We start from the raw sequence: 55605 nt of genomic DNA, 5'->3' as shown, positions 1-55605 counted from the left end.
ATTCGTGAAGGAGAAGGCGTTGCAGCGCGTGTTTTAAATAACTTAGGTGTAAGTTTAAATAAGGCGAGACAACAAGTGTTACAACTTCTTGGAAGCAATGAAGCAGCTTCAGGTCATCAAGGTGCTTCATCGACAAATGCCAATACACCAACTTTGGATAGCTTAGCACGTGATTTAACAGTAATTGCACGTGAAAGTAGATTAGATCCTGTTATTGGGCGCAGTAAGGAAATTCAACGGGTTATTGAGGTGTTAAGCCGTAGAACAAAAAATAACCCGGTGCTAATTGGGGAGCCAGGTGTAGGTAAGACTGCAATCGCAGAAGGCTTAGCGCAACAAATTGTAAATAACGAAGTTCCGGAAACATTACGAGATAAACGTGTTATGACATTAGATATGGGAACAGTTGTAGCTGGTACAAAATATCGTGGTGAGTTTGAGGATCGTTTAAAAAAAGTAATGGATGAGATTCGTCAGGCAGGTAACATTATTTTATTTATTGACGAACTTCATACATTAATTGGTGCAGGCGGTGCAGAAGGGGCAATTGATGCATCGAATATTTTAAAACCTTCGCTAGCGCGTGGCGAACTACAATGTATTGGTGCGACAACTTTAGATGAGTATCGAAAATATATTGAAAAAGACGCAGCGTTAGAGCGGCGCTTCCAACCAATTCAAGTGGATGAACCAAGCTTGGAAGAATCTATTCAAATTTTGAAAGGGTTGCGTGATCGATATGAAGCGCATCACCGTGTATCTATTACAGATGATGCAATCGAGGCAGCGGTAAAGCTTTCAGATCGCTATATTACAGATCGCTTCTTACCGGATAAAGCAATCGATTTAATTGATGAGGCGGCTTCTAAAGTACGTTTACGTTCTTATACAACGCCACCAAACTTAAAAGAATTAGAAGTGAAACTTGAGGAAATTCGTAAAGAAAAAGATGCAGCTGTGCAGAGTCAAGAATTCGAAAAAGCTGCTTCATTACGAGATATGGAGCAACGTTTACGTGAAAAATTAGAGGATACAAAACGTCAGTGGAAAGAACAGCAAGGAAAAGAAAACTCTGAAGTGACAGTAGAGGATATTGCAAACGTTGTTTCTACATGGACGCGTATTCCAGTTTCTAAGCTTGCACAAACAGAAACGGATAAATTGTTAAACTTAGAATCCATTTTACATGATCGTGTAATCGGTCAAGATGAAGCTGTTGTAGCTGTAGCGAAGGCGGTACGTCGTGCAAGAGCTGGCTTAAAAGATCCAAAACGTCCAATTGGTTCCTTTATTTTCTTAGGACCAACTGGTGTTGGGAAAACAGAATTAGCACGAGCATTAGCGGAATCTATGTTCGGTGATGAGGATGCTATGATCCGCATCGACATGTCGGAATATATGGAGAAACATTCTACATCTCGTTTAGTTGGTTCTCCTCCAGGATATGTAGGATATGAAGAGGGCGGTCAATTAACAGAGAAGGTTCGTCGTAAACCGTATTCTGTTGTTCTATTAGATGAAGTAGAAAAAGCACATCCAGATGTATTTAATATTTTATTACAAGTATTAGAAGACGGCCGTTTGACAGACTCTAAAGGTCGCACAGTTGATTTCCGTAATACAATTGTGATTATGACTTCTAACGTTGGTGCTGAGGCATTAAAACGCAATAAACATCTTGGATTTAACGTGCAAGATGAGAGCCGTGACTATGCAGATATGAAAGGAAAAGTAATGGACGAATTGAAAAAAGCATTCCGTCCAGAATTCTTGAACCGTATCGATGAAATCATTGTGTTCCATATGCTTGAGAAAAAACATATTCAAGAAATTGTGACACTAATGGTAAATCAACTAGTAAAACGATTAGAAGAACAAGAGATTTATTTAGAGTTAACGGACGCTGCAATTGAAGCGATTGCTGATAAAGGGTTCGATCGCGAGTATGGTGCTCGTCCACTTCGCAGAGCAATTCAGAAACATGTGGAAGATCGATTATCAGAAGAACTTCTAAAAGGAGTCATTGAGAAAGGACAAAAAGTTATCTTTGATAAAGAGAGAGAATCATTTGTCATTCGCAGTGCAGAAAAGGTAAAATAAGTATAGAAAAACAAGGGGGGCTATTCGATAGCCCTCTTTCTTATACGAGCTATATGTTTATGAAAGTGAAGTGAAGTATAGAAGAATATGGCTAAGAAGAAAACGAAATTCATATGTCAAGAATGCGGTTATCAATCACCGAAATATATGGGAAGATGCCCTGGTTGTGGACAATGGAATACACTTGTTGAAGAGATAGAACAAGTTGTATCATCTAGACGCCTTAATTATGCAAATGCGATTCAAACAGAGGTAACAAAACCAAGAAGGCTTATAGAAGTAGAAACAAAATCAGAAGCGCGTATTGAGACACAATTTCAAGAATTTAATCGTGTATTAGGTGGAGGTATTGTTGATGGTTCCCTTGTTCTTATCGGAGGAGATCCTGGAATTGGGAAATCGACTTTACTGTTGCAAATATCATCACAATTAGCAAATTCTGCTTATGATGTTCTGTATATATCAGGAGAAGAATCCGCAAAACAAATCAAGCTTCGTGCAGATCGTTTACATGTAAATGGCCGGAATCTGTTCGTTGTTTCAGAAACAGATTTACAGCGCATTGCAACTCATATTGAAGAAATGAATCCCTCTTTTGTTGTAATTGATTCTATTCAAACCATTTATCTACCGGAAGTTACTTCAGCACCTGGAAGTGTGGCACAAGTACGTGAATGTACGGCGGAACTGATGAAACTTGCGAAAACGAAAGGAATCCCCATTTTTATTGTTGGGCATGTGACAAAAGAAGGTGCGATTGCAGGGCCACGTATGCTAGAACATATGGTAGATGCGGTTCTTTATTTTGAAGGAGATCGTCATCATACATATCGTATTTTGCGAGCAGTAAAAAACCGATTTGGTTCTACAAATGAAATGGGTATTTTTGAAATGAAAGAGCTGGGTCTTGCAGAAGTATTGAATCCTTCTGAAATTTTCCTAGAAGAAAGACCGGTCGGAGTTGCAGGGTCTACAGTTGTTGCCTCAATGGAAGGAACAAGACCTGTTTTAGTAGAAATACAAGCATTAATCTCTCCTACTAGTTTTGGAAATCCTCGAAGAATGGCCACAGGAATTGATCATAATCGTGTATCTCTTATTATGGCAGTGTTGGAAAAGAGAGCCGGATTATTGTTGCAAAATCAAGATGCGTATTTGAAAGTGGCTGGAGGTTTGAAGTTAGATGAACCAGCGATTGACTTAGCGGTTGCAATAAGCATTGCTTCAAGTTTTCGAGATAAATCTACGGCACCGACTGATGCGGTAATAGGAGAAGTAGGATTAACTGGAGAAATAAGAAGAGTATCAAGAATTGAACAACGTGTACAAGAAGCTGCTAAATTAGGATTTCAACGTGCAATTATCCCGCGGAAAAATTTAGGTGGATGGACAATTCCTGAGGGGATTGAAGTGGTTGGTGTTTCCAATTTAGGCGAGGCGCTGCGATTGACATTAGGAGGCTAGGCTATGGAAGAAAACAAGCAACGTGTGAAAAGTATGCTTAATATTTTACAGCTTGTTGCACCAGGTACACCGCTACGTGAAGGGATAGATAATGTACTTCGTGCACAGACTGGTGGATTAATTGTTCTTGGGTACAATGAACAAATAAAAAGTATTGTGGATGGAGGGTTCCATATTAATTGTGGATTTTCTCCTGCTAGTTTATACGAATTAGCAAAAATGGACGGTGCACTCATTTTAAATGAAACAGGAAGCAAAATCTTAATTGCAAATGCTCAATTAGTTCCTGAATCAGCTATTGACTCTATTGAAACAGGAATGCGTCACCGTACGGCGGAGCGTGTAGCAAAACAAACAGGTAGTCTTGTTATAGCGATTTCACAAAGACGTAATGTAATTACGTTATATCAAGGGAATTTACGTTATACATTAAAAGATATAGGTGTTATTTTAACTAAGGCGAATCAAGCGATTCAAACTTTAGAAAAATATAAAGCAGTCTGGAATGACGGTATTACGAATTTGGGTATTCTAGAATTTGAAGAGGTTGTTACGTTATCTGAGGTAGTTCACGTTTTACATAGTGTTGAGATGGTACTTCGTATTAAGAATGAGATTTTGAGCTATATTCATGAATTAGGAACAGAAGGCAGGCTCATTCGTTTACAATTAACGGAGTTACTGGCGGATTTAGAGGCGGAGGCCGCTTTATTAATAAAAGATTACTATCAAGAAAAAACGCAAGATCATTATCAAATATTGAAAAAACTACAAGATCTTGCAAATGCACAGCTTTTAGAAGATAGTGACTTAGTCAAATTGCTCGGTTACCCAGGACAAACAAGCTTGGAGGAAAGTGTCACACCAAGGGGATATCGCATTACAAGTAAAATATCGAGAGTGCCACCTCTCATTATTGAAAATTTGATCAATCGTTTTAAAACATTGCAAGGTGTCTGTCGAGCATCGATTGATGAACTCGATGATGTGGAAGGAATTGGGGAAGTTCGAGCGAAAAAAATACGAGAAGGTTTAAAACGAATCCAAGAACATCTTTATATGAGTAGACACAACTAAGAATATTACATTGAATATACAATATAACAAGGCGAGAACATTTTTAATATATGATATGATATATTGGTAAATAAAACGATTTATGAAAAAAGCACGTCCGCTTTTACATTCGGCGTTTTGATTCACAAAACAATGGTTAATAATGAGTAGGAGGTGGTTGAATGTTGAAACGGATCGTACAGCTCTTCTTTTTAGTAATCGGGGGAGCTTTAGGGATTTTTTTAATCCCAAAAGTAATGAATGTGTTAGAGATTGGTGCAGTTCCTTTACTTGAAGGTTCATATGTTCGTGCAATTATTGGTGCAATCATTTTATTTTTAACAACATTTTGGCTTGTAGATTATATTGTTCAGCTTATTAAACATATTGAAGAAGCGCTTGTAAAGGCGCCTGTGACAGATGTTTTATTTGGTACGCTAGGTTTAATCTCTGGTCTTATCGTTGCATATTTAATTTTAATCCCAATTCGTGAAATTACAATTCAAGTCATCAGTACCGTGTTACAGGTTTTCTTTACTCTTTTACTTGGTTATTTAGGCTTCCAGGTAGGGTTCAAAAAACGAAATGAGTTGCTAGGGTTATTTACATTGCCACAGCGTAGCGGTAAGAAGAAAAATACGAATAGCGAAAATGAAGAGAACGAAGTAGGGGGAGAGGAATCTTCTCTGAACTGGAAAATTCTTGATACGAGTGTAATTATTGATGGACGTATTGCGGATATTTGTCAAACAAAATTTTTAGAGGGAACAATTGTAATCCCACAGTTTGTATTAGAAGAGTTACAACATATTGCTGATTCTTCTGACGCATTAAAGCGTAATCGAGGCCGCAGAGGGCTAGATATTTTAAATCGTATTCAAAAAGAAATGCCGATTCCAGTAGAGATTTACGAGGGTGATTTTGAAGATATTCAAGAGGTAGATAGCAAACTTGTGAAATTGGCGAAGTTAACTGGTGGAACGGTTGTAACGAATGACTTCAATTTAAATAAGGTTTCTGAATTACAGGGGGTAACGGTTTTAAATATTAATGATTTAGCAAATGCAATTAAACCGGTTGTTCTCCCTGGAGAAGAGTTAAATGTTTATGTTGTGAAAGATGGAAAAGAGCAAAATCAAGGTGTTGCATATTTAGATGATGGCACCATGATTGTAGTAGAAGACGGCAAGGAGTACGTTGGCTCCCAATTAGAAGTACTTGTTACAAGTGTACTGCAAACATCGGCTGGTCGTATGATTTTTGCAAAGCGTAAATTATTAGAAAAAGCATTATAAGCAGAGGATTCGTAATATGTATACATTAATTATTCCAGCAGCAGGTCAAGGGAAACGAATGGGCGCTGGTAAAAACAAATTGTTTTTGCTTATTAATGAAGTGCCTATTATCGTTCATACATTACGTGCTTTTGAGAAAGACGAAGCATGTGAAAAAATTATTATGGCAATTAACGAACAAGAGCGTTCTGATTTTGAGGCATTAATACAAAAGTACGGTATTCGAAAGAATGTGCAGTTTATTCAAGGTGGAGCCGAAAGACAAGATAGTGTGTATCATGCACTTCAGTATGTGAAAGAAACTGAATATGTTCTTGTTCATGATGGTGCCCGCCCTTTTGTAACGAATAAGATGATTCATGAAGTATTAATTGTGGCAAAAGAGAAGGGTGCTTCCATTTGCGCTGTACCAGTGAAGGATACGATAAAGAAAGTAGTAAATGATGCAGTTTTTGAGACAGTTGAACGTTCTCAACTTAGAGCGGTTCAAACACCGCAAGGCTTTTCTGTTGCACTTTTATTAGAGGCTCATCAAAGCGCGAAGCAAAGTGGTTTTCTTGGTACGGATGATGCAAGTCTCGTAGAGCGTATCGGAAAGGAAGTCGGCGTAGTAGAAGGTAGCTATTATAATATTAAGGTGACAACACCAGAAGATTTATTAATTGCTGAAAGCTTTTTGCACGTTCAGAGAAGATAGCGGTAGTATGGTTGAAAAGCTCGGTTCGTACCGGGCTTTTCTTTATACACATAGCGATATAAGATAGAATCATAAAATTTAGTAGTTTAGCTTGAGGAGGATGTATAGAATGTTTCGAATTGGACAAGGTTTTGATGTGCATGAATTTGCAGAAGGAAGACCGTTAATTATCGGAGGGATTACGATTCCATATGAGAAAGGTTTATTAGGTCATTCAGATGCAGATGTGCTTTTACATACAATTGCGGATGCTTGTTTAGGAGCGATTGCTGCTGGAGATATCGGAAAACATTTTCCAGACACAGACCCGGCTTTTAAAGATGCGGATTCGGCAGTGTTATTACAAAAGGTTTGGGAGTTTGTACGTGAACAAGGATATGAATTAGGGAATTTAGATTGTACAATTATTGCTCAGAAACCAAAGATGGCGCCACATATTGAAAGTATGCGGAAACGTATTAGTGAGCTTTTAGAAACATCGATTGATAATATTAATGTAAAAGCGACAACGACAGAAAAGTTGGGATTTACAGGTAGGGAAGAAGGAATTGCTTCTCAAGCGGTTGTATTATTACAGAAAAAATAATGGTTTTTTGTTTGCAAGATGGATAATCAGATTTTTTTGGTGTACAATTATAGAATGTGTTGACATTAAGAATGGAAGGTGTACCAATTATGGAAAAGCAAGTGAGAGTGCGCTATGCGCCAAGTCCAACAGGACACTTACATATCGGAAATGCGCGTACGGCATTATTTAATTATTTATTTGCTCGTCATCAAGATGGTAAGTTTATTATTCGCATTGAAGATACTGATGTGAAACGTAACGTTGCTGGCGGTGAAGAAAGCCAATTAAAATATTTGAAATGGCTCGGTATGGACTGGGATGAAGGTGTTGACGTTGGTGGTAAATATGGACCATATCGTCAAACAGAGCGTTTAGATATTTATAAAGAGTTATATGAAGATTTACTAGAGCGTGGTTTAGCTTATAAATGCTATATGACTGAGGAAGAATTAGAAGCAGAACGTGAAGGGCAAATCGCTCGTGGTGAGACACCTCGTTACGCAGGTAATCACCGCAATTTAACAGAGGAACAAATTGCGCAATTTGAGGCGGAAGGCCGTGTTCCAAGTATTCGGTTCCGTGTACCAGATAACCGTGAGTACAAATTTAATGATATTGTAAAAGGTGATGTGACATTCCATTCTAACGACTTCGGTGACTTTGTTATCGTGAAAAAAGATGGTATTCCAACATATAACTTTGCGGTAGCGGTAGATGATCATTTAATGGAAATTACACATGTTCTTCGTGGAGATGATCATATTTCGAATACGCCAAAACAAATGATGATTTATGAAGCATTTGGCTGGGATACTCCTCAGTTTGGTCATATGACACTCATCGTAAATGAAAGTCGTAAAAAATTAAGTAAACGAGATGAATCTATTATTCAATTTATTGAACAATATGAAGCACTTGGATATCTTCCAGAAGCAATTTTTAATTTCATTGCATTACTAGGTTGGTCACCAGTAGGAGAAGAGGAAATCTTCTCAAAAGATGAGTTTATTAAGATGTTTGATGCAGCTCGTTTATCAAAATCACCTGCGTTATTCGATTCCCAAAAATTAAAATGGATGAATAACCAATATATGAAAAAACAAGATTTAGATACTGTTGTTGCATTAAGCTTACCGCATTTAGTGAAAGCTGGTCGTGTAAGTGAAGATTTAAGTGAGCAAGAAGCAGCTTGGGTTCGGGACGTAATTGCTTTATATCATGAACAAATGAGCTATGGGGCTGAAATTGTGGAGCTTTCTGAAATGTTCTTCAAAGATCATGTAGACTTTGAAGAAGAAGGAAAAGAAGTATTAAAAGGAGAACAAGTACCTGAAGTGCTTCGTGCGTTTGCAGTAGAATTAGAGGCTCTAGAGGAAGTAGAACCAGCTACAATTAAGAAAGCAATTAAAGCTGTTCAAAAGGAAACAGGACATAAGGGTAAAAACTTATTTATGCCAATTCGTGTTGCAACAACTGGGCAAACACATGGTCCAGAGCTTCCAAATGCGATTGCGCTTCTTGGAAAAGAGAAAGTCTTAAAACGTATTCAAAAAGTAATTGGTTAGTTAACATTTAACGAATTTCGAAATATAATAAGAATACTCAAAAGTGAATAAGGAAAAGCGACGAGAAGGAGAAGTAGAAAAACAGGCTTTTTACAGAGAGAACCACCTTTGGCTGGAAGTGGTTTATAAGCGGTTTTTTGAAATGCACCTTTGAGTCTTCTGCCCAACAACGAATGATTTCGGAAAACGCCCGAAAGACGAAAAGTAAGCAGAAGCGGTATCAGCCGTTATTAAGAATGAGTTTGAGGCTTTTTTGGCCTAAACAGAGTGGAACCGCGCTAAAAAGGCGTCTCTGTCAATGTGACAGAGACGCCTTTTTTATTCCATCATTTATGGCTTAAGAGGCTTACCTTACTTTAAAAACGAAGGAACGGTAGCTGTTCCTAAGACACTGAGTAGTAAAGGATTGGGTTGTATATATTTCCAATTTATACGTTTGAGTAAAGAGGGGCTAAAGGAGAAAAAATCATTCATTAAAAAAAGTAACCTGTAAAGGGGAGGGGACATTGATGTTTAAGAGGCTTCGAGAAGATATTGAAGTCGTTTTTGAACAGGATCCAGCGGCAAGAAGTTATTTCGAAGTCATTTTAACTTATTCTGGATTGCATGCAGTTTGGGCACATCGAATTGCACATGCTTTTTATAAAAAAAAGTTTTTCTTTATTGCACGCCTCATTTCACAAGTTAGTCGTTTTTTTACTGGTATTGAAATTCACCCAGGAGCAACAATTGGTCGCCGTTTTTTTATTGATCATGGTATGGGTGTAGTAATTGGGGAAACATGTGAAATTGGAGATAATGTAACGATTTATCAAGGTGTTACACTTGGGGGTACTGGAAAGGAAAAAGGAAAAAGGCATCCAACTATCAAGGACAATGTACTCATTTCAACAGGGGCAAAAGTACTTGGATCTATTACGATTGGGGAAAACTCTAAAATTGGAGCAGGGTCTGTCGTATTAAAAGAAGTTCCTGCACATTCTACAGTTGTAGGTATACCGGGACGCGTCGTTATTCAAAATGGAGTGAAGATTGGGCAGGAGCTAAATCATTCAGACTTACCAGATCCAATTTTTGATAAATTAAAAGTAATGGAAGCAGAGATAGAAGCATTAAAGAAGCAGCTTGCATTGAAAGTAGAAAGGAAGGATAACAATGACTATTCACATTTATAATACATTAACACGTCAGAAGGAAGAATTTATTCCTTTAGAAGAAAAGAAAGTAAAGATGTATGTATGCGGACCTACAGTATACAACTATATTCATATTGGGAACGCAAGACCGCCTATGGTATTTGATACAGTGCGTCGTTACTTAGAACATAAAGGATATGATGTCCAATATGTTTCCAACTTTACTGATGTCGATGATAAATTAATTAAGGCTGCAAATGAACTTGGAGAAGATGTCCCAACAATTGCAGAGCGTTTTATCGAAGCGTACTTCGAGGATGTAACGGCACTTGGTTGCAAACATGCAACGGTTCATCCACGAGTAACAGAAAATATGGATATCATTATTGAGTTTATTCAAGAGCTTGTGAATAAAGGGTATGCATATGAATCTGAGGGCGATGTATATTACAGAACAAAAGAGTTTGAAGGATACGGTAAGTTATCGCATCAAGCAATTGAAGATTTACGTCATGGCGCACGTATTGAAGTGGGGGAAAAGAAACAAGACCCACTCGATTTTGCTTTATGGAAGGCAGCGAAAGAAGGAGAAATCTTCTGGGAAAGCCCTTGGGGAAAAGGACGCCCGGGTTGGCATATTGAATGCTCTGCAATGGCAAGAAAATATTTAGGAGATTCAATTGATATTCATGCTGGTGGGCAAGATTTATCATTCCCGCATCATGAAAATGAAATTGCGCAATCAGAAGCTTTAACTGGAAAACCATTTGCACGCTACTGGATGCATAATGGTTATATTAATATTAACAATGAGAAAATGTCTAAATCATTAGGGAATTTTATTCTTGTTCACGATATTATTAAGCAATATGATCCGCAATTAATTCGATTCTTTATGCTATCTGTACATTATCGTCATCCAATTAACTTTAGTGAAGAGCTATTACAAAGTACAAATAATGGATTAGAAAGAATTAAAACGACTTATCGAAACTTAAAGCATCGTATAGAAAGCAGTACGGATTTAACAGATCATAATGAGAAATGGTTAGCTGAAATGAAGGAATTCCAATCTGCATTTGAGGCGGCAATGGATGATGACTTTAATACAGCAAATGCAATAACAGAGTTGTATAACTTAGCAAACCATGCAAATCAATATTTATTAGAAGAGCATACGTCAAAAGTTGTTATTGAAGCGTATATCAACCAACTTGAAATGTTGTTTAGTATTTTAGGATTAGTGTTTACGAAAGAAGAATTACTTGATAAAGAAATTGAAGCGCTCATTCAAAAGCGTATTGAAGCTCGTAAAAATCGTGATTTTGCATTAGCTGATAAAATCCGTGATGACTTAAAAGAACGCAATATTATTTTAGAAGATACCGCTCAAGGTACAAGATGGAAAAGAGGATAAGTATGATTGATGCAAAGCAATTAAACAGTTTGGCGTTAGCCTACATGGGTGATGCGGTGTATGAACAATATATCCGCCATCACCTCCTTCAAAAAGGAACAGTTCGTCCCAACCAGCTACATCGATTAGGGACGAGCTTTGTTTCTGCAAAAGCGCAAGCGAAAGTAGTTTATCATTTATTAGAAACGAATTTTTTAACTGAGGAAGAAGAAGCAGTATTAAGAAGAGGGCGTAATGCAAATTCAGGTACTGTTCCGAAAAATACAGACGTACAAACATATCGTCATAGCACAGCTTTTGAAGCGGTGATTGGTTATCATTATTTACTACACAATCGTGAAAGATTAGAGGAAATTGTAAATAAGGCGATTCATGTGTTAGAAGGAACGGAAGGAGGCAAATTGTCATGAGTAGCGAATACATTATTGGACGTAATCCCGTTATTGAAGCATTGCGATCGGGACGAGATATTAATAAGATTTGGGTGGCAGAAGGTGCTGCTAAAGGACAAATTCAAATTGTCGTAGCATTAGCAAAAGAGAATAAAATTCTTCTGCAATATGCCCCAAAGAAAAAATTAGACCAACTTGTTGAAGGAAATCATCAAGGAGTAATTGCTCAAGTAGCAGCATATCAATATGCGGAATTAGAAGATTTATTCAAAGTTGCTGCTAAACGTAATGAAGAGCCATTCTTTTTAATTTTAGATGAGATTGAAGATCCACATAATCTGGGGTCTATTATGCGTACCGCAGATGCAACTGGAGCGCACGGTATTATTATTCCAAAGCGACGATCTGTTGGACTGACAGCTTCAGTTGCAAAGGCCTCTACAGGAGCGATTGAGTATATTCCTGTTGTGCGAGTGACAAATTTATCTCGTACAATCGATGAGCTAAAGGAACGCGGTCTATGGATCGCTGGTACAGATGCTAAAGGGAAGACTGATTATCGTAATCTAGATGGTAATATGCCGATTGGATTAGTAATTGGTAGTGAAGGAAAAGGCATGAGCCGTATCATTGGACAAAAGTGTGATTTCCTAGTTCATTTACCCATGGTCGGTAAAGTTACATCCTTAAATGCTTCAGTAGCTGCAAGTCTGTTAATGTATGAGGTATATCGTAAACGCCACCAGATTGGTAAGTAACAAATGAATGATATTTTAATCGTTGATGGCTACAACATCATAGGGGCTTGGAAAGACTTGAAGAAATTGAGGGATGTAGATTTACAAGCATCGAGGGACGCATTAATTGATAAAATGGCAGATTATCAAGGGTACACTGGAACAAAAGTAATGATTGTGTTTGATGCTTATACAGTTCAAGGTATTGAGAAAAAGATGAAGCAATCGCGTGTTGAGGTTATTTTTACTAGAAAAAATCAAACTGCTGATGAAAAGATCGAACAGTTGGCAAGCGAACTTCGTAATATTAATACACAAATCTATGTTGCAACTTCTGATTATACGGAGCAATGGGTTATCTTTGGACAGGGGGCGCTTAGAAAGTCAGCGCGTGAACTGGAGTTAGAAGTGCAGGCGATGGAACAACAGGTGCGTCATGAAACGAAAGCGACCAAAGAGAAACAACCAGCTATGCGAACAATATTTAGCAAGGATGTTACAGAAAAATTAGAAAAATTAAGGCGAGGAGAGCGTTGAGACATTGACGCTCTTTAAACGCTTACTGTATAATATTTCTAAATAAATAGCGGTCGGAGGGATCAGAGTGGAAACAGGCTTCGTAAGTACTAGCAACGTTACGTTTCGCGATTTAGAGGATGAGGCAATCGTTGAGTTAGTTCGAAAAGGTAATATTGATGCTCTTGAATATTTAATACACAAGTATAAAAACTTTGTTCGCGCAAAATCGAGATCTTATTTTTTAGTAGGTGCCGATCGAGAGGATATCGTTCAAGAAGGTATGATTGGGCTTTTTAAAGCGATTCGTGATTATAAAGAGGACAAGCTATCTTCTTTTAAAGCATTTGCTGAATTATGTATTACTCGTCAAATTATTACTGCTATTAAGACTGCAACAAGACAAAAACATATTCCTTTAAATTCGTATGTTTCTTTGGATAAACCGATTTACGATGAGGAATCTGACCGTACGCTATTAGATGTTATTTCAGAAGCAAAAGTAACAGATCCTGAAGAAATGATTATTAGTCAGGAAGAATATAGTGACATAGAATTAAAAATATCTGAATTATTAAGCGATTTGGAGAGGAAAGTACTTTCTTTATACTTAGATGGCCGTTCATATCAAGAAATATCTGAGCAACTAAATAGACATGTGAAATCTATTGATAATGCTCTTCAACGTGTAAAACGGAAATTAGAAAGATATATGGAAATGAGAGAGAATACAACTTTAAATTCGAAATGATGTAAAGGTACTTTCTTTCCTTTTTTTGTATCTAAGTAAAAGGCATGTCATTGACATTGCCTTTTATTGTATGATACATTTTTAGGGACATAATGTTACAAGGTTGGTATAACAAATGAGAAAAAAAGTGGTGCTCTCATGTGAAGAGTGTAAAAATCGTAACTACTCTACAATGAAAGATATGAGCTCTGTAGAGCGACTTGAAATAAAGAAATTTTGTAAAACATGCAATAAGCATACAGTTCATAAGGAAACAAAATAAATAATCGAAATAATGCACTGGAGGTCCCGTAAATGCGTTTAACGAACTTTTTCGGTGATGTAAGTCGCGAGATGAAAAAAGTAAGTTGGCCTAAAAAAGATGAATTACTCCGTTCGACAGCTACTGTTATTGCAACAGTTATCTTTTTTGCGATTTTTTTCGCAGTGGTTGATATGGGCATTTCTTCTTTAATTCGGTTAATTCTTGAATAAGAAGCACTTATCCATGATATAATGTTATTTATAAGAACTGTGTAAAAGCCCGATGAACGGGTTTTTTCATTTGTGCAAAAAAATGTACGTCAGGGAGGGAAGGACGCTTGTCCTAAATGAATGGAAAAAAGCTGGTATGTTGTCCATACTTATTCTGGTTATGAAAATAAAGTAAAAGCAAACCTTGAGAAACGTGTAGAATCAATGGGGATGCAAGATAAAATTTTCCGTGTTGTTGTTCCGGAAGAAGTAGAAGTAGAAATGAAAAACGGAAAAGAAAAGTTAACAAAAAGAAAAGTGTTCCCAGGTTATGTGTTAGTTGAATTAATTATGACTGATGATTCTTGGTATGTTGTTCGTAACACACCAGGTGTAACTGGGTTTGTTGGATCTTCTGGTTCAGGTTCGAAACCATCTCCTCTATTAGAAGAGGAAGTTGTTACCATTATGAAACATATGGGAATGGATAATGAAGTTGTTGATTTCGACTTTGAACTTCATGAAACGGTACGCGTAAACGAAGGACCGTTCGCGGATTATACAGGTGCAATTGAAGAAATCGATATGGAAAAACAAAAAGTACGAGTGTTGGTAGACATGTTTGGTCGTGAAACACCAGTTGAGCTTGATTTCCATCAAATTGAAAAATTATAAAATGAAACTTGAAATGAATTGTAAAAAGTGATAATATCTTTTAAGTCAGTACGTCTTCGGTAACGGAGGCGTTTTTTGAAAAGATTTTATCGTTATCGATAAAATGATGAAGTGGGAGGGCAAATCATTGTCCAATTGACCACATCACGGACTTAAGGAGGTGTGTCTCGTGGCTAAAAAGGTAATTAAAATGGTAAAACTTCAAATTCCTGCAGGTAAAGCTAACCCAGCTCCACCAGTTGGTCCAGCATTAGGACAAGCGGGTGTTAACATCATGGGCTTCTGTAAAGAGTTCAACGCTCGTACAGCAGATCAAGCTGGTCTTATCATTCCTGTTGAAATTACGGTATTCGAAGACCGTTCATTCACTTTCATTACTAAAACTCCTCCTGCTGCTGTTCTTCTTAAGAAAGTAGCTGGTATCGAGTCTGGTTCTGGTGAACCAAACCGTAATAAAGTGGCAACTGTTAAGCGTGATAAAGTACGCGAAATCGCTGAAACTAAAATGCCTGACCTAAACGCTGCTAGCGTAGAAGCTGCAATGCGTATGGTTGAAGGTACTGCACGCAGTATGGGCATCGTTATCGAAGACTAATTCGATTTGTTTTTTGTAAAAAAGGTTGCGGGTCTGGAAGTCCAATTCGCAACCTTTATTATCGTAAATGAGTATCGTTTTTAAATAAATGGATGGGCGCACATCCTCAAGAAAAATCTTGGAATAAGGGCGTAAACGTGGGAGGTTATTCCGCTAAAACCACATTCAAGGAGGAAATAAACATGGCTAAAAGAGGTAAAAAGTACGTAGAAGCTGCGAAGCTTGTTGAACGTGCAACTGCTTATTCTGCAACAGAAGCAGTAGAATTAGTAAAGAAAACAAACACAGCTAAATTTGATGCAACTGTAGAAGCTGCATTTCGTTTAGGTGTTGACCCTAAGAAAGCTGACCAACAAATTCGTGGTGCAGTTGTTCTTCCACACGGTACTGGTAAAGTACAACGTGTATTAGTATTCGCTAAAGGTGAAAAAGCAAAAGAAGCTGAAGCTGCTGGAGCTGACTTCGTAGGCGATGCTGATTACATCAACAAAATCCAACAAGGTTGGTTCGACTTTGATGTAGTAGTAGCAACTCCTGACATGATGGGTGAAGTTGGTAAACTTGGTCGTGTATTAGGACCTAAAGGTTTAATGCCAAACCCTAAAACTGGAACAGTTACTTTCGATGTAACAAAAGCTGTTAACGAAATCAAAGCTGGTAAAGTTGAATACCGCGTTGATAAAGCTGGTAACATCCATGTTCCAATTGGTAAAGTATCTTTCGAAGATGCAAAATTAGTAGAAAACTTCAAAACAATTGCTGACACGTTATTAAAAGCGAAACCAGCTGCTGCAAAAGGTACTTACATGAAGAACGTAACAGTTACTTCTACAATGGGACCTGGTGTACGCGTAGATGTTTCTACACTTGTATAAAAATTGGAAGTTGACTTCATAAAGAAGATTTAATATAATCATTTATGTTGTGAATTTAAATAGTGTACCGTAGACAGTAGGTGCCAAATTGGCTTAATTTCCTACCTAGGTGTTAATATACGAAACGGAATTTTTTTCTGTGACTATATGCCTCCATGTCTACAAGTTAGCATGGAGGTTTTTAGTGCACTTTCGGTACATCTTCTATATAATCTACAGGAGGTGTAATAATATGAGCAAAGCAATCGAAATGAAACAACAAGTTGTAACTGAAATCGCTGATAAACTTCGCGAAAGTAAATCTACAATCGTTGTTGACTACCGTGGTTTAACAGTATCTGAAGCAACTGAATTACGTAAGAACTTACGTGAGGCTGGCGTTGAGTTCAAAGTTTACAAAAACTCTTTAACTCGTCGTGCTGCAGAATCTGTTGAAATGGCTGAGTTAAATGAATTCTTAACAGGACCAAACGCAATCGCGTTCAGTAACGAGGATGTAGTTGCTCCTGCGAAAGTATTAAACGACTTCGCTAAAGATCATGAAGCTTTAGAAATTAAAGCGGGCGTAATCGAAGGTAAACTAGTAACACTTGATGAGGTTAAAGCAATCGCTACTCTTCCATCTCGTGAAGGCTTACTTTCTATGCTTCTTAGCGTTCTTCAAGCTCCAATCCGTAACCTTGCACTTGCTACTAAAGCAGTTGCAGAACAAAAGGAAGAGCAAGGCGCTTAATTTTTTAAAAGATAATTACGTGTTATCGATAAAACAATACAAACCTATTTAAGGGAGGATATTTACAATGACTAAAGAACAAATCATTGAAGCAGTTAAATCTATGACTGTATTAGAACTTAACGACTTAGTAAAAGCTATCGAGGAAGAATTCGGCGTAACTGCTGCTGCTCCTGTAGCTGTTGTTGGTGGCGCTGGTGAAGCTGCTGCTGAGAAAACTGAATTTGATGTTGAACTAGCTAACGCTGGTGCACAAAAAATCAAAGTTATCAAAGTTGTTCGTGAAATCACTGGTCTTGGCTTAAAAGAAGCTAAAGAATTAGTTGACAACACTCCAAAAGTAATCAAAGAAGGCGCTTCTAAAGAAGAAGCTGAAGAAATCAAAGCTAAACTTGAAGAAGTTGGCGCTGCTGTAGAAGTTAAGTAATTAACTTTTGAAGCTTTAAAAAAGCTCGCTCTCATGCGAGCTTTTTTTTTAACTGTAAAGAAAAGAGGTGACCAAATGGCAGACCATTATTTTTCTAATGACCCTTCGAGTAAAAGTGATCGTAAGCGGTGGGAATTTACACTAAGAGGATCGCAATTTGTTTTTTTATCTGACCGTGGGGTATTTTCGAAAAACGAGGTGGACTTTGGATCTCGTCTTTTAATTGAAGCATTTCAAATGCCGGATATCGACGGGGATATATTAGATGTTGGATGTGGGTACGGACCGATTGGTTTGTCGTTAGCAAAAGAGTTTCGAGGGCGCCGCGTTCACATGGTAGATGTAAATGAAAGGGCGCTTGAGCTTGCGAAAGAAAATGCTGCTAACAATAACGTGGAGAATATTCGAATTTTCCAAAGCAATGTCTATGAAAAGGTAGATGGCCAATATGCCGCGATTCTATCCAATCCTCCAATTCGTGCTGGTAAGCATATCGTGCATGAAATTTTAGGAAAAGCTTTCGATCATCTAGTGCCAGGAGGAGAACTTTGGATTGTGATTCAAAAGAAACAAGGTGCACCATCCGCGCTCAAAAAACTAGAAGAAACGTTTGCTGAAGTTGAGATTGTTGAAAAGAAAAAAGGATATTATATCATAAAATCAAAAAAACGTTGACGGTTTTTTGGGGCTATGTTAACATTATACAATGCCAATATATGATTTTCTACGTTGAGAAAAATGTATATTTTTGTTTCTCTTGGAAAAGATAGTAAAATCAGTAAATCATGAAATAGAGTGATGGTTTTCTTATAGAAGCCATTTTTCTTTTTTGAACAGATGGAAAGACTCAACGTATCTATCTTTGAGAGAAAAAGCTACGCTACTAGCGTTAGCTATATTTATTTGTGATTTTGCACAAATTTTTTTGTGCATTTATAATACTCATGATTTGAGGGGTGAAGCAGTTGACAGGTCAACTAGTTCAATACGGACGCCACCGCCAACGAAGAAGTTATGCCCGTATTAGTGAAGTATTAGAGTTACCAAATCTTATCGAAATTCAAACCTCTTCTTATCAGTGGTTTCTTGATGAGGGTTTGCGAGAAATGTTCCAAGACATTTCTCCGATCGAAGACTTTACGGGAAATCTATCGCTTGAATTTATCGACTACAGCTTAGGTGAGCCTAAATACTCTGTAGAAGAATGTAAAGAGCGTGATGTGACGTATGCAGCACCACTTCGTGTGAAAGTTCGTCTAATCAACAAAGAAACTGGTGAAGTAAAAGAGCAAGATGTGTTCATGGGAGATTTCCCACTCATGACAGAGACAGGAACATTCGTAATTAACGGTGCAGAACGTGTTATCGTTTCCCAGTTAGTTCGCTCTCCAAGCGTATACTATAGTGGCAAAGTGGATAAAAACGGAAAACGTGGTTTTACTGCTACTGTAATTCCAAACCGCGGAGCTTGGTTAGAGTATGAAACAGATGCTAAGGATGTTGTATATGTACGTATTGACCGTACCCGTAAGCTTCCTGTAACTGTTTTGTTACGCGCATTAGGGTTTGGCTCTGATCAAGAAATCACCGAGCTTTTAGGTGATAATGAATACTTAAGCAATACGTTAGAAAAAGATAACACAGATAGCACTGAAAAAGCGTTGCTTGAAATTTATGAGCGTTTACGCCCAGGTGAACCACCAACAGTGGAAAACGCGAAAAGCTTGCTTGTTTCTCGCTTCTTTGATCCAAAGCGCTACGATTTAGCAAATGTAGGTCGCTATAAGATCAACAAAAAATTACACATTAAAAACAGACTGTTTAACCAACGCTTAGCTGAAACATTAGTAGATCCAGAAACCGGAGAGATTTTAGCGGCAGAGGGAACAGTTTTAGATCGCCGTACACTTGATCGCATTTTACCTAACTTAGAGAAGAACATTGGATTCAAAACAGCGAAGCCGATGGGCGGAGTGGTAGAAGGCGATGTTGAGCTGCAATCTATTAAGATTTATGCTCCAGATTCAGAAGGCGAACGCGTTATTAATGTAATTGGGAATGCAAATATTACTCGTGATGTGAAACACATTACACCAGGTGATATTCTTGCTTCTATTAGCTACTTCTTTAACTTACTATATAAAGTAGGGGATACAGACGATATCGACCATTTAGGTAACCGTCGTCTACGTTCTGTAGGAGAGTTATTACAAAACCAATTCCGTATCGGTCTTTCTCGTATGGAACGTGTTGTTCGTGAGAGAATGTCGATTCAAGATACAAATGCAATTACACCGCAAGCGTTAATTAACATTCGTCCGGTTATTGCATCTATTAAAGAGTTCTTCGGAAGCTCTCAGTTATCTCAGTTCATGGATCAAACAAACCCATTGGCAGAGTTAACACATAAACGAAGATTATCTGCATTAGGACCTGGTGGTTTAACGCGTGAGCGCGCAGGCTTTGAAGTGCGTGATGTTCACTATTCTCACTACGGTCGTATGTGTCCGATTGAAACGCCAGAGGGACCAAACATCGGTTTGATTAACTCATTATCTTCATTTGCGAAAGTAAATGAGTTTGGTTTCATTGAAACACCATATCGTCGTGTTGATCCAGAAACTGGTCGTGTAACAGAGCATGTTGATTACTTAACAGCCGATGAAGAAGATAACTATGTTGTAGCCCAAGCGAATATGAAATTATCTCCAGAAGGTGAATTCCTTGATGATGATATCGTAGCTCGTTTCCGCGGTGAAAACATTGTTACAAATAAAGAGCGCATCGACTACATGGATGTATCTCCAAAACAAGTAGTGTCTGCAGCGACAGCTTGTATTCCGTTCTTAGAAAATGACGACTCTAACCGTGCACTTATGGGTGCCAACATGCAACGTCAGGCGGTTCCGTTAATGAATCCGGAATCTCCGATTGTAGGTACAGGTATGGAGTATGTGTCAGCGAAAGACTCGGGTGCTGCAGTAATCTGTAAACATCCTGGTATTGTTGAACGCGTTGAAGCACGTGAAGTTTGGGTGCGTCGTTATGTAGAAATTGACGGTCAAAAAGTAAAAGGCGACTTAGATCGCTATAAGATGTTGAAATTCATCCGTTCTAACCAAGGAACTTGCTACAACCAACGTCCAATCGTAAGTGTTGGCGATGAAGTTGTAAAAGGTGAAATCCTTGCGGATGGTCCTTCTATGGAAAAAGGTGAGCTTGCACTTGGACGTAACGTGCTTGTTGGCTTTATGACATGGGATGGTTATAACTACGAGGATGCGATCATTATGAGTGAGCGCCTTGTAAAAGATGATGTGTATACTTCTATTCATATTGAAGAGTATGAATCAGAAGCTCGTGATACAAAATTAGGACCAGAAGAAATTACGCGTGATATCCCGAACGTTGGGGAAGATGCACTTCGTAACCTTGACGAGCGCGGTATTATTCGCATCGGTGCGGAAGTAAAAGACGGAGATCTACTTGTTGGTAAAGTAACACCAAAAGGTGTAACAGAATTAACAGCAGAAGAACGTTTATTACACGCAATCTTCGGTGAGAAAGCGCGTGAAGTACGTGATACATCACTACGTGTACCACACGGTGGTGGCGGTATTATCCTGGATGTAAAAGTGTTTAACCGTGAAGACGGTGACGAATTACCACCAGGTGTAAATCAATTGGTTCGTGTATATATCGTTCAAAAACGTAAAATTTCTGAAGGTGACAAAATGGCCGGTCGTCATGGTAACAAAGGGGTTATCTCCCGTATTTTACCGGAAGAAGATATGCCATTCTTACCAGACGGTACACCAATCGATATCATGCTTAACCCATTAGGGGTACCATCTCGTATGAATATCGGTCAGGTGTTAGAGCTTCACCTTGGTATGGCAGCTAGATATCTAGGTATTCATGTTGCAACACCAGTATTCGATGGTGCTCGTGAGGAAGATGTATGGGGTACAATTGAAGAAGCTGGTATGGCGAATGATGCGAAGACAATCCTGTACGACGGACGTACTGGTGAGCCATTCGATAACCGTGTATCTGTTGGTGTCATGTACATGATTAAACTTGCACACATGGTTGACGATAAACTTCACGCTCGTTCTACTGGACCATACTCACTTGTAACGCAACAACCTCTTGGAGGTAAAGCACAGTTCGGTGGACAACGTTTCGGTGAGATGGAGGTTTGGGCACTTGAAGCTTACGGTGCTGCTTATACTCTTCAAGAAATCTTAACTGTGAAGTCTGATGATGTTGTCGGTCGCGTTAAGACATACGAAGCGATTGTGAAAGGTGAAAATGTTCCAGAACCAGGCGTTCCAGAATCATTCAAAGTATTGATTAAAGAACTGCAAAGTTTAGGTATGGACGTTAAAATGATGTCTAGCGACGATACGGAAATTGAAATGCGTGATACAGAAGATGATGATGATCATCAATCCGCAGATAAATTAAATATCGAAGTTGAGGCAACTAAGGAATAATTGGGATAACCTGTAGACTAAAAGGGAGGTAGGCCCCTTGATAGATGTAAATAACTTTGAATATATGAAGATTGGACTTGCTTCGCCTGACAAGATTCGTTCTTGGTCATACGGTGAAGTTAAGAAACCTGAAACAATTAACTATCGTACGTTAAAACCCGAAAAAGATGGCTTGTTCTGTGAGCGCATTTTCGGGCCCCAAAAGGACTGGGAATGTCACTGTGGAAAATATAAACGCGTACGTTATAAAGGTGTAGTCTGTGATCGATGTGGTGTTGAAGTAACGCGTGCGAAAGTTCGTCGTGAACGTATGGGTCATATCGAATTAGCTGCTCCTGTATCTCATATTTGGTATTTCAAAGGTATCCCGAGCCGCATGGGACTTGTCTTAGACATGTCCCCTCGCGCGCTTGAAGAAGTAATTTATTTCGCTTCTTATGTTGTAACAGAAAGTGGAGATACACCACTTGATAAGAAGCAATTGCTTTCTGAAAAAGAATACCGTGCATATCGCGATCGATATGGAAACACATTCCAAGCTGCTATGGGTGCAGAAGCAATTAAGAAGTTACTACAAGATATCGATTTAGATAAAGAAGTAGACTTCTTAAAAGAGGAATTAAAAACAGCACAAGGACAACGTCGTACTCGTGCTATTAAACGTCTAGAAGTATTGGAATCATTCCGTAACTCTGGAAATAAACCATCTTGGATGATCTTAGATGTTCTTCCGGTTATTCCGCCAGAATTACGCCCAATGGTACAGTTAGATGGTGGACGTTTTGCAACTTCTGACTTAAACGATTTATATCGTCGTGTTATTAACCGTAACAATCGTTTAAAACGTTTATTGGACCTAGGTGCACCAAGCATTATTGTTCAAAACGAAAAACGTATGTTGCAAGAAGCTGTAGATGCATTAATCGATAACGGTCGCCGTGGTCGCCCAGTTACTGGACCGGGTAACCGTCCGTTAAAATCACTATCTCACATGCTGAAAGGTAAACAAGGACGTTTCCGTCAAAACTTACTTGGTAAACGTGTTGACTACTCTGGTCGTTCTGTTATCGTTGTAGGACCGAACTTAAAAATGTATCAATGTGGATTACCAAAAGAAATGGCGCTAGAACTATTTAAACCTTTCGTAATGAAAGAACTAGTGGAAAAAGGATTAGCACATAACATTAAGAGTGCAAAACGTAAAATTGAGCGTGTACAACCTGAAGTTTGGGATGTTTTAGAGTCAGTTATTAAAGAACACCCAGTACTTCTAAACCGTGCCCCAACGCTTCACCGTCTTGGTATTCAAGCGTTCGAACCTACATTAGTAGAAGGGCGCGCAATTCGTCTTCATCCACTTGTATGTACAGCATACAATGCGGACTTTGACGGTGACCAAATGGCGGTTCACGTTCCGCTATCATCAGAAGCACAAGCAGAAGCTCGTCTTCTTATGTTAGCTGCACAAAACATTTTGAACCCGAAAGACGGGAAACCAGTTGTTACACCATCTCAGGATATGGTATTAGGTAACTACTACTTAACACTTGAGCGCGCAGGTGCAATTGGTGAAGGTATGGTGTTCAAAGATACAAACGAAGCATTGCTTGCATACCAAAATGGGTATGTTCATCTTCATACTCGTATTGCTGTTCCTGCAAGTTCAGTGAACAACAACGAGACATTTACAGAAGAACAAAAAGGCAAGCTTCTATTAACAACTGTTGGTAAATTAATATTTAACGAAATCTTACCAAAGTCGTTCCCTTATATTAACGAACCAACAAAATCAAATCTTGAAAAAGAAACACCTGCGAAATATTTCGTTGATAAAGGTGCGAATATAAAAGAAGTTATTGCTAGCCGTGAAGAAGTAGCACCATTTAACAAGAAAATCCTTGGTAATATCATTGCGGAAGTATTTAAACGTTTCAAAATTACAGAAACATCTCGTATGCTTGACCGCATGAAAGACTTAGGATTTAAATACTCTACAAAAGCTGGTATTACAGTTGGGGTAGCAGATATCCTTGTATTAGGTGAGAAAGATGAAATTCTTCATGAAGCACAAGCAAAAGTAGATAAAGTAATTAAACAATTCCGTCGCGGTTTGATTACAGAAGAAGAACGTTACGATCGCGTTATCTCTATCTGGAGTAATGCAAAAGATGTTATCCAAGGAAAATTGATGAAATCCTTAGATAAGCGCAACCCAATCTTCATGATGAGTGACTCTGGTGCCCGTGGTAACGCATCGAACTTCACTCAGCTTGCTGGTATGCGTGGTTTGATGGCTAACCCATCTGGTCGTATCATTGAGCTTCCAATCAAATCAAGTTTCCGTGAAGGTCTAACGGTACTTGAATACTTCATCTCTACACACGGTGCGCGTAAGGGTCTTGCCGATACAGCGCTTAAGACTGCCGATTCTGGTTACTTAACACGTCGTCTTGTAGATGTTGCACAAGATGTTATCGTTCGTGAAGACGATTGTGGAACAGATCGTGGTCTATTAATCGGTGCGATTAAAGAGGGCAATGAAGTTATTGAGTCATTATACGACCGTCTTGTAGGACGTTTTGCAAGAAAAACTGTAAAACATCCTGAAACAGGTGAAGTGTTGATTCGTGAAAATGAATTAATTACTGAAGATATCGCTCGTGCTATTGAAAATGCAGGTGTGGAAACAGTACACATCCGTTCAGCATTTACATGTAATACTCGCCACGGCGTATGTAAGAAATGTTACGGCCGTAACTTAGCTACTGGTACAGACGTAGAAGTAGGGGAAGCGGTAGGTATTATCGCAGCTCAATCTATCGGTGAGCCAGGTACACAGTTAACGATGCGTACGTTCCATACAGGTGGGGTTGCCGGAGACGATATCACACAAGGTTTACCTCGTATCCAAGAGATCTTCGAAGCTCGTAATCCGAAAGGTCAAGCGGTTATCAGCGAAATCGACGGTGTTGTTGTAACGATCAACGATGTGAAAGATCGTCAAGAGGTAGTTGTACAAGGTGCAGTAGAAACTCGCACATATGCAATTCCTTACGGCGCTCGTCTGAAAGTAACTCCAGGCCAAGAGATTAGTCACGGACAAGAGTTAACAGAAGGTTCTATTGATCCGAAAGAATTACTAAAAGTAACGGACATTACAGCAGTTCAAGAATACTTACTACGTGAAGTTCAAAAAGTATACCGTATGCAAGGGGTAGAAATTGGCGACAAACACGTAGAGGTAATGGTTCGTCAAATGCTTCGTAAAGTTCGTGTAATCGATGCGGGTGACACGGATGTATTACCAGGAACGTTGCTAGATATTCACCAATTTACTGATGCAAACGTAAAAGTATTATTAGAAGGTAAACAACCAGCAACAGCTAGACCGGTTCTTCTTGGTATTACGAAAGCTTCACTTGAAACAGATTCATTCTTATCTGCAGCTTCGTTCCAAGAAACAACTCGTGTTCTAACAGATGCCGCAATTAAAGGCAAACGCGATGAGCTTCTAGGATTAAAAGAGAACGTTATTATCGGTAAGCTTGTTCCGGCTGGAACAGGTATGAATCGTTATCGCAAAGTAGATCTTGTAAAAACAGTGCAAGACGATACGAATGTAGAAAACGATGAAATTTACGTAGAACAGTAAAATTTTCCGGTATGAATTTTGTATAAAAACGGATAATCCTAGTTGACATTGTATGAGTCAAAATGTTAATATAAGCAAGGTTGCTCCTGAACGATGCTTTGGAGGATATGTATATGTCTTATCAAAAAGTATCAAATGCGGAAAATGTTATCGTTGGTCATAAACGAACGTTGAAAGCAATCAAAAATGGTATAGTTAAAGAGGTTGTCGTTGCGGAAGATGCTGACATGCGGTTAACCCATGTTATCACTCAGGCTGCACTGCAACATAACATACCCGTAACAAAAGTTGAATCCATTCGCGAACTCGGAAGAGTTTCAGGGATTCAAGTGGGAGCTTCAGCAATAGGAATAATAAGTTAAAACTGTTTTTGTGAGAGGGGGGCATTTGCTCCCGCTCGCAAAAACTTTGTTTTCAACTAATAATGAACCACCTGGATATGTGGTCATACAAACATGCGAAGGGAGGATAATTTAATGCCTACTATTAACCAATTAGTGAGAAAAGGTCGTACTGATAAAGTATGGAAATCTAAATCACCTGCGTTAAACAAAGGTTTCAACTCTTTAAAGAAAAAATCAACTGATATCTCTGCACCTCAAAAACGTGGTGTATGTACTCGTGTTGGTACAATGACTCCAAAGAAACCAAACTCAGCTTTACGTAAATATGCTCGTGTACGTTTAACAAATGGTATTGAGGTAACTGCATACATCCCAGGTATCGGCCATAACTTACAAGAGCACAGCGTAGTATTAATTCGCGGTGGTCGTGTAAAAGACTTACCAGGGGTACGTTACCACATCGTTCGTGGTGCGCTTGACACAGCTGGTGTTGACAAACGTATGCAAGGCCGTTCTAAATACGGTACTAAAAAACCAAAAGCAGCTAAGAAATAATAAAAATGAACTGAAAGGAGGAACTCAATATGCCTCGTAAAGGACCTGTTGCGAAACGTGACGTGTTACCAGATCCAATGTACAATTCTAAACTTGTAACACGCTTAATCAACAAAATGATGGTTGACGGTAAAAAAGGTAAATCTCAAACAATTCTTTATAATGCGTTCGATATCGTTCGTGAACGTACTGGTAAAGAACCAATGGAAGTATTCGAGCAAGCTCTTAAGAACATCATGCCTGTTCTTGAAGTACGTGCTCGTCGTGTTGGTGGTGCTAACTACCAAGTTCCAGTTGAGGTTCGTCCAGAACGCCGTACAACTTTAGGTCTTCGTTGGTTAGTAAACTACGCTCGTCTTCGTGGTGAAAAAACTATGGAAGAGCGTCTTGCTAATGAAATTTTAGATGCAGCTAATAACACTGGTGCATCTGTTAAGAAGCGCGAAGACACTCACAAAATGGCAGAAGCTAACAAAGCGTTTGCTCATTACCGTTGGTAGGATTCAACGTAAAATAAATGTAAGCATAAACCGCTTTATTTGTCGCTTATGGAAGTATGGAGAGGGGAGAGTTCCTCTCCCTTTCAATGGGCGCTCGTTTTACATAATGAGGGTACTGGATATACTGACATATGTAACAAAATAAAGTGGCTTTTTTGCTACTTTAAATAAAATAATCCAATCCATAAAAGGAAGGAGAAAGACACCATATGACTAGAGAGTTCTCCTTAGAAAACACTCGTAATATTGGTATTATGGCTCATATTGATGCTGGTAAAACAACAGCTACTGAGCGTATCTTGTACTATACAGGACGTATTCACAAAATTGGTGAAACTCATGAAGGTGCATCTCAAATGGACTGGATGGAGCAAGAACAAGAGCGTGGAATTACGATTACGTCTGCAGCAACTACTGCTCAATGGAAAGGTCATCGTGTAAACATTATTGACACTCCAGGACACGTAGACTTCACTGTAGAGGTAGAGCGTTCTTTACGCGTACTTGATGGCGCTGTAGCAGTACTTGATGCACAATCTGGTGTTGAACCACAAACAGAAACTGTTTGGCGTCAGGCTACTACTTATGGTGTACCACGTATTGTGTTCGTTAACAAAATGGACAAAATCGGTGCAGACTTCTTATATTCTGTAGGTACACTTCATGATCGTCTACAAGCTAATGCTCATCCACTTCAATTACCAATCGGTGCTGAAGATGAGTTCAATGGTATCATTGACCTAGTTGAAGAGTGCGCATACATGTATGCAAACGACCTAGGAACTGATATTGAGCGTATTGAAATTCCTGAAGAGCATCAAGAACTAGCTGCTGAATACCGTGGAAAGCTTATTGAAGCGGTTGCAGAACTTGATGAGGAATTAATGATGAAATATTTAGAGGGTGAAGAAATCTCTAAAGAAGAGCTTAAAGCGGCTATCCGTAAAGCTACAACTTCTGTAGAATTCTTCCCAGTAATCTGTGGATCTGCATTCAAGAACAAAGGTGTTCAATTGATGCTTGACGCAGTTATTGACTACTTACCATCTCCATTAGACGTACCTGCAATCAAAGGTATCGTTCCTGATACAGATGAAGAAGTAGAACGTCATTCTAGCGACGAAGAGCCATTCTCAGCTCTAGCGTTCAAAATTATGACTGACCCTTATGTTGGTAAATTAACGTTCTTCCGTGTGTACTCTGGTACATTAAACTCTGGATCTTACGTGAAAAACTCAACAAAAGGTAAACGTGAGCGTGTAGGTCGTATCCTACAAATGCACGCAAACAGCCGTGAAGAGATTTCAACAGTTTACGCTGGTGACATCGCTGCTGCTGTAGGTCTTAAAGATACTACAACTGGTGACACTCTATGTGACGAGAAAAACCTTGTTATCCTAGAGTCTATGGAATTCCCAGAACCAGTTATCTCTGTAGCTATCGAACCTAAGTCTAAAGCTGACCAAGATAAAATGGGTACAGCATTAGCAAAACTTTCTGAAGAAGATCCAACATTCCGTGCTCATACTGATCAAGAGACTGGACAAACAATCATCGCTGGTATGGGTGAACTTCACCTTGATATCATCGTTGACCGTCTACGTCGCGAGTTCAAAGTAGAAGCTAACGTTGGTGCTCCTCAAGTAGCATACCGTGAGACTTTCCGCGCTGCAGCGAAAGTTGAAGGTAAGTTCGCTCGTCAATCTGGTGGTCGTGGACAATTCGGTCACGTTTGGATTGAGTTTGAACCTAACGAAGAAGGAAAAGGATTCGAATTCGAGAACAAGATTGTCGGCGGTGTAGTTCCACGTGAATACATCCCAGCTGTACAAGCAGGTCTTGAAGATGCGCTTCAAAACGGTGTGCTTGCAGGATATCCTGTAATTGACGTTAAAGCTGCATTAGTTGACGGATCTTATCATGATGTTGACTCATCTGAAATGGCGTTCAAAATTGCTGCATCTATGGCACTTAAAGCAGCTGTTTCTAAGTGTAACCCAGTAATCCTTGAGCCAATGATGAAAGTTGAAGTTGTAATCCCAGAAGAATACATGGGAGACATCATGGGTGACGTAACTTCTCGTCGTGGACGTGTAGAAGGTATGGAAGCTCGCGGTAACGCACAAGTTGTTCGCGCAATGGTTCCACTTTCTGAAATGTTCGGTTATGCGACAGCATTACGTTCTAATACACAAGGTCGCGGAACATTCTCTATGGTATTTGACCATTATGAAGAAGTTCCACGTTCAATCTCTGAAGAGATTATCAAAAAAAATAAAGGTGAATAATTGATTTTTATCAATTGTTCAAGTATAACTACTTATGTAAGCTTAGAAAGTGAGGCTCTAATTCTCACTTTCTAGCCTAAAATATAAATTTGAAGATACCATTAAGGAGGATTTTAGAATGGCTAAAGAAAAATTCGAACGTTCAAAACCCCATGTTAACATTGGTACAATTGGCCACGTTGACCATGGTAAAACTACATTAACTGCTGCAATCACTACAGTTCTTGCAAAAGCTGGTGGTGCTGAAGCACGCGGATACGATCAAATCGACGCTGCTCCAGAAGAAAGAGAGCGCGGTATCACAATCTCAACTGCACACGTTGAGTACGAAACTGAAACTCGTCACTATGCACACGTTGACTGCCCAGGACACGCTGACTATGTTAAAAACATGATCACTGGTGCTGCTCAAATGGACGGCGGTATCTTAGTAGTATCTGCTGCTGATGGTCCAATGCCACAAACTCGTGAGCACATCCTTCTTTCTCGTCAAGTAGGTGTACCTTACATCGTTGTATTCTTAAACAAATGCGACATGGTAGACGACGAAGAATTACTAGAATTAGTAGAAATGGAAGTTCGTGATCTATTATCTGAATACGAATTCCCAGGAGATGACATCCCTGTAGTTAAAGGTTCTGCTCTTAAAGCTCTTGAAGGAGATGCTGAGTGGGAAGCTAAAATCGTTGAGTTAATGGCTGAAGTTGATGCTTACATCCCAACTCCAGAACGTGAAACTGACAAACCATTCTTAATGCCTGTAGAGGATGTATTCTCTATCACAGGTCGTGGTACAGTTGCTACTGGTCGCGTAGAGCGCGGTGTAGTTAAAGTTGGTGACGTAGTAGAAATCATCGGTCTTGCTGAAGAAACTGCTTCTACAACTGTAACAGGTGTAGAAATGTTCCGTAAGCTTCTTGACCAAGCTGAAGCTGGTGACAACATCGGTGCTCTACTTCGTGGGGTTGCTCGTGAAGACATCCAACGTGGACAAGTTCTTGCTAAACCAGGCTCTGTAAAAGCTCACGCTAAATTCAAAGCTGAAGTTTACGTTTTATCTAAAGAAGAAGGTGGACGTCACACTCCATTCTTCGCTAACTACCGCCCACAATTCTATTTCCGTACAACTGACGTAACTGGTATCATCCAATTACCAGAAGGTACTGAAATGGTAATGCCTGGCGACAACGTTGAAATGACTGTTGAACTTATCGCTCCTGTAGCAGTAGAAGAGGGAACTAAGTTCTCTATCCGTGAAGGCGGACGTACTGTAGGTGCTGGTGTAGTTGCTTCTATCATCGAATAGTCTCAACTATAAATAATAAAAACCCAAGGGGGATTTCCCTTGGGTTTTTTTGCTGTATAAACAGGAGGTAAATGTAGATTGTGACGAGTTTCTTCTATAATATATAAAGTGAAAATAAAACATCCAAAAAGTGTAAAATGATTTACGGTAGATGAAAACTTGAAATTCTTGAAAGTGCCATGTATAATAGCAAAAGTAGAGAAAAGCTGATGTAAACAAAAATATGCTTGCATCTAGACAAAAAACATTGTATAATAGACAATGTTGGTCTTTGACTGCGATGAAGTGGAAGGTTGCTGACACACCCGGCCGCTTTGCCATGGCAAGGTGTGAGGAAATTTCCATGGAGAAGGTCTATTTTAGAAATAGGCGAACGAAGGAGGGAAAATAATGGCAAAAGAAAAAATTCGTATCCGTTTAAAAGCTTACGATCACCGTATTCTTGATCAGTCAGCTGAGAAAATTGTAGAAACAGCTAAACGTTCTGGGGCAACAGTTTCTGGTCCGATCCCATTACCAACTGAAAAAACTGTTTATACAATTCTTCGTGCTGTTCATAAGTACAAAGATTCTCGTGAGCAATTCGAAATGCGCACGCACAAACGTCTAATCGACATTGTGAGCCCTACTCCACAAACAGTAGATTCACTAATGCGTTTAGACTTACCATCTGGTGTAGATATCGAAATTAAACTATAATTCATATAACTTAAAAATGTAGGAGGTGTAACTCATGACCAAAGGAATCTTAGGAAGAAAGATCGGTATGACTCAAGTATTTGCTGAAAACGGTGAGCTAATTCCTGTAACAGTAATCGAAGCGACTCCAAACGTTGTTCTTCAAAAGAAGACAACTGAAACTGATGGCTACAACGCAATTCAGTTAGGTTTCGAAGATAAACGTGAAAAATTAGCTAACAAACCTGAACAAGGTCACGTTGCTAAAGCATCTACTGCTCCTAAGCGCTTCATTCGCGAAATCCGCGATGCAGACGTGGACGGATTAGAGGTTGGTCAAGAGGTAAAAGTAGAAGTTTTCGCTGCAGGTGAAACTGTAGACGTAACAGGTATTTCTAAAGGTAAAGGTTTCCAAGGTGCTATTAAACGCCACGGACAATCTCGTGGACCTATGTCTCACGGTTCTCGTTACCATCGTCGTCCTGGTTCAATGGGCCCTGTTGCTCCGAACCGTGTATTTAAAGGTAAAAAACTTGCTGGACGTATGGGTGGAGACCAAATCACAATTCAAAACCTTGAAATTGTTCAAGTTGACGTTGAACGCAACTTATTATTAATTAAAGGTAACGTTCCAGGTGCTAAGAAATCTCTTGTAGTTGTTCAAGGCGCTGTGAAGGCTAGCAAATAATTCACTATAGGAAGGAGGAATTCCAATGCCAAAAGTTACTGTATATAACCAAACTGGTTCTCAGGTTGGTGAAATCGAATTAGCTGAAGCTATTTTCGGCATCGAACCAAATGAAGCTGTACTTTTCGAGGCTGTAGTGATGCAACGTGCATCTTTACGTCAAGGTACACATAAAGTAAAAAATCGCTCTGAAGTAAGCGGTGGTGGTCGTAAACCATGGCGTCAAAAAGGAACTGGACGTGCTCGTCAAGGTTCTATCCGCTCTCCTCAATGGCGTGGTGGTGGTACGGTATTCGGACCTACACCAAGAAGCTATGCTTACAAACTTCCTAAGAAAGTTCGTCGCTTAGCTATTAAATCTGCATTAGCTACTAAAGTAGTAGAGAACAACATTGTAGTTCTTGAAGACTTAGTGTTAAATGCACCAAAAACAAAAGACATGGTAGCAGTACTTAAAGGATTAGCTGTTGAGAAGAAAGCTCTTATCGTAACTGCTGATGTAAATGAAGCAGTTGAGTTATCTGCTCGCAATATCCCTGGAGTAACAGTAATCACTGCTGATGGCGTAAACGTTTTAGACGTGCTTCATCATGATAAGCTAATCATGACAAAAGCGGCAGTGGAAAAAGTAGAGGAGGTGCTTGCATAATGAGAGATCCTCGTGATATCATTAAGCGCCCAGTTATCACTGAACGTTCTATGGAAATGATGGCTGAAAAAAAATACACGTTCGATGTGGACGTTAAAGCTAATAAAACAGAAGTTAAAGACGCTGTAGAAGCGATCTTTGGTGTTGAAGTAGAGAAAGTGAACATCATGAACTACAAGCCGAAAGCTAAACGCGTTGGTCGTCACGCTGGTTTTACTAACCGTCGTCGTAAAGCAATCGTTAAGCTAACAGCTGACAGCAAAGAAATCGAAATCTTCCAAGGTGTTTAATTCTTACTAAAGAAGGAGGGAAATTGAGATGGCAATTAAAAAGTATAATCCAACTACTAACGGTCGTCGTAACATGACAACTAATGATTTCGCTGAAATCACGACTGATAGACCGGAAAAATCTTTACTTGCGCCTTTAAAGAAAAAGGCTGGTCGTAATAACCAAGGTAAAATCACTGTACGTCACCAAGGTGGCGGACACAAGCGTCAATACCGTATCATCGACTTCAAACGTAACAAAGATGGGATTCCAGGACGCGTTGCTACGATCGAATATGATCCAAACCGCTCTGCGAATATCGCATTAATTAACTACGTTGACGGTGAAAAACGTTACATCCTTGCTCCTAAAAATTTAGAAGTAGGTATGGAAGTTATGTCTGGCCCAGAAGCTGACATTAAAATCGGTAACGCATTACCATTAATGAACATTCCAGTAGGTACTGTTGTTCATAACATCGAACTTAAACCAGGTCGTGGTGGACAATTAGTTCGTTCTGCTGGTACATCTGCTCAAGTACTTGGTAAAGAAGGTAAATACGTACTTGTACGTTTAACTTCTGGTGAAGTACGCTTAGTATTAGCTACTTGCCGCGCTACTGTAGGTCAAGTAGGTAACGAATCACACGAACTTATCAAAATTGGTAAAGCAGGTCGCTCTCGTTGGTTAGGTAAGCGCCCAACAGTTCGTGGTTCTGTAATGAACCCAGTTGATCACCCACACGGTGGTGGTGAAGGTCGCGCACCAATCGGACGTAAGTCTCCAATGTCTCCATGGGGTAAACCAACTCTTGGATTCAAGACTCGTAAGAAAAACAAAGCGTCTGACAAATTCATCGTTCGTCGTCGTAAAAAATAATGGGGTTGTAGTACGGTTCATTTCAGGAACCGTACGGCAATCACGAAGGGAGGCACCAAAATGGCTCGTAGCTTAAAAAAAGGACCATTTGTCGATGATCATTTAATGAGTAAAATTGCAAAGCTAAATGAAACTGAGCAAAAGCAAGTTGTTAAAACTTGGTCTCGTCGTTCAACGATCTTCCCTCAGTTCATCGGTCACACAATCGCTGTATATGACGGTCGCAAACACGTACCTGTATACATCACTGAGGACATGGTTGGCCACAAGTTAGGTGAATTCGCACCAACTCGTACGTATAAAGGTCATGATGCTGACGATAAGAAAACTAGAAGATAATGAGAGGAGGCACTTCAATGCAAGCTAAAGCAGTAGCGAGAACAGTTCGTATTGCTCCTCGTAAAGTTCGTTTAGTAGTAGACTTAATCCGAGGTAAGCAAGTGGGTGAAGCGATTGCTATCCTTAACCACACACCAAAAACTGCTTCTCCAGTTGTAGAGAAAGTTTTAAAATCTGCAATCGCAAACGCAGAGCATAACTACGAAATGGACGTAAACAACTTAGTTGTTGAGAAAGTTTTCGTTGACGAAGGTCCAACGTTAAAACGTTTCCGTCCACGCGCAATGGGCCGTGCAAGCCAAATCAACAAGCGCACAAGCCACATCACAGTTGTGGTATCAGAAAAGAAGGAGGGATAATCGATGGGTCAAAAGGTTAATCCAGTCGGTCTTCGTGTCGGTGTTATTCGTGATTGGGAATCTCGTTGGTTCGCAGAAAAAGATTACGCTACACTTCTTCATGAAGACATCAAAATTCGTGAATACATCACAGCTCGCTTAAAAGATTCTTCTGTTTCTAAAGTAGAAATCGAGCGTGCTGCAAATCGTGTAAATGTTACAATTCACACTGCAAAACCTGGTATGGTAATTGGTAAAGGTGGTACTGAAGTTGAAGCGCTTCGTAAAGCTCTTAACCAATTAACAGGCAAGCGTGTACACATCAACATCTTAGAAGTTAAGAAAGCAGATCTTGATGCTAAATTAGTAGCGGAAAACATTGCTCGTCAATTAGAAAATCGTGTATCTTTCCGTCGTGCTCAAAAGCAAGTTATCCAACGTGCAATGCGTGCTGGCGCTAAAGGTATTAAAACACAAGTTTCTGGTCGTCTTGGCGGAGCAGATATCGCTCGTGCAGAATCTTACAGTGAAGGAACTGTTCCACTTCATACACTTCGCGCTGATATTGACTATGCAACAGCTGAAGCTGATACAACATACGGTAAATTAGGCGTAAAAGTATGGATCTACCGTGGAGAAGTTCTTCCTTCAAAAAAGAAAGCTTCTGAGGAAGGAGGAAAATAATATGTTAATGCCAAAACGCGTAAAATATCGTAGAGAGCATCGTGGTAAAATGCGTGGCCGCGCTAAAGGTGGTACTGAAGTAACATTCGGTGAGTTTGGTCTTCAAGCACAAAATGCTTCATGGATTACAAACCGTCAAATCGAAGCAGCTCGTCGTGCAATGACTCGTTACATGAAACGTGGCGGTAAAGTTTGGATTAAAATTTTCCCTTCTAAACCTTACACTGCAAAACCTCTTGAAGTACGTATGGGTTCCGGTAAAGGGGCACCAGAAGGTTGGGTAGCAGTAGTGAAGCCTGGGAAAGTTATGTTTGAAATCGCAGGTGTATCTGAAGAGGTAGCACGCGAAGCATTACGTCTTGCAGCTCACAAATTACCAGTGAAATGTAAATTCGTAAAACGTGAAGAAAATGGTGGTGAATCTAATGAAAACTAATGATATTCGTGAATTAACCACTGCCGAAATCGAAACAAAAGTTAAAGCGTTAAAGGAAGAGTTGTTTAACCTTCGCTTCCAGCTTGCTACAGGACAATTAGAGAATCCAACACGCATCCGTGAAGTGCGTAAAGCGATCGCTCGTATGAAAACTGTAGTTCGTGAAAGAGAGATCGGAATTAATCGATAAATTGAGGGGAGGTTTGCAAAGTGAGCGAACGTAACCAACGCAAAGTTTATACTGGTCGTGTTGTATCTGACAAAATGGACAAAACGATTACAGTTTTAGTTGAAACTTACAAAACTCATTCCTTGTACGGAAAACGCGTTAAGTATTCTAAAAAATACAAAGCGCATGATGAACAAAACCAAGCAAAAGTTGGCGATATCGTTAAAATCATGGAAACTCGCCCGCTTTCTGCTACTAAGCGTTTCCGTTTAGTTGAAATCGTTGAAGAAGCGGTTATTATCTAAATAGACGAATCGGAATTAAAAGTCCGAAGGGAGGTTTCATAACATGATCCAACAAGAATCTCGTTTAAAAGTTGCTGACAACTCTGGTGCACGTGAACTTTTAACAATTAAAGTATTAGGCGGCTCTGGTCGTAAATATGCTAACATCGGTGATATTATCGTTGCTACGGTAAAACAAGCAACACCAGGTGGCGTTGTTAAAAAAGGTGACGTTGTAAAAGCAGTAGTAGTACGTACGAAGAGCGGCGCTCGTCGTCCAGATGGTTCTTACATCCGTTTTGATGAAAACGCAGCTGTTATCATTAAAGACGATAAGAGCCCACGCGGTACTCGTATCTTCGGACCGGTAGCTCGTGAACTACGTGATAGCAACTTCATGAAGATCGTTTCTTTAGCTCCAGAAGTTCTATAATTTAAGGTATTGCCTTGCTAAGGAGGTGCAGAATTAAGATGCATGTAAAAAAAGGTGATAAAGTACAGGTAATCACTGGTAAAGACAAAGGAAAACAAGGTGTAATCCTTGTGGCTTTCCCAAAGGAAAACCGTGTTATCGTTGAGGGTGTTAACATCGTTAAGAAGCACTCTAAGCCATCTCAATTAAATCCACAAGGTGGAATTATCACGAAAGAAGCACCTATTCACGTATCTAATGTTATGCCATTAGATCCAAAAACAGGTGAACCTACTCGTGTAGGCTACAAAGTGGAAGATGGTAAAAAAGTTCGTATTGCGAAAAAATCTGGTGAATTATTAGATAAATAATTTTCTTATGAAAGGAGGTCACTTCATTGAATCGCCTTAAAGAGAAGTTCCAAAAGGAAATTACTCCTGCTCTAATGAGCAAGTTTAACTATAAATCTGTAATGCAAGTACCAAAAATCGAGAAAATCGTAATCAACGTTGGTGTTGGTGATGCGGTACAAAACTCTAAAGCATTAGACAATGCTGTAGAAGAATTAACTCAAATCGCAGGTCAAAAACCTGTAATCACTCGCGCTAAAAAATCTATCGCAGGTTTCCGTCTTCGTGAAGGAATGCCAATCGGTGCGAAAGTTACTTTACGCGGTGAACAAATGTATGAGTTCTTCGACAAATTAGTAACAGTTTCTTTACCACGTGTACGTGATTTCCGTGGTGTATCTAAGAAATCTTTCGATGGTCGTGGTAACTATACATTAGGTGTTAAAGAGCAACTTATTTTCCCTGAGATCGATTATGATAAAGTAAGCAAAGTCCGCGGTATGGACATCGTAATCGTTACAACAGCGAACACTGATGAAGAAGCTCGTGAACTTTTAACACAATTCGGTATGCCATTCCAAAAATAATGGAAGCCAACGCTAAGTAGAGGAGGCGAAAACGTGGCTAAAAAATCTATGATTGCGAAACAAAAGCGTACTCCTAAGTTTAAAGTACAAGAGTATACACGTTGCGAGCGCTGCGGTCGTCCGCATTCTGTATACCGCAAATTTAAACTTTGCCGTATTTGTTTCCGTGAACTTGCATATAAAGGTCAAATTCCTGGTGTTAAAAAAGCTAGTTGGTAAAACCCACAATTGGGAAGGAGGTAAAACACATGGTGATGACAGATCCGATTGCAGATATGCTTACTCGCATCCGTAATGCGAACATGGTACGTCATGAGAAATTAGAGGTTCCTGCTTCTAAGATCAAAAAAGAAATTGCTGAACTTTTAAAACGTGAAGGTTTCATTCGTGATGTGGAATACATCGAGGATAACAAACAAGGTATCCTACGTATTTTCTTAAAATATGGTGCGAACAATGAACGTGTAATCACTGGATTAAAACGTATCAGTAAACCTGGCTTACGCGTATACGCAAAAGCTGATGAAGTACCACGTGTACTTAACGGATTAGGTATTGCACTTCTTTCTACATCTAAGGGCGTAATGACAGACAAAGATGCTCGTCAATTACAAACTGGTGGAGAAGTAGTAGCATACGTTTGGTAATTAATATTGAAACGAACGGAGGTGTGACCACATGTCTCGTATTGGTAAAAAGATTCTTGAAATCCCTGCAGGTGTTACTCTTACTGTAGCAGAAGATAATACTGTAACTGTAAAAGGACCTAAGGGTGAATTAACTCGTACTTTCAATGCTGATATGGTTATCAAAGTTGAAGAAAACATCTTAACAGTAGAGCGTCCATCTGAACAGAAGGAACACCGTGCACTTCACGGTACAACTCGTGCTTTACTAGGAAACATGGTTGAAGGTGTAACTACAGGTTTTGCACGCGGTCTTGAATTAGTCGGTGTCGGTTACCGTGCTCAAAAACAAGGCAACAAGCTTGTATTAAACGTAGGTTACTCTCACCCAGTTGAGATTACTCCAGAAGCAGGCATCGAAATTGAAGTTCCTGCTCCAACAAAAGTTATCGTTAAAGGTATCAGCAAAGAACGCGTTGGTGCTTTAGCTGCAAACATTCGTGCTGTACGTGCTCCAGAACCTTACAAAGGTAAAGGGATTCGTTACGAAGGCGAAGTTGTTCGTCGTAAAGAAGGTAAAACTGCTAAGTAAGCCCGTTAGGTGAAAGAAAGGAGTGACAAGAATGATCACTAAAGCTGATAAAAATGCGACTCGTAAGAAAAGACATGCACGTGTACGTGCAAAACTTACTGGTACTGCAGAGCGTCCACGCTTAAACGTGTTCCGTTCAAACCAACACATTTACGCTCAAGTTATTGATGATGTAAAAGGTGTAACGTTAGTAAGTGCATCTACTCTTGATAAGGACCTTGCTCTTAACGGTACAGGCAACATTGAAGCTGCTACGAAAGTTGGCGAATTAGTTGCTAAGCGTGCTGTAGAGAAGGGTGTTAAAGAAGTAGTATTTGATCGCGGTGGTTATTTATACCATGGCCGTGTTAAAGCTCTAGCTGAAGCTGCTCGTGAGGCTGGATTACAATTTTAATGGTCAAAGGAGGGAAAATTGATGCGTCGCATTGACCCAAGCAAATTAGAACTTGAAGAACGTGTAGTTACGATAAACCGTGTTGCGAAAGTTGTTAAGGGTGGTCGTCGTTTCCGCTTTGCTGCACTAGTTGTAGTTGGTGATAAGAACGGTCACGTTGGATTCGGTACTGGTAAAGCTCAAGAGGTACCAGATGCTATTCGCAAAGCTATCGAAGATGCTAAGAAAAACTTAATCGAAGTACCTTTAGTTGGTACATCAATTCCACACGAAATCATCGGACATTTCGGTGCTGGTGAAGTATTCCTAAAACCTGCTGCTGAAGGTACTGGGGTTATCGCTGGTGGACCAGTACGTGCGGTTCTTGAGTTAGCTGGTGTACAAGATATTCTTTCTAAATCTCTTGGTTCTAACACACCAATTAACATGATTCGCGCTACTGTGAACGGATTAAGCGAACTTAAGCGTGCTGAAGAAGTAGCAAAATTACGTGGTAAATCTGTAGAAGAGCTACTAGGTTAAGAAGGAGGGAAAACAAATGGCGAAAAAGTTAGAAATTACCCTCACTCGTAGTGTAATTGGTCGTCCACAAGATCAACGTGCGACTGTAGAAGCTTTAGGTCTTAAAAAGTTGAATGCAACTGTAGTTAAGGAAGAGACTCCTGCTATTCTTGGTATGATCAACAAAGTTTCTCACCTTGTAACTGTAAAAGAAGCTTAAGGATAACTCATTAATATAAGGAGGTGCCTGGGAATGAAACTTCATGAATTAAAACCTGCAGAAGGTTCTCGTAAAGTACGCAACCGTGTCGGTCGCGGTATCGGTTCTGGAAACGGTAAAACTGCTGGTAAAGGTCATAAAGGACAAAACGCTCGTTCTGGTGGCGGTGTTCGTCTTGGCTTTGAAGGTGGTCAAACTCCATTATTCCGTCGTTTACCAAAACGCGGCTTCACAAACATTAACCGTAAAGAGTTTGCTATCGTAAACTTAGCGGCATTAAATCGTTTTGAAGATGGTACAGAAGTAACACCTGAATTATTACTGGAAACTGGCGTTATCAGTAAATTAAACGACGGTGTTAAAGTTCTTGCAAGCGGAGCAGTTGAGAAAAAATTAACTGTTAAAGCGCACAAGTTCTCTTCAAGTGCTAAAGAAGCAATTGAAGCAGCTGGCGGAACAGTTGAGGTGATCTAATGTTTCGTACAATCTCCAACTTTATGCGCGTTGCTGAGATAAGACGTAAAATATTTTTCACTTTAGCGATGTTAATCGTTTTTAGAATTGGCACGTTTATCCCAGTGCCATTTACAAATGGAGACGTACTAAAAGCACAAGATCAGTTAAATGCATTAGGAATCCTAAATACATTTGGCGGTGGAGCTTTGAAAAATTTCTCCATCTTTGCGATGGGAATCATGCCGTATATCACAGCATCCATCATCGTGCAGTTATTGCAGATGGATGTTGTTCCTAAATTTGCGGAATGGTCAAAACAAGGCGAAATGGGTCGTCGTAAATTAACGCAATTCACGCGTTATTTTACAATTGTTCTTGCTTTTATTCAGGCGTTTGGTATGTCAATCGGTTTTAACGGTATGGTAGGTGGACAGTTAATTTTGAATCCAGGTTGGGGAACTTATTTATACATTGCAACGGTACTAACTGCTGGTACTGCATTTTTAATGTGGTTAGGTGAACAGATTACAGCTAAAGGTGTAGGTAATGGTATTTCCATCTTAATCTTTGCTGGTATTGCCGCGGCGATCCCAAATGTATTATCACAAGTTTACTTACAACAGTTTCAAAATGTCGGAGATCAACTGTTCATGAGTATCGTTAAAGTCGTATTGATTTTACTAGCTGTGTTAGCAGTGGTTGTGGGTGTTATTTACATCCAGCAAGCTGTTAGAAAGATCCCAATTCAATATGCGAAGCGTGTAACAGGAGGAAATGGTAGTTATGCTGGAGCACAAAACACACATTTACCACTTAAGGTAAATAGTGCGGGTGTTATTCCAGTAATTTTTGCTGTTTCGTTCTTGATTACGCCTCCAACTATTGCACAGTTCTTCCCAAAACACGATATATCGCAGTGGATTATCGCAAACTTTAACTATTCTCACCCTGTGGGAATGATTGTATATGTAGCGCTCATAGTGGCTTTCACATATTTCTATGCATTTGTTCAAGTTAATCCAGAGCAAATGTCAGAGAACCTAAACAAGCAAGGTGGATATGTTCCAGGTATTCGTCCGGGTAAGAATACAGAACAATATCTAACAAAAATCTTGTATCGTTTGACCTTTGTAGGATCTATTTTCCTAGCAGCGATTGCAATCCTTCCAGTTATCTTTACGAAACTGGGAAATCTTCCGCCGTCTGCACAGATTGGTGGAACGAGTATGTTGATCGTTGTCGGCGTTGCTTTAGAAACAATGAAGCAGCTAGAAAGCCAACTGGTAAAACGCCATTACAAAGGGTTTATCAAACAGTGAGTAAGTGATGGGAAGAGAATGTCTTCCCTACATGCTCATTATGAGGGGGAACAAAGATGAACTTAATTCTAATGGGGCTTCCTGGTGCTGGTAAAGGTACACAAGCCGAACAGATTGTTGCCAAGTATAACATCCCTCACATTTCAACAGGTGATATGTTCCGTGCAGCTATGAAGGCTGAAACTGAACTTGGTTTGCAAGCTAAATCTTTTATTGATAAAGGAGCGCTTGTTCCAGATGAGGTTACAATCGGAATCGTTCGTGAACGTTTGAGTCAAGAAGACTGCAAGAAAGGTTTCTTGCTAGATGGGTTCCCACGAACAGTTGCACAAGCATCTGCGCTTGAAGAAATTATGAAAGATCTTGGCAAAAAAATCGACTATGTTTTAAACATTAATGTGGATTCAGGATTGCTGTTAAAACGTCTTACAGGCCGTCGCATTTGTAAAGAGTGCGGTGCGACTTACCACTTAGAATTCAATCCGCCAGCAAAAGCTGACGTATGTGATAAATGTGGTGGCGAATTATATCAACGCTCTGATGACAATGAAGAGACTGTAGCAAATCGTTTAGAAGTAAACATTAAGCAAACAAAACCATTGCTTGATTTCTACGAGGAGCTGGGTTACTTACAAAGCATTAATGGTGAGCAAGATATCAATAAAGTATTTGCTGATATCGATGTTCTCATCGGAGGCTTAGCGTAATGATCATTTGCAAAACTCCTCGCGAGATAGAAATCATGCGAGAGGCTGGCAAGGTCGTTGCTTTAACTCATCAAGAGTTGAAAAAGCATATTGCTCCAGGAATTACAACGAAAGAGCTCGATCAAATAGCGGAAAAGACGATTCGAAAATATGGTGCTACGCCATCTTTTAAAGGATACAACGGATTTCCGGGAAGCATATGTGCTTCTGTAAATGAAGAGCTTGTACACGGGATTCCAGGAAAGCGCAAGCTCCAAGAAGGCGATATCATCAGTATCGATATTGGTGCGAAATACAATGGATATCATGGAGATTCTGCATGGACGTATCCAGTAGGAAACATTTCTGAATCTGTTCAAAAGCTACTTGATGTCACAGAAAAATCGTTGTATCTTGGTTTAGAACAAGTAAAACCAGGCGAAAGATTATCTAACGTCTCACATGCGATTCAAACGTATGTTGAAGAGAATGGGTTGTCGATCGTTCGGGAGTATGTTGGTCACGGAATCGGGCAAGACTTACATGAGGATCCGCAAATTCCGCACTATGGTCCACCAAATCAAGGCCCTAGATTAAAGCCGGGAATGGTCATCTGTATTGAACCGATGGTGAACCAAGGAAGACGATATGTAAAAACACTATCTGATGACTGGACAGTGGTAACGGTAGATGGTAAATGGTGTGCCCATTTTGAGCACACGATTGCTCTTACAGAAGCAGGATACGAAATCCTTACCACTTTATAAGTAGCTGGCTCTCCGGGATTTCAGAACAGTGTAAAATGTTACTGATTTGAAGAAGGGAGAACTATTGAATGGCGAAAGATGATGTAATTGAAGTCGAAGGTACCGTTCTTGAAACGTTGCCAAATGCTATGTTCAAAGTAGAATTAGAGAATGGGCATGTCGTATTGGCTCACGTTTCTGGTAAAATCCGTATGAACTTCATTCGTATTTTACCAGGAGACAAAGTTACGGTAGAATTATCTCCGTACGATTTAAATCGTGGTCGTATTACGTACCGCTTTAAATAATATAGCACTCCGTAATCTTTAAGGAGGTTCGAGACATGAAAGTAAGACCGTCAGTTAAACCAATCTGCGAAAAATGTAAAGTTATTCGTAGACGTGGAAAAGTAATGGTTATTTGTGAAAACCCTAAACATAAACAAAAACAAGGTTAATCTGAAGGAGGTGTATTCGGAATGGCACGTATCGCAGGTGTAGATATTCCTCGTGACAAACGCGTTGTTATTTCTTTAACTTACGTATTCGGCATTGGTCGTACTACTGCTGAAAAAATTCTTGCTGAAGCTGGTGTTTCTGAAGAAACACGAGTTCGTGACTTAACGGAAGATGAATTAGGACGTATCCGTGATATCATCGATCGTATCAAAGTTGAAGGTGATCTTCGTCGTGAAGTATCTCTTAACATTAAACGTCTAATGGAGATCGGTTCTTACCGTGGTCTTCGTCACCGTCGTGGTTTACCAGTTCGTGGTCAAAACTCTAAAAACAATGCTCGTACACGTAAAGGTCCACGTCGTACAGTAGCAAATAAAAAGAAATAATAAGTAAAGGAGGTTGAACTAACTATGGCACGTAAAACAAACACTCGTAAAAAACGTGTGAAAAAGAATATTGAGACTGGTGTAGCTCATATTCGTTCTACTTTCAATAACACAATCGTAACACTTACAGATACTCATGGTAACGCAATTTCTTGGTCTAGTGCTGGTGCACTTGGTTTCCGTGGATCTCGTAAATCTACTCCATTCGCTGCGCAAATGGCTGCTGAAACTGCTGCTAAAGCTGCAATGGAGCACGGTTTAAAATCTTTAGAGGTTACTGTAAAAGGTCCTGGTGCTGGTCGTGAAGCAGCAATTCGTGCTCTTCAAGCTGCAGGTCTAGAAGTAACAGCAATTAGAGATGTTACTCCAGTTCCTCATAATGGATGTCGTCCACCAAAACGTCGTCGTGTATAATTTTTCTGTATAGAATTTTCCCTTTTGTCTATAATGGATATGATGCCTTATCGAGAAATTTCGTACAGAAACATCGCTTGTTGTGCACAATCGGGAACTGCCTAAGGGGGACTTTCGGTTAAACAGAGGTTTTCCCTTTGTTTAACCGAGGTTTCGACGTTTTGAAGGAGGGTTTAGTTAATGATTGAAATTGAAAAACCGAAAATCGAAACGGTTGAACTTAACGAAGATGCTAAGTATGGTAAATTCGTAATTGAACCGCTTGAGCGTGGGTATGGTACTACTTTGGGTAACTCCTTACGTCGTATTCTTTTATCCTCACTCCCTGGTGCCGCTGTAACTGCTATCCAAATCGATGGCGTATTACACGAATTTTCAACAGTTGAGGGCGTAGTAGAGGACGTTACAACGATCATCTTAAACTTGAAAAAGTTAGCTCTTAAAATTTACTCTGACGAAGAGAAGACGTTGGAAATCGACGTACAGGGCGAAGGTATTGTCACAGCTGCTGATATTACTCACGATAGTGATGTTGAGATCTTAAATCCAGATTTATACATTGCGACGTTAGCAAAGGATGCGCATTTCCGCGTGCGTTTAACTGCAAAGCGTGGCCGTGGGTATACGCCAGCTGATGCAAATAAAAGCGAAGATCAACCAATAGGAGTTATTCCTATTGATTCTATTTATACTCCAGTGTCACGTGTAACTTACCAAGTGGAAAAGACACGTGTTGGACAAGTGGCAAATTATGATAAGCTTACGCTTGATGTATGGACGGATGGAAGCATCGGGCCAAAAGAAGCTATCTCTTTAGGAGCCAAAATCTTAACAGAGCATTTAAATATCTTTGTTGGTTTAACTGATGAAGCACAAAATGCTGAGATTATGGTTGAGAAGGAAGAAGATCAAAAAGAAAAAGTTCTTGAAATGACTATTGAAGAACTTGATCTTTCTGTTCGTTCTTATAATTGCTTAAAACGTGCAGGAATTAATACTGTACAAGAGCTTGCGAATAAAACAGAAGAAGATATGATGAAAGTTCGTAACTTAGGACGTAAATCCTTAGAAGAAGTTAAGCATAAACTTGAAGAATTAGGTTTAGGTTTACGTAAAGACGACTGAGGATTTAATTTCATCAACAAAGGAGGGAACTACGAATGGCATACAGAAAATTAGGCCGTACAAGTGCGCAACGTAAAGCTATGTTACGTGACTTAGCTACTGATTTAATTATCAATGAGCGCATTCAAACGACAGAGACTCGTGCAAAAGAACTTCGTTCTGTAGTGGAAAAAATGATCACTTTAGGTAAACGCGGAGATCTTCATGCTCGTCGTCAAGCAGCAGCTTTCATTCGTAATGAAGTTGCTAACGCTGAGACTGGTCAAGATGCACTTCAAAAACTTTTCGCTGATGTAGCTCCACGCTATGCTGAGCGTCAAGGCGGATACACTCGTATTGCAAAAATTGGTCCACGTCGTGGAGACGCAGCACCAATGGTAATTATCGAGTTAGTATAATGATAATTAAAAGGGCAGGACAGTTCTTTTCAAGTAACTGGTCGTGGCCCTTTTTTTTTAATAAATATAAGGATGAGGCTAACTCGAAAAAAGAAAGGGTGCCTTATATTGAAAAGAGAGAAACTTCGTGTGCAAAATGTATCATTTCAATATCCTGGGGCGACTGCTTATGCGTTAAAAGATGTATCCTTTTCTCTCAATGAGGGAGAATGGGTGTCTGTCATTGGACAAAATGGTTCAGGAAAATCTACTCTTGCAAAACTACTAAATGGCTTGTTTTTACCGGAATCAGGTACGATTACAGTAAATGGTACAATGGCTTTATCTGAGGAAACAGTATGGGACATTCGAAAGCAAATTGGTATGGTTTTTCAAAATCCAGACAATCAATTTGTAGGTACAACAGTGCAAGATGACGTTGTATTTGGGCTTGAGAATATTGGTATGCCTAGAGAACAGATGGTAGAACGAATGAAACAGGCATTGCATTTAGTTAGAATGGAAGAGTTCTTGCATGAGGAGCCGCATTCATTATCTGGTGGTCAAAAGCAACGTGTTGCAATAGCGGGAATTTTAGCTCTTCAGCCATCGATTTTAATATTGGATGAGGCAACATCAATGTTGGACCCAAAAGGACGCGTTGAAGTTGTTGAGACTGTGAGACAGCTTGTGGATGAAAAGGGAATTACAGTTTTATCTATTACACATGATTTAGAAGAAGCTGCACAGTCGGATCGTATTATTGTTTTAAACAAGGGAGAAATATTAGAGGAAGGGACACCACAAAAAATTTTTAAATCGTCTCATATGCTCAAGGAAATTGGTTTAGATGTACCTTTTTCAGTAAAAATAGCAGAATTATTAAAAAGAAGTGAAATTCCACTGCAAAACACGCATCTTACAATGGAAAGTTTGGTGAACGAACTTTGGAGATTACATTCCAAAAGGTAGAACATCGTTATCAATATAAGACTCCCTTTGAAAGACGCGCGCTTTATGATGTAGACGTGTCATTTCCAAGTGGGGGATACTATGCGATTATCGGTCATACTGGTTCTGGTAAATCAACGATGATTCAACATTTAAATGGCTTGTTGCAGCCAACACATGGTACAGTTCGAATTGGGGAACATATGATTTCATCTCAAAAAAAAGCTAAAAAACTCAAGCCGCTACGCAAAAAAGTAGGGGTTGTCTTTCAGTTTCCAGAACATCAGTTATTTGAGGAAACAGTTGAGAAGGATATTTGTTTTGGTCCTTCAAATTTTGGCGTATCGGAAGCAGAAGCAAAGAAAAAGGCAAAATATGCGATCGAACTTGTTGGACTGGATCCAGAATTATTAGCACGTTCTCCATTTGAATTAAGCGGTGGACAAATGAGACGCGTTGCAATAGCAGGTGTACTTGCGATGGAACCAGAAGTACTTGTATTAGACGAACCCACAGCAGGACTTGATCCGAAAGGGCAGCATGAGCTTATGGAGATGTTTTATACACTTCATAAGGAGAAGGGACTGACAGTCATTCTTGTTACTCATAATATGGAGGATGCTGCAAAATACGCAGATCAAATCGTGGTTATGCATAAAGGAACGGTCTTTTTGCAAGGAAGAGCGGAGGAAGTATTTTCACATGCAAATGAATTAGAGCAAATCGGTGTGGATCTTCCAATGTCTTTAAAGTATAAACGTGCAATTGAAGAGAAGTTTGGTATTTCGATTCCAAAGGCTACCTTATCTTTAGAGGATCTTACTCATGAAGTTGTACAGGTATTACGAAAAGGTGGTCATGAATCATGCAGCAGTTGATTATTGGGAGATATATTCCAGGCAAGTCACTCATTCATCAACTTGATCCGCGTACGAAGCTATTAATTGTTTTTCTGTATGTATTTGTTGTCTTTTTAGCAAATAATGCGATTTCATATGGATTTTTATTCTTGTATGCACTCATTGCTTTATTTTTTGCAAAAGTGCCGATTCGTTATGTACTTTCGGGCTTAAAACCAATTTTATGGATTTTTCTTTTCGCATTTTTCTTGCATATTTTTACAAATAAAGAAGGAGATGTACTACTTCAGCTTGGTTGGTTTTCAATATATGAAAAAGGTTTAGAGCAAGGGATATATATTTCAATACGCTTTGTTGTCATTATTTTAATGACAACTTTACTAACGTTAACGACTACACCTATTGAGATTACAGATGGGATGGAAACATTATTAAAGCCATTGAAGCGTCTTAAAGTTCCTGTTCATGAAATTGCATTAATGATGTCTATTTCTCTCCGATTTATTCCAACATTGATGGATGAGACGAGTAAAATTATGAAAGCACAAGCATCCCGTGGTATTGACTTTGCTGGTGGTCCGATAAAAGATCGGTTAAAAGCAATTATTTCTTTACTTGTTCCTCTTTTTATTAGTGCCTTTAAGCGTGCTGAAGATTTAGCTATCGCAATGGAAGCTCGTGGGTATCAAAGTGGTGAGGGACGTACGAAATTTAGGCAACTACGCTGGAAAACAAGTGATACTGTAACATTAATAAGCTTATTTTGCTTGGCGTGTATTCTAGTATGGGTAAGATCATAATGGAGAGTAGAAAGATGGAAAGAATAAAGTGTACAGTTGCATATGATGGGATTAACTTTTGTGGATATCAAATCCAACCGCAGCATCGTACTGTGCAACAAGAAATTGAAAAGGCTTTGCAAAAGTTGCACAAAGGAGAACTTGTTCGTGTACAGGCGTCAGGAAGAACAGACTCTACTGTTCATGCAAAAGGACAAGTAATTCATTTTGATACACCATTGTCTCTTGAAGAATGGCAGTGGGGGAACGCTTTAAATACATTATTGCCAGACGATATTGTAATTGTACAAGTAGAGAAGAAAACGGAAGAGTTCCATGCGCGTTATGGCGTTGTAAAAAAGGAATATCGTTACCGTGTATTATTATCTAAAACGGCGGATGTATTCCGTAGAAATTATGTATATCAGTATCCATATCCAATTGATATTCAATTGATAAGAAAAGCTATCCCTTATTTTATCGGGACACATGATTTCACATCATTTTGTTCGGCGAAGACTGATAAAAAAGATAAAGTGCGAACAATTTATGAGATAGATTTATTCGAACAAGGTGATGAATTGGTTTTTCGCTTTGTTGGTAATGGTTTTTTATATAATATGGTTAGAATCATTGTCGGAACGCTACTTAGCGTAGGGCAAGGAAAGGTTGATCCAGATAGTATTCCAGAGATTTTAGCTAAGCAAGATCGACGCTTTGCGGGAAAGATGGTACCAGGTCATGGTCTTTATTTATGGCAGGTAAACTATAACAACTAATCCTGGTGTAACATTTGCTTGACATTAGATTCTCAAAACGATATCATAACATATGGTATTGTTTCTAAAACCACGATTAGCCCCGGAAGGAAGTCGTGTTTAAGATAAACAATAGATTTTTTCTATGAAAAGATAATCGAGTAGGAGGGAAACAAATGCGTACAACTTTTATGGCAAAAGCTAACGAAGTTGAGCGTAAATGGTATGTGGTTGACGCTGAAGGTCAAACTTTAGGTCGCCTTGCTAGTGAAGTAGCATCCATTTTACGTGGTAAACACAAACCAACATTTACACCACACGTTGACACTGGTGATCATGTAATTATTATTAACGCTGAGAAAGTTCACTTAACAGGTAATAAATTAAACGATAAAATTTACTACCGTCACACTCAACATCCAGGTGGACTTAAGCAAAGAACAGCTCTAGAAATGCGTACAAACTATCCTGTACAAATGTTAGAGCTTGCAATTAAAGGCATGCTTCCAAAAGGACGCCTAGGACGTCAAATGTCTAAGAAATTAAACGTGTATGCTGGAGCTGAGCATCCACATCAAGCACAAAAACCAGAAGTTTACGAACTTCGCGGATAATTAATTAAAGGAGGGCTTACTTTGGCACAGGTTCAATACTATGGTACTGGACGTCGTAAGAGTTCAGTAGCACGCGTACGCCTAGTTCCAGGCGAAGGACGCGTTATCATTAACGGTCGTGATTTTGAAAACTACATTCCATTTGCTGCATTACGTGAAGTAGTAAAACAACCTTTAGTTGCAACAGAAACTTTAGGTAACTACGATGTACTTGTAAACGTAAATGGTGGTGGATACACTGGTCAAGCTGGTGCAATCCGTCACGGTATCGCTCGCGCTTTACTAAAAGCTGATCCAGAATATCGTTTAACATTAAAACGTGCAGGTCTATTAACTCGTGACGCACGTATGAAAGAGCGTAAAAAATACGGTCTTAAAGGCGCACGTCGTGCACCTCAGTTCTCAAAACGTTAATTTTTGCGAACTTCAAACCCCAACCATTTGGTTGGGGTTTTTATTTTATCTTGATGAATTTCATCGTTCTTTTTTGTGCTTGGAATATTTTAGTGTAACCTTCCTGCGTATGCTTCTTCTGTAGAAGTTTAGACTAATACGTAATTAGGGAGGTTTAGAAGTACTATGAATGTCATTGTTGGTTTGCAAGAAAGACAAAAAGAAAAACAATTAAGGTATGAACGTAAGATGTTAAGAGAACTTTCACTAAAATCGTTGCGTTCCAATATTCATGATGCTTTTCATAGACAGGAGTTTCATCGGCAATATGAGGATTATTGTATTGAATTAGGAATTGAGTCGTATTTGCTAGGTGCAAGGTATAGTAAATTTGGTTATTATGGTGAATCTTTTTTTGATGTGAAAGATAGATCTTTAGAAGAAGAACAGCAGTTAACAGAAATGTTATTTCTTTTTTTAATGAATATGACGATGCGAGAAGAAGTAGAAGATAAGAATTTGCTTTATAAATCTTGTGAGCAATTTATTAGTGCCTGGTGGCGAGAAGGCTACGAGAAAGGTGAAAGAAGATATCGTTTAAAGTTGTATTAAGAGAAGCATAAACTTTCCTCTTGTCCCATATAAGTAATTAGAGGGACTAGCTGGAGGAGGAAAGGTATGAAGAGAATTCGAATAATCTCTTTAGTGCTAGCTGCGATTATATTGTTTTTCTTGATAAAACAGGAATTGCAAATTACAAAGTCGTGGCGGGCCTGGAATTTACCCCTATCAGGAAAGGTAATTGTGCTTGATGCTGGACATGGTGGGCCAGATGGGGGAGCGGTTGGTGGGAAAGATATTGTAGAAAAAAATATTACACTTGAAATTACAAAAATGCTGCAAGACTACTTACAGGAACAAGGGGCTTTGGTGATTTTAACGAGAGAAGGAGACTATGATTTAGCCGATAAAGATACAAAATCGTATAGTAGGCGTAAGGCAGAAGATTTAAAAAAACGTGTAGCAATGATTAATAAGCCAGATGTGGATTTTTTTGTGAGTATTCATTTGAACGCTTTGCCTAGTAATAGCTCAAAGGGAGCGCAAACATTTTATCACCGCTCTTTGCTTGAAAATGAACGAGCGGCAAAGTTTATACAAGCTGAACTGCGAACGAGCTTAGAGAATACGAACAGTTCCGCTAAAACAATTTCGCATGTCTATTTACTTAAGTATGCTAAGACTCCAGGTACATTGGTTGAGGCTGGTTTCTTATCAAATGTAAATGAAAGGTATATGTTAAATTCGGAAAAATATCAGCAAAAAGTAGCAGCTGCTATTTATCGCGGGATTTTGCGCTATTTCACAGAAAAAGGAAACCCTCCTGAATGAGGAGGGTTTTTGCGTTTCTCTCATTAACGAAGTTTTCGGAAAATATGTTATACTGGAAATGTAAACGCATTTATTTGAAGGAAAAGAGGATAAACCCAATTTATTTCACATCATACGGGGGGCTAGGCGAATTATGGTAACAAAAGAGCAAGTAGTGAAGGTGCTTGAAGGGATTACTGATCCATTTCTACATAAAACATTAAAAGAAACGAACGCAATTCAAGAAGTAACTGTTAAATCTGAGAAGGGTCATGTAAGTATAAAAATTGCGATTGTAAAAACGGGAACGGCTGAACAAATGCAGCTACAAGCAGCGATTGTTAAACTGATTAAAGAACTTGGAGCTGCAACAGTTGGCTTGCGTTTTGCTGAATTTACTGAGGAAGAGTTAGCGCAGTTTGCTCCACCGGAAGATCAAGAGAATGAATCATTACTTTCACCACATTCCAAAACAACATTTATAGCTGTTGCGAGTGGAAAAGGTGGCGTAGGAAAATCAACGGTTTCTGTTAACCTCGCGATTGCATTAGCGCGTCTAGGGAAAAAAGTAGGGATTATTGATGCTGATATTTATGGTTTTAGTGTACCGGATATGATGGGGATCGAGAAACGCCCTGTTGTAAGAGGAGATAAAATTATTCCTGTAGAAAGATTAGGAGTGAAAGTAATTTCTATGGGATTCTTTGTGGAAGATAATGCACCTGTCATTTGGCGTGGGCCAATGCTCGGCAAAATGTTAAATCACTTTTTCACAGAAGTGGAATGGGGAGATTTGGATTACTTAGTATTAGATTTACCACCAGGAACTGGAGATGTAGCTTTAGATGTACACACAATGCTACCATCTTGTAAAGAAATTATTGTAACAACACCTCATCCGACCGCTGCATTTGTAGCAGCTCGCGCAGGTGCAATGGCACTCCGGACAGAACATAGTATTCTTGGTGTTATTGAAAATATGGCATACTTTGAAAGTAAAGTAACTGGGGAAAAAGAATATGTATTTGGAAAAGGTGGAGGAGATAAATTAGCCGCTGAATTACAAACAGAAGTGCTAGGGCGAATTCCGCTTCAACAACCGGATTGGAACAAAGAAGATTTTGCGCCATCAGTATATGAAGACACGCATAAAACAGGAATCATTTATCGAACAATAGCTGAACAAGTAATTGAAAAGACTTCAGTAAAACAAAGCTAATAAAAGTAGGATAAAAAATCCCCCCCGTTATTGTAGATTGCGGGGGGATTTTTAGTCATTTAAATAAGAAGTGAAATATAGGTTTATCCCGCTATTTTAGGGCAGCCCGATTGGTGAGGGTTCATAATCAGCGGAGGATGAAGAGAATTCCCACTGATTGAAGTTTCACTTTATTATTTTTGTTCTTTGCCCTCCTCTTCTTCCTCGCCACTTTCTTTTTTCTTAGCTCCATTTTCTGTTTCAGCTTTTTTAACTCCTTTGCTAATGATATCAATCATTTTAGCTTGGAAGAGTGGACTTTCTGCTGTTTCATTCAATACTTGTTGTAAATATTGACGATATTCTTTGCTCTTCATTGTTTGTTGCATCATTTTTTCTACTTCAGGATTTTTCATAATCTCTATAATTCCTGCTTGATATTCAGGGTCTTTTAACAAAGTTTTCATTAAGTTTGTTTGTTCTTTCCCCATGCTTTTCGCAAACTTAGCTGAAAACTCAGGGTCCTTAAATAACTTTTCCCAAAATTGTTGCCCTTTATCGGATACCATTGCATCTTCAATTGTCTTTTTTACTACTGTTTCGTCTAATATGAGTGCCTGTTTCATTTTTTCATCGGTTAATACATCTTGAATGGCTTTCTTTCCCTGATCTGTTTTTAAAATATCAACAATCATTTTTTTTGTTTGATCATAATCCAGTTCTGTTTTTGCTTCTTCTCCCTGTGCACATGCTACAAGGGAAAGAGACAGGAACAAAGAAATTAAAATGAGCAGCATCCGTTTCATAACTAGGAGCTCCTTTCAACGCAGTTCTCCTTTTTAATATAAATATCTTTAAGGAATTTATACATGATCATGGGTAGCTTTTTGAAATTGTGATTGATACAATTTAAATAGAAATATACGAATAATGGGGGATGTGTTGTGAATAGCCGAAAGTGGGTACGATTGTTTTTTACGACGTTGCTTCTTGGTGGAATTAGCACAATCTTTATTGGTTTTATTCTAGAATGGGACAAGTACGCTAAATTTTTTCAAGATTTTGACGGAAAGGAGATTTTGGCAGTTGCTTTCTGGTTAATGGGGGTAGGCTTTATCTTTAGTGTAATAAGCCAAATGGGATTCTTTGCTTATTTAACTGTGCATCGTTTCGGATTAGGAATGTTTCGATCTTCTTCTCTCTGGAATGCGGTTCAAATTTTTTTCATTGCGTTTGTTCTATTTGATTTTGTTTATTTAAGGTCTGTGCTGATTGCAAATGGAGAAGTTTCATTAGGGAATAATATCCTTGTAGCTGGAATGCTATTTTTGTTCGGGCTTTTCGTAGCGTATATAAAGAGTAAAGAGACAAATAAAAAAGCGTTTATCCCAGCGCTATTCTTTATGGTTGTGGTAACAATTCTCGAGTGGGTACCAGCGCTACGGATTAATGATACGGATTGGCTATATTTAATGGTTATCCCGTTGTTATTATGTAATGCATATCAATTGCTCATACTGCATCGTTTAATAGGACAAGAGAGCAAGGCAGCTAGTTGAGAAGAAAAGGATACATCCTCAAAGGGATTGTATCCTTTTTAATTTGGAGAAATAGAGCTTTAGTGGATAGTAGAATTTACATTTTTACTTTTGGCGTTTGTATTAGAAATTAATTGGGAAATCGATATTGGTTCATAACCATCACTTTTTAACTTTTGTAGAAGAAGTGGTAATGCTTTATTTGTTTGAAGAGCAGAGTCAGAAGCGTGCAGTAAAATGATATCACCGCCGCGCAAATGATTGGAAACAGATGATACAATTTGATCTACACCAGGGTTTTTCCAATCATTAGGATTGTTACTCCAATGAACAATAGTGTAACCAAGAGAGTCTGCAACTTTCAAAGTTGTTTTGTTAAAATCCCCACTAGGAGGCCGTAAGAGTGTTAGTTGCTTTACACCAAGTTTTTCGAATACATCGTGTGCCCGTAAGAGATCTTTCCTTACTTCATTTGCCTCTAATGATGTGTAGGGAGTGTAGCTATATCCCATACTACCGATTTCATGGCCATCTTTAAGAATTCGTTCCACAATATCAGGATGTCTTTCAGCCCATGCTGCGGAGAGAAAGAATGTTGCATTTTTAATATCGCGTTCTTTTAAAGTGTCCAGGATTGGCATTGCTTTTTTATCGCCCCAACTAATATCAAATGTTAACGCAACTTGTTTTTTAGCTGTATCTCCTTTGTAAATAACCTTTGGCCCAGTAGCAGTGGAAAAAGCAGATTCATGCGAATACGTTTTTAGAAAAAGCATCCATGCTGTAAATAAGGAAAGTACAATGATAAAACTAATGTGCTTAAATTTGCGTTTACTTGTGATAAAAAAGAAAAACATAATACTCCGCCCCTTTGTCCAATCCTTTTCAGTTACATATATGCAATCAGAATGAAAAAGAGAACGAATGAATGAATATCGTAAGTGATGGATATAATAGGGAATACTATTTAGTATGTTACAAGAAGTATTTATGATGGAAGATTATTTGGGGTGATCGTTTGATTGGGCTTATGATAACGCAGGAAGAGCAAAAAGAAATGGAGTACATATTAAAAAGAGAGATGGACGAACTCCTATTTGATTTTGAAGATGAACGTATACATTATGTAGTGAAAAAAACAATGGAAGAGCGATATAAGATTCTTTTTTGTTTATTTCGTAGAATAGCAAATAAAGAAGAATGTCTTCCTTATGTGAGAAAAAGAATTTTTTATTAAAAAGTGTTGACTAAAATATTAAACATATGATAAATTGATAAACGTCGCTGATGCAGGATATGCAGGAAGCGAAAAATAAATAAAAAACTTAGTTGACATTGAAATGAAGAGATGTTAATATGAGGAAGTCGCTAATTGAAGCGACAAACGAGTTCTTTGAAAACTGAACGAAACAAACAACGTGAAACGTCAATTTTTATTTATGATGCTAGACAAACTTTATTGGAGAGTTTGATCCTGGCTCAGG

71 protein-coding genes and 2 other annotated features (1 of these 73 only partly in view) are annotated in these 55605 nt (G+C 39.1%); of the genes, 69 read left to right on the top strand and 2 right to left on the bottom strand.

What is annotated here, in order from left to right; translation table 11 throughout:
• The 67 genes from clpC to MR059_RS18850 all read left to right on the top strand — a co-directional run.
• Positions 1-2100: the 3' portion of an ATP-dependent protease ATP-binding subunit ClpC gene (clpC, locus tag MR059_RS19180; protein ID WP_087094328.1), read on the top strand. It extends 336 nt beyond the left edge of the window; 2100 of the gene's 2436 nt are visible here — the last part of the coding sequence; its start codon lies off the left edge, out of view; the stop codon is at positions 2098-2100.
• Between the two features lie 87 nt (positions 2101-2187).
• Positions 2188-3564, top strand: coding sequence for a DNA repair protein RadA (gene radA / locus MR059_RS19175; RefSeq protein WP_011983221.1), 1377 nt, complete (start codon positions 2188-2190; stop codon positions 3562-3564).
• Between the two features lie 3 nt (positions 3565-3567).
• Positions 3568-4641: a DNA integrity scanning diadenylate cyclase DisA gene (disA, locus tag MR059_RS19170; protein WP_011983222.1), complete on the top strand. Its 1074-nt coding sequence runs from the start codon at positions 3568-3570 to the stop codon at positions 4639-4641.
• A 161-nt stretch (positions 4642-4802) separates the two neighbouring features.
• A complete protein-coding gene (locus MR059_RS19165; RefSeq protein ID WP_011983223.1) occupies positions 4803-5915 on the top strand; it encodes a PIN/TRAM domain-containing protein in 1113 nt (370 codons plus the stop codon).
• Positions 5916-5931: 16 nt separating this feature from the next.
• Entirely contained in the window at positions 5932-6612 is a 681-nt protein-coding gene (ispD, locus tag MR059_RS19160; RefSeq protein ID WP_011983224.1) for a 2-C-methyl-D-erythritol 4-phosphate cytidylyltransferase, read from the top strand.
• A gap of 109 nt (positions 6613-6721) precedes the next feature.
• On the top strand, positions 6722-7198 hold the full coding sequence (ispF, locus tag MR059_RS19155) for a 2-C-methyl-D-erythritol 2,4-cyclodiphosphate synthase (RefSeq protein ID WP_011983225.1): 477 nt from the start codon (positions 6722-6724) through the stop codon (positions 7196-7198).
• Positions 7199-7287: 89 nt separating this feature from the next.
• Positions 7288-8745, top strand: a complete 1458-nt coding sequence (gene gltX / locus MR059_RS19150) for a glutamate--tRNA ligase (protein WP_011983226.1) — start codon at positions 7288-7290, stop codon at positions 8743-8745.
• Positions 8746-8796: 51 nt separating this feature from the next.
• Positions 8797-9042, top strand: a binding site (T-box leader).
• Positions 9043-9254: 212 nt separating this feature from the next.
• Positions 9255-9920 carry a serine O-acetyltransferase gene (gene cysE / locus MR059_RS19145; protein ID WP_011983227.1) on the top strand — a complete coding sequence of 222 codons (666 nt, stop codon included), beginning with the start codon at positions 9255-9257 and terminating at the stop codon, positions 9918-9920.
• Complete coding sequence (gene cysS, locus MR059_RS19140; protein ID WP_087094329.1) at positions 9901-11298, top strand: cysteine--tRNA ligase; 1398 nt, start codon at positions 9901-9903, stop codon at positions 11296-11298. Before cysE ends, cysS begins: the two co-directional genes overlap by 20 nt.
• Positions 11299-11300: 2 nt before the next feature.
• Entirely contained in the window at positions 11301-11708 is a 408-nt protein-coding gene (locus MR059_RS19135) for a Mini-ribonuclease 3 (protein WP_011983229.1), read from the top strand.
• Positions 11705-12448 (top strand): 23S rRNA (guanosine(2251)-2'-O)-methyltransferase RlmB, encoded by a 744-nt coding sequence (gene rlmB, locus MR059_RS19130; protein WP_011983230.1) that lies wholly within the window; start codon positions 11705-11707, stop codon positions 12446-12448. The genes MR059_RS19135 and rlmB overlap by 4 nt, the downstream gene beginning before the upstream one ends.
• A gap of 3 nt (positions 12449-12451) precedes the next feature.
• Positions 12452-12964: an NYN domain-containing protein gene (locus tag MR059_RS19125; protein ID WP_011983231.1), complete on the top strand. Its 513-nt coding sequence runs from the start codon at positions 12452-12454 to the stop codon at positions 12962-12964.
• Between the two features lie 67 nt (positions 12965-13031).
• Positions 13032-13694 carry an RNA polymerase factor sigma-70 gene (locus tag MR059_RS19120; protein ID WP_011983232.1) on the top strand — a complete coding sequence of 221 codons (663 nt, stop codon included), beginning with the start codon at positions 13032-13034 and terminating at the stop codon, positions 13692-13694.
• 115 nt (positions 13695-13809) lie between these two features.
• The gene (gene rpmG / locus MR059_RS19115) at positions 13810-13956 is read left to right on the top strand and encodes a 50S ribosomal protein L33 (RefSeq protein ID WP_081428336.1); all 147 of its coding nucleotides are present in this window, start codon (positions 13810-13812) and stop codon (positions 13954-13956) included.
• A gap of 32 nt (positions 13957-13988) precedes the next feature.
• Positions 13989-14168, top strand: coding sequence for a preprotein translocase subunit SecE (secE, locus tag MR059_RS19110; RefSeq protein ID WP_011983233.1), 180 nt, complete (start codon positions 13989-13991; stop codon positions 14166-14168).
• A gap of 120 nt (positions 14169-14288) precedes the next feature.
• Complete coding sequence (nusG, locus tag MR059_RS19105) at positions 14289-14822, top strand: transcription termination/antitermination protein NusG (protein ID WP_011983234.1); 534 nt, start codon at positions 14289-14291, stop codon at positions 14820-14822.
• 169 nt (positions 14823-14991) lie between these two features.
• Positions 14992-15417: a 50S ribosomal protein L11 gene (rplK, locus tag MR059_RS19100; protein ID WP_001085872.1), complete on the top strand. Its 426-nt coding sequence runs from the start codon at positions 14992-14994 to the stop codon at positions 15415-15417.
• Positions 15418-15599: 182 nt separating this feature from the next.
• On the top strand, positions 15600-16292 hold the full coding sequence (rplA, locus tag MR059_RS19095) for a 50S ribosomal protein L1 (RefSeq protein WP_011983235.1): 693 nt from the start codon (positions 15600-15602) through the stop codon (positions 16290-16292).
• A gap of 49 nt (positions 16293-16341) precedes the next feature.
• Positions 16342-16485: a sequence feature (ribosomal protein L10 leader region), on the top strand.
• A 39-nt stretch (positions 16486-16524) separates the two neighbouring features.
• A complete protein-coding gene (gene rplJ / locus MR059_RS19090; protein ID WP_011983236.1) occupies positions 16525-17025 on the top strand; it encodes a 50S ribosomal protein L10 in 501 nt (166 codons plus the stop codon).
• Between the two features lie 67 nt (positions 17026-17092).
• Positions 17093-17452, top strand: a complete 360-nt coding sequence (gene rplL, locus MR059_RS19085; protein ID WP_011983237.1) for a 50S ribosomal protein L7/L12 — start codon at positions 17093-17095, stop codon at positions 17450-17452.
• A gap of 75 nt (positions 17453-17527) precedes the next feature.
• Complete coding sequence (locus tag MR059_RS19080; protein ID WP_011983238.1) at positions 17528-18127, top strand: class I SAM-dependent methyltransferase; 600 nt, start codon at positions 17528-17530, stop codon at positions 18125-18127.
• Between the two features lie 290 nt (positions 18128-18417).
• Positions 18418-21951 carry a DNA-directed RNA polymerase subunit beta gene (gene rpoB / locus MR059_RS19075; protein ID WP_048721547.1) on the top strand — a complete coding sequence of 1178 codons (3534 nt, stop codon included), beginning with the start codon at positions 18418-18420 and terminating at the stop codon, positions 21949-21951.
• A 37-nt stretch (positions 21952-21988) separates the two neighbouring features.
• The gene (rpoC, locus tag MR059_RS19070) at positions 21989-25603 is read left to right on the top strand and encodes a DNA-directed RNA polymerase subunit beta' (protein WP_011983239.1); all 3615 of its coding nucleotides are present in this window, start codon (positions 21989-21991) and stop codon (positions 25601-25603) included.
• 113 nt (positions 25604-25716) lie between these two features.
• The gene (locus MR059_RS19065; RefSeq protein ID WP_011983240.1) at positions 25717-25965 is read left to right on the top strand and encodes a 50S ribosomal protein L7ae-like protein; all 249 of its coding nucleotides are present in this window, start codon (positions 25717-25719) and stop codon (positions 25963-25965) included.
• Between the two features lie 114 nt (positions 25966-26079).
• Positions 26080-26502: a 30S ribosomal protein S12 gene (gene rpsL, locus MR059_RS19060; RefSeq protein ID WP_011983241.1), complete on the top strand. Its 423-nt coding sequence runs from the start codon at positions 26080-26082 to the stop codon at positions 26500-26502.
• Positions 26503-26531: 29 nt separating this feature from the next.
• Positions 26532-27002, top strand: a complete 471-nt coding sequence (gene rpsG, locus MR059_RS19055; RefSeq protein ID WP_011983242.1) for a 30S ribosomal protein S7 — start codon at positions 26532-26534, stop codon at positions 27000-27002.
• Positions 27003-27211: 209 nt separating this feature from the next.
• Complete coding sequence (gene fusA / locus MR059_RS19050; protein WP_011983243.1) at positions 27212-29290, top strand: elongation factor G; 2079 nt, start codon at positions 27212-27214, stop codon at positions 29288-29290.
• 118 nt (positions 29291-29408) lie between these two features.
• Entirely contained in the window at positions 29409-30596 is a 1188-nt protein-coding gene (gene tuf / locus MR059_RS19045) for an elongation factor Tu (protein WP_011983244.1), read from the top strand.
• A gap of 390 nt (positions 30597-30986) precedes the next feature.
• Positions 30987-31295 (top strand): 30S ribosomal protein S10, encoded by a 309-nt coding sequence (rpsJ, locus tag MR059_RS19040; protein WP_001040596.1) that lies wholly within the window; start codon positions 30987-30989, stop codon positions 31293-31295.
• 34 nt (positions 31296-31329) lie between these two features.
• The gene (gene rplC, locus MR059_RS19035; protein WP_011983245.1) at positions 31330-31962 is read left to right on the top strand and encodes a 50S ribosomal protein L3; all 633 of its coding nucleotides are present in this window, start codon (positions 31330-31332) and stop codon (positions 31960-31962) included.
• 25 nt (positions 31963-31987) lie between these two features.
• Positions 31988-32611: a 50S ribosomal protein L4 gene (gene rplD / locus MR059_RS19030; protein ID WP_011983246.1), complete on the top strand. Its 624-nt coding sequence runs from the start codon at positions 31988-31990 to the stop codon at positions 32609-32611.
• Complete coding sequence (gene rplW, locus MR059_RS19025) at positions 32611-32901, top strand: 50S ribosomal protein L23 (protein ID WP_011983247.1); 291 nt, start codon at positions 32611-32613, stop codon at positions 32899-32901. Before rplD ends, rplW begins: the two co-directional genes overlap by 1 nt.
• Before the next feature lie 28 nt (positions 32902-32929).
• Positions 32930-33760 carry a 50S ribosomal protein L2 gene (gene rplB / locus MR059_RS19020; protein WP_011983248.1) on the top strand — a complete coding sequence of 277 codons (831 nt, stop codon included), beginning with the start codon at positions 32930-32932 and terminating at the stop codon, positions 33758-33760.
• 60 nt (positions 33761-33820) lie between these two features.
• Positions 33821-34099, top strand: coding sequence for a 30S ribosomal protein S19 (gene rpsS / locus MR059_RS19015; RefSeq protein WP_011983249.1), 279 nt, complete (start codon positions 33821-33823; stop codon positions 34097-34099).
• 17 nt (positions 34100-34116) lie between these two features.
• The gene (rplV, locus tag MR059_RS19010) at positions 34117-34458 is read left to right on the top strand and encodes a 50S ribosomal protein L22 (protein WP_011983250.1); all 342 of its coding nucleotides are present in this window, start codon (positions 34117-34119) and stop codon (positions 34456-34458) included.
• Between the two features lie 3 nt (positions 34459-34461).
• On the top strand, positions 34462-35121 hold the full coding sequence (rpsC, locus tag MR059_RS19005) for a 30S ribosomal protein S3 (protein WP_011983251.1): 660 nt from the start codon (positions 34462-34464) through the stop codon (positions 35119-35121).
• 1 nt (position 35122) lies between these two features.
• On the top strand, positions 35123-35557 hold the full coding sequence (gene rplP, locus MR059_RS19000) for a 50S ribosomal protein L16 (protein WP_011983252.1): 435 nt from the start codon (positions 35123-35125) through the stop codon (positions 35555-35557).
• Positions 35547-35747: a 50S ribosomal protein L29 gene (rpmC, locus tag MR059_RS18995; RefSeq protein ID WP_000855718.1), complete on the top strand. Its 201-nt coding sequence runs from the start codon at positions 35547-35549 to the stop codon at positions 35745-35747. The genes rplP and rpmC overlap by 11 nt, the downstream gene beginning before the upstream one ends.
• 20 nt (positions 35748-35767) lie before the next feature.
• Positions 35768-36031 carry a 30S ribosomal protein S17 gene (gene rpsQ / locus MR059_RS18990; protein WP_011983253.1) on the top strand — a complete coding sequence of 88 codons (264 nt, stop codon included), beginning with the start codon at positions 35768-35770 and terminating at the stop codon, positions 36029-36031.
• Between the two features lie 43 nt (positions 36032-36074).
• Positions 36075-36443, top strand: a complete 369-nt coding sequence (gene rplN, locus MR059_RS18985; protein WP_011983254.1) for a 50S ribosomal protein L14 — start codon at positions 36075-36077, stop codon at positions 36441-36443.
• Between the two features lie 38 nt (positions 36444-36481).
• Complete coding sequence (gene rplX / locus MR059_RS18980; protein ID WP_011983255.1) at positions 36482-36793, top strand: 50S ribosomal protein L24; 312 nt, start codon at positions 36482-36484, stop codon at positions 36791-36793.
• A gap of 26 nt (positions 36794-36819) precedes the next feature.
• Positions 36820-37359: a 50S ribosomal protein L5 gene (gene rplE / locus MR059_RS18975; RefSeq protein ID WP_011983256.1), complete on the top strand. Its 540-nt coding sequence runs from the start codon at positions 36820-36822 to the stop codon at positions 37357-37359.
• A gap of 33 nt (positions 37360-37392) precedes the next feature.
• On the top strand, positions 37393-37578 hold the full coding sequence (gene rpsN / locus MR059_RS18970) for a 30S ribosomal protein S14 (protein ID WP_001085700.1): 186 nt from the start codon (positions 37393-37395) through the stop codon (positions 37576-37578).
• Between the two features lie 29 nt (positions 37579-37607).
• Complete coding sequence (gene rpsH / locus MR059_RS18965; RefSeq protein ID WP_011983257.1) at positions 37608-38006, top strand: 30S ribosomal protein S8; 399 nt, start codon at positions 37608-37610, stop codon at positions 38004-38006.
• Positions 38007-38037: 31 nt separating this feature from the next.
• Positions 38038-38577, top strand: coding sequence for a 50S ribosomal protein L6 (gene rplF / locus MR059_RS18960; RefSeq protein ID WP_011983258.1), 540 nt, complete (start codon positions 38038-38040; stop codon positions 38575-38577).
• 31 nt (positions 38578-38608) lie between these two features.
• Entirely contained in the window at positions 38609-38971 is a 363-nt protein-coding gene (gene rplR / locus MR059_RS18955; protein WP_011983259.1) for a 50S ribosomal protein L18, read from the top strand.
• A 21-nt stretch (positions 38972-38992) separates the two neighbouring features.
• Positions 38993-39493 carry a 30S ribosomal protein S5 gene (rpsE, locus tag MR059_RS18950; protein ID WP_011983260.1) on the top strand — a complete coding sequence of 167 codons (501 nt, stop codon included), beginning with the start codon at positions 38993-38995 and terminating at the stop codon, positions 39491-39493.
• 16 nt (positions 39494-39509) lie between these two features.
• Positions 39510-39692, top strand: coding sequence for a 50S ribosomal protein L30 (gene rpmD, locus MR059_RS18945; RefSeq protein WP_011983261.1), 183 nt, complete (start codon positions 39510-39512; stop codon positions 39690-39692).
• Positions 39693-39725: 33 nt separating this feature from the next.
• Complete coding sequence (gene rplO, locus MR059_RS18940) at positions 39726-40166, top strand: 50S ribosomal protein L15 (RefSeq protein ID WP_011983262.1); 441 nt, start codon at positions 39726-39728, stop codon at positions 40164-40166.
• Positions 40166-41467 carry a preprotein translocase subunit SecY gene (gene secY / locus MR059_RS18935; protein WP_011983263.1) on the top strand — a complete coding sequence of 434 codons (1302 nt, stop codon included), beginning with the start codon at positions 40166-40168 and terminating at the stop codon, positions 41465-41467. The genes rplO and secY overlap by 1 nt, the downstream gene beginning before the upstream one ends.
• 56 nt (positions 41468-41523) lie before the next feature.
• Entirely contained in the window at positions 41524-42174 is a 651-nt protein-coding gene (locus MR059_RS18930; RefSeq protein ID WP_011983264.1) for an adenylate kinase, read from the top strand.
• Positions 42174-42920, top strand: a complete 747-nt coding sequence (gene map, locus MR059_RS18925) for a type I methionyl aminopeptidase (protein ID WP_011983265.1) — start codon at positions 42174-42176, stop codon at positions 42918-42920. The genes MR059_RS18930 and map overlap by 1 nt, the downstream gene beginning before the upstream one ends.
• Before the next feature lie 68 nt (positions 42921-42988).
• Positions 42989-43207, top strand: coding sequence for a translation initiation factor IF-1 (gene infA / locus MR059_RS18920; protein WP_001029884.1), 219 nt, complete (start codon positions 42989-42991; stop codon positions 43205-43207).
• Positions 43208-43242: 35 nt separating this feature from the next.
• Positions 43243-43356, top strand: a complete 114-nt coding sequence (gene rpmJ / locus MR059_RS18915; RefSeq protein ID WP_000868344.1) for a 50S ribosomal protein L36 — start codon at positions 43243-43245, stop codon at positions 43354-43356.
• Between the two features lie 21 nt (positions 43357-43377).
• Positions 43378-43743, top strand: a complete 366-nt coding sequence (gene rpsM, locus MR059_RS18910) for a 30S ribosomal protein S13 (protein WP_000090789.1) — start codon at positions 43378-43380, stop codon at positions 43741-43743.
• 24 nt (positions 43744-43767) lie between these two features.
• Positions 43768-44157, top strand: a complete 390-nt coding sequence (rpsK, locus tag MR059_RS18905; protein ID WP_011983266.1) for a 30S ribosomal protein S11 — start codon at positions 43768-43770, stop codon at positions 44155-44157.
• Positions 44158-44337: 180 nt separating this feature from the next.
• Positions 44338-45282, top strand: a complete 945-nt coding sequence (locus MR059_RS18900; protein WP_011983267.1) for a DNA-directed RNA polymerase subunit alpha — start codon at positions 44338-44340, stop codon at positions 45280-45282.
• A 35-nt stretch (positions 45283-45317) separates the two neighbouring features.
• Positions 45318-45680, top strand: coding sequence for a 50S ribosomal protein L17 (gene rplQ, locus MR059_RS18895; RefSeq protein WP_000331490.1), 363 nt, complete (start codon positions 45318-45320; stop codon positions 45678-45680).
• A gap of 108 nt (positions 45681-45788) precedes the next feature.
• Positions 45789-46631, top strand: a complete 843-nt coding sequence (locus tag MR059_RS18890; RefSeq protein ID WP_011983268.1) for an energy-coupling factor ABC transporter ATP-binding protein — start codon at positions 45789-45791, stop codon at positions 46629-46631.
• Positions 46607-47488 (top strand): energy-coupling factor ABC transporter ATP-binding protein, encoded by an 882-nt coding sequence (locus MR059_RS18885; protein ID WP_011983269.1) that lies wholly within the window; start codon positions 46607-46609, stop codon positions 47486-47488. The genes MR059_RS18890 and MR059_RS18885 overlap by 25 nt, the downstream gene beginning before the upstream one ends.
• Positions 47476-48270 carry an energy-coupling factor transporter transmembrane component T family protein gene (locus tag MR059_RS18880; RefSeq protein ID WP_011983270.1) on the top strand — a complete coding sequence of 265 codons (795 nt, stop codon included), beginning with the start codon at positions 47476-47478 and terminating at the stop codon, positions 48268-48270. Before MR059_RS18885 ends, MR059_RS18880 begins: the two co-directional genes overlap by 13 nt.
• A gap of 14 nt (positions 48271-48284) precedes the next feature.
• The gene (gene truA, locus MR059_RS18875; protein ID WP_011983271.1) at positions 48285-49028 is read left to right on the top strand and encodes a tRNA pseudouridine(38-40) synthase TruA; all 744 of its coding nucleotides are present in this window, start codon (positions 48285-48287) and stop codon (positions 49026-49028) included.
• Positions 49029-49183: 155 nt separating this feature from the next.
• Positions 49184-49621, top strand: a complete 438-nt coding sequence (gene rplM, locus MR059_RS18870) for a 50S ribosomal protein L13 (RefSeq protein ID WP_011983272.1) — start codon at positions 49184-49186, stop codon at positions 49619-49621.
• Between the two features lie 21 nt (positions 49622-49642).
• Positions 49643-50035, top strand: a complete 393-nt coding sequence (gene rpsI, locus MR059_RS18865; protein WP_011983273.1) for a 30S ribosomal protein S9 — start codon at positions 49643-49645, stop codon at positions 50033-50035.
• Positions 50036-50200: 165 nt separating this feature from the next.
• Complete coding sequence (locus MR059_RS18860; RefSeq protein ID WP_011983274.1) at positions 50201-50626, top strand: DUF2521 family protein; 426 nt, start codon at positions 50201-50203, stop codon at positions 50624-50626.
• Between the two features lie 66 nt (positions 50627-50692).
• Positions 50693-51406: an N-acetylmuramoyl-L-alanine amidase CwlD gene (gene cwlD / locus MR059_RS18855; RefSeq protein ID WP_242161938.1), complete on the top strand. Its 714-nt coding sequence runs from the start codon at positions 50693-50695 to the stop codon at positions 51404-51406.
• Between the two features lie 133 nt (positions 51407-51539).
• Positions 51540-52604: an Mrp/NBP35 family ATP-binding protein gene (locus tag MR059_RS18850; protein WP_011983276.1), complete on the top strand. Its 1065-nt coding sequence runs from the start codon at positions 51540-51542 to the stop codon at positions 52602-52604.
• A 173-nt stretch (positions 52605-52777) separates the two neighbouring features.
• Here the strand turns inward: MR059_RS18850 and gerD are convergent, their stop codons facing one another.
• Positions 52778-53389 carry a spore germination lipoprotein GerD gene (gene gerD / locus MR059_RS18845; RefSeq protein WP_011983277.1) on the bottom strand — a complete coding sequence of 204 codons (612 nt, stop codon included), beginning with the start codon at positions 53387-53389 and terminating at the stop codon, positions 52778-52780.
• A 138-nt stretch (positions 53390-53527) separates the two neighbouring features.
• On the opposite strand from gerD, the gene MR059_RS18840 reads away from it, so the two are divergent.
• The gene (locus MR059_RS18840) at positions 53528-54142 is read left to right on the top strand and encodes a KinB-signaling pathway activation protein (RefSeq protein ID WP_011983278.1); all 615 of its coding nucleotides are present in this window, start codon (positions 53528-53530) and stop codon (positions 54140-54142) included.
• Between the two features lie 59 nt (positions 54143-54201).
• Here MR059_RS18840 and pdaB read toward each other — a convergent pair whose 3' ends face one another.
• Complete coding sequence (gene pdaB / locus MR059_RS18835) at positions 54202-54978, bottom strand: polysaccharide deacetylase family sporulation protein PdaB (RefSeq protein ID WP_011983279.1); 777 nt, start codon at positions 54976-54978, stop codon at positions 54202-54204.
• Between the two features lie 161 nt (positions 54979-55139).
• Here pdaB and MR059_RS18830 point away from each other — a divergent pair, with 161 nt between their 5' ends.
• Positions 55140-55358: a hypothetical protein gene (locus tag MR059_RS18830; protein ID WP_011983280.1), complete on the top strand. Its 219-nt coding sequence runs from the start codon at positions 55140-55142 to the stop codon at positions 55356-55358.
• Positions 55359-55605 lie beyond the last annotated feature (247 nt).

This window comes from Bacillus cereus group sp. BfR-BA-01522, from assembly GCF_022662635.1.
GTDB lineage: Bacteria > Bacillota > Bacilli > Bacillales > Bacillaceae_G > Bacillus_A > Bacillus_A cytotoxicus.
Note: the sequence above shows the minus strand (reverse complement) of the source record. Positions and strands in the feature narration are given on the sequence as shown.

What these genes read in the sequence shown, in the direction of transcription:
- rplV (WP_011983250.1), top strand. Translation starts at nt 34,117, where the DNA reads ATGCAAGCTAAAGCAGTAGCGAGAACAGTTCGTATTGCTCCTCGTAAA.
- rpsG (WP_011983242.1), top strand. Translation starts at nt 26,532, where the DNA reads ATGCCTCGTAAAGGACCTGTTGCGAAACGTGACGTGTTACCAGATCCA.
- ispD (WP_011983224.1), top strand. Translation starts at nt 5,932, where the DNA reads ATGTATACATTAATTATTCCAGCAGCAGGTCAAGGGAAACGAATGGGC.
- rplO (WP_011983262.1), top strand. Translation starts at nt 39,726, where the DNA reads ATGAAACTTCATGAATTAAAACCTGCAGAAGGTTCTCGTAAAGTACGC.
- secE (WP_011983233.1), top strand. Translation starts at nt 13,989, where the DNA reads ATGCGTTTAACGAACTTTTTCGGTGATGTAAGTCGCGAGATGAAAAAA.
- MR059_RS19125 (WP_011983231.1), top strand. Translation starts at nt 12,452, where the DNA reads ATGAATGATATTTTAATCGTTGATGGCTACAACATCATAGGGGCTTGG.
- MR059_RS18900 (WP_011983267.1), top strand. Translation starts at nt 44,338, where the DNA reads ATGATTGAAATTGAAAAACCGAAAATCGAAACGGTTGAACTTAACGAA.
- gltX (WP_011983226.1), top strand. Translation starts at nt 7,288, where the DNA reads ATGGAAAAGCAAGTGAGAGTGCGCTATGCGCCAAGTCCAACAGGACAC.
- rplJ (WP_011983236.1), top strand. Translation starts at nt 16,525, where the DNA reads ATGAGCAAAGCAATCGAAATGAAACAACAAGTTGTAACTGAAATCGCT.
- MR059_RS19135 (WP_011983229.1), top strand. Translation starts at nt 11,301, where the DNA reads ATGATTGATGCAAAGCAATTAAACAGTTTGGCGTTAGCCTACATGGGT.
- cwlD (WP_242161938.1), top strand. Translation starts at nt 50,693, where the DNA reads ATGAAGAGAATTCGAATAATCTCTTTAGTGCTAGCTGCGATTATATTG.
- rplQ (WP_000331490.1), top strand. Translation starts at nt 45,318, where the DNA reads ATGGCATACAGAAAATTAGGCCGTACAAGTGCGCAACGTAAAGCTATG.
- rpsH (WP_011983257.1), top strand. Translation starts at nt 37,608, where the DNA reads ATGGTGATGACAGATCCGATTGCAGATATGCTTACTCGCATCCGTAAT.
- map (WP_011983265.1), top strand. Translation starts at nt 42,174, where the DNA reads ATGATCATTTGCAAAACTCCTCGCGAGATAGAAATCATGCGAGAGGCT.
- cysS (WP_087094329.1), top strand. Translation starts at nt 9,901, where the DNA reads ATGACTATTCACATTTATAATACATTAACACGTCAGAAGGAAGAATTT.
- rpmD (WP_011983261.1), top strand. Translation starts at nt 39,510, where the DNA reads ATGGCGAAAAAGTTAGAAATTACCCTCACTCGTAGTGTAATTGGTCGT.
- ispF (WP_011983225.1), top strand. Translation starts at nt 6,722, where the DNA reads ATGTTTCGAATTGGACAAGGTTTTGATGTGCATGAATTTGCAGAAGGA.
- rplN (WP_011983254.1), top strand. Translation starts at nt 36,075, where the DNA reads ATGATCCAACAAGAATCTCGTTTAAAAGTTGCTGACAACTCTGGTGCA.
- secY (WP_011983263.1), top strand. Translation starts at nt 40,166, where the DNA reads ATGTTTCGTACAATCTCCAACTTTATGCGCGTTGCTGAGATAAGACGT.
- rpsM (WP_000090789.1), top strand. Translation starts at nt 43,378, where the DNA reads ATGGCACGTATCGCAGGTGTAGATATTCCTCGTGACAAACGCGTTGTT.
- nusG (WP_011983234.1), top strand. Translation starts at nt 14,289, where the DNA reads ATGGAAAAAAGCTGGTATGTTGTCCATACTTATTCTGGTTATGAAAAT.
- rplF (WP_011983258.1), top strand. Translation starts at nt 38,038, where the DNA reads ATGTCTCGTATTGGTAAAAAGATTCTTGAAATCCCTGCAGGTGTTACT.
- MR059_RS18880 (WP_011983270.1), top strand. Translation starts at nt 47,476, where the DNA reads ATGCAGCAGTTGATTATTGGGAGATATATTCCAGGCAAGTCACTCATT.
- MR059_RS19065 (WP_011983240.1), top strand. Translation starts at nt 25,717, where the DNA reads ATGTCTTATCAAAAAGTATCAAATGCGGAAAATGTTATCGTTGGTCAT.
- cysE (WP_011983227.1), top strand. Translation starts at nt 9,255, where the DNA reads ATGTTTAAGAGGCTTCGAGAAGATATTGAAGTCGTTTTTGAACAGGAT.
- MR059_RS18850 (WP_011983276.1), top strand. Translation starts at nt 51,540, where the DNA reads ATGGTAACAAAAGAGCAAGTAGTGAAGGTGCTTGAAGGGATTACTGAT.
- rplC (WP_011983245.1), top strand. Translation starts at nt 31,330, where the DNA reads ATGACCAAAGGAATCTTAGGAAGAAAGATCGGTATGACTCAAGTATTT.
- rpsK (WP_011983266.1), top strand. Translation starts at nt 43,768, where the DNA reads ATGGCACGTAAAACAAACACTCGTAAAAAACGTGTGAAAAAGAATATT.
- rpsL (WP_011983241.1), top strand. Translation starts at nt 26,080, where the DNA reads ATGCCTACTATTAACCAATTAGTGAGAAAAGGTCGTACTGATAAAGTA.
- fusA (WP_011983243.1), top strand. Translation starts at nt 27,212, where the DNA reads ATGACTAGAGAGTTCTCCTTAGAAAACACTCGTAATATTGGTATTATG.
- rplR (WP_011983259.1), top strand. Translation starts at nt 38,609, where the DNA reads ATGATCACTAAAGCTGATAAAAATGCGACTCGTAAGAAAAGACATGCA.
- MR059_RS18860 (WP_011983274.1), top strand. Translation starts at nt 50,201, where the DNA reads ATGAATGTCATTGTTGGTTTGCAAGAAAGACAAAAAGAAAAACAATTA.
- truA (WP_011983271.1), top strand. Translation starts at nt 48,285, where the DNA reads ATGGAAAGAATAAAGTGTACAGTTGCATATGATGGGATTAACTTTTGT.
- gerD (WP_011983277.1), bottom strand. Translation starts at nt 53,389, where the DNA reads ATGAAACGGATGCTGCTCATTTTAATTTCTTTGTTCCTGTCTCTTTCC.
- MR059_RS19165 (WP_011983223.1), top strand. Translation starts at nt 4,803, where the DNA reads ATGTTGAAACGGATCGTACAGCTCTTCTTTTTAGTAATCGGGGGAGCT.
- rplB (WP_011983248.1), top strand. Translation starts at nt 32,930, where the DNA reads ATGGCAATTAAAAAGTATAATCCAACTACTAACGGTCGTCGTAACATG.
- rpsS (WP_011983249.1), top strand. Translation starts at nt 33,821, where the DNA reads ATGGCTCGTAGCTTAAAAAAAGGACCATTTGTCGATGATCATTTAATG.
- rplM (WP_011983272.1), top strand. Translation starts at nt 49,184, where the DNA reads ATGCGTACAACTTTTATGGCAAAAGCTAACGAAGTTGAGCGTAAATGG.
- pdaB (WP_011983279.1), bottom strand. Translation starts at nt 54,978, where the DNA reads ATGTTTTTCTTTTTTATCACAAGTAAACGCAAATTTAAGCACATTAGT.
- rplX (WP_011983255.1), top strand. Translation starts at nt 36,482, where the DNA reads ATGCATGTAAAAAAAGGTGATAAAGTACAGGTAATCACTGGTAAAGAC.
- rpsE (WP_011983260.1), top strand. Translation starts at nt 38,993, where the DNA reads ATGCGTCGCATTGACCCAAGCAAATTAGAACTTGAAGAACGTGTAGTT.
- rpmJ (WP_000868344.1), top strand. Translation starts at nt 43,243, where the DNA reads ATGAAAGTAAGACCGTCAGTTAAACCAATCTGCGAAAAATGTAAAGTT.
- rpsC (WP_011983251.1), top strand. Translation starts at nt 34,462, where the DNA reads ATGGGTCAAAAGGTTAATCCAGTCGGTCTTCGTGTCGGTGTTATTCGT.
- radA (WP_011983221.1), top strand. Translation starts at nt 2,188, where the DNA reads ATGGCTAAGAAGAAAACGAAATTCATATGTCAAGAATGCGGTTATCAA.
- MR059_RS19080 (WP_011983238.1), top strand. Translation starts at nt 17,528, where the DNA reads ATGGCAGACCATTATTTTTCTAATGACCCTTCGAGTAAAAGTGATCGT.
- rplD (WP_011983246.1), top strand. Translation starts at nt 31,988, where the DNA reads ATGCCAAAAGTTACTGTATATAACCAAACTGGTTCTCAGGTTGGTGAA.
- infA (WP_001029884.1), top strand. Translation starts at nt 42,989, where the DNA reads ATGGCGAAAGATGATGTAATTGAAGTCGAAGGTACCGTTCTTGAAACG.
- tuf (WP_011983244.1), top strand. Translation starts at nt 29,409, where the DNA reads ATGGCTAAAGAAAAATTCGAACGTTCAAAACCCCATGTTAACATTGGT.
- rplW (WP_011983247.1), top strand. Translation starts at nt 32,611, where the DNA reads ATGAGAGATCCTCGTGATATCATTAAGCGCCCAGTTATCACTGAACGT.
- rpsJ (WP_001040596.1), top strand. Translation starts at nt 30,987, where the DNA reads ATGGCAAAAGAAAAAATTCGTATCCGTTTAAAAGCTTACGATCACCGT.
- rplA (WP_011983235.1), top strand. Translation starts at nt 15,600, where the DNA reads ATGGCTAAAAGAGGTAAAAAGTACGTAGAAGCTGCGAAGCTTGTTGAA.
- rpmG (WP_081428336.1), top strand. Translation starts at nt 13,810, where the DNA reads ATGAGAAAAAAAGTGGTGCTCTCATGTGAAGAGTGTAAAAATCGTAAC.
- rplL (WP_011983237.1), top strand. Translation starts at nt 17,093, where the DNA reads ATGACTAAAGAACAAATCATTGAAGCAGTTAAATCTATGACTGTATTA.
- rpmC (WP_000855718.1), top strand. Translation starts at nt 35,547, where the DNA reads ATGAAAACTAATGATATTCGTGAATTAACCACTGCCGAAATCGAAACA.
- disA (WP_011983222.1), top strand. Translation starts at nt 3,568, where the DNA reads ATGGAAGAAAACAAGCAACGTGTGAAAAGTATGCTTAATATTTTACAG.
- rplP (WP_011983252.1), top strand. Translation starts at nt 35,123, where the DNA reads ATGTTAATGCCAAAACGCGTAAAATATCGTAGAGAGCATCGTGGTAAA.
- rlmB (WP_011983230.1), top strand. Translation starts at nt 11,705, where the DNA reads ATGAGTAGCGAATACATTATTGGACGTAATCCCGTTATTGAAGCATTG.
- MR059_RS18930 (WP_011983264.1), top strand. Translation starts at nt 41,524, where the DNA reads ATGAACTTAATTCTAATGGGGCTTCCTGGTGCTGGTAAAGGTACACAA.